Source organism: Alloalcanivorax sp. (assembly GCF_964221125.1).
Taxonomy (GTDB): domain Bacteria; phylum Pseudomonadota; class Gammaproteobacteria; order Pseudomonadales; family Alcanivoracaceae; genus Alloalcanivorax; species Alloalcanivorax venustensis.
Window position 1 is genome coordinate 1 of sequence record NZ_CAXPXK010000099.1, and the last position, 43464, is coordinate 43464.

The window sequence follows — 43464 nt, forward strand, 5'->3', positions numbered from 1 at the left end:
CGGTGTTCCAGTCCGACCCGGATCTGGCCCAGGAGATCGGCGAAATGCAGACCCAGGTGCTGCGCTGCAAATCCATCGTCAGCGGTATTCTGCTGTCCGCCGGCGAGGCCCGCGGCGAAGCCTCGGAAGAGACCACCGTGCACGCCTTCGTCGACGAACTGGTGGCGGAGTGGCGCACCACCCGCCCGGTGAACGACTTCGAATACCGCAACCTGTTCGGCGAGGACCGGGCGATCATCTCCGATTCCGCGCTCAAACAGACCGTGCATAACGTGCTCGACAACGCCCTGGAGGCGTCGCCGCACTGGGTGGGGCTGGAAGTCAGCCGCCGCGACGATACGCTGATCGTCTCGGTGATGGACCAGGGCGCCGGTTTTTCCGAGGCCATGCTCAGCCACCTGGGGCGCCCCTATCAATCCACCAAGGGCCGCCCCGGCGGCGGCCTGGGCCTGTTCCTGGTGTTCAATGTGGTGCGCACCCTGGGCGGCAACGTCAGCGCCGGCAATCGCCCCCAGGGCGGCGCCGTGGTGACCCTGACGCTGCCGCTGTCGGCGCTTACCATCGATGAACAGGAGATCGATGAACAGCGGATGGATGAACCGGACCGGAAGGAGGGCGGTTATGAGCACTGAGCAGCCGGAACACCAGCGAACCCTGCTGATCGTCGAGGACGACGCCGCGTTCGCCCGTACCCTGGGCCGTTCGTTCGAACGGCGCGGCTATCAAGTGCGCCACGCGGACAGCCTGGACGTGTTGCGCGAGGTGCTGAGCGAGCAAACCCCGGACTACGCGGTGGTGGATCTCAAGCTCAAAGGCGGCGCCTCCGGTCTGGCCTGCGTGCAGGCCCTGCGCGAGCACGACCCGGAAACCCTGATCGTGGTGCTCACCGGCTACGCCAGCATCGCCACCGCGGTGGAAGCGATCAAGCTGGGCGCCTGCCACTACCTGGCCAAACCCTCCAACACCGACGACATCGAAGCCGCCTTCGAACGCGCCGAAGGCAACGTGGAAGTGGAAGTCACCGGCCGCCCCACCTCGATCAAAACCCTGGAGTGGGAACGCATCCACGAAACCCTCGCCGAGACCGACTTCAACATCTCCGAAACCGCCCGCCGCCTCGGCATGCACCGCCGCACCCTCGCCCGCAAACTCGGCAAACGACAAGTAAAATAGAGAGCAATTGATAGTTGATAATTGACAGTTGATAGCTCGCGGGCAGCGCCCGCGTTGTTTTAGCTATCAACTGTCCACTATCAACTGTCAATTATCAATTATCAACTGCCTTTAAGGTACTAGCCGCGTGGGGGCCCCGCGTCCTTCGCCGTGGTATTGCCAGTGGCGGTGAGGGGATTCGGCGAGTTCGAGGACGTCGACCTGGTCGGCGGTGAGCACCAGGATGGAGAAGTCTTCCGCCGGGTGGTCTTCCGGGGTGGGCGGCAGGGAGCGGTAGTGGTCGGATTTGGGCGGTTGCCAGAGGCTGCCGGGCGGCGGGCCGCAGAAGCGCGCCCGGGCTTCGCGGTCGATCAGGCGCCACAGTCGTAGAGTGTCCTCGGGGTGCTGTTGCGGGGTGAGGAAATGCACCCGGCCGCGGAAACGCCACTGGGTGCGGCTGGTGAGGTCGTACCAGCAGGCTTCGGCGCCGGCCTGGCGCTCCAGCTGCATGGCTTTTTCGCTGCGCTGGTCGGTGGTGAACCACAGGGCCCGTCCGTGGCGCTCGCGCAGGCTCAGGGTGCGACAGCGGGCACCGCCGTCGTCGCCCACGGTGGCGAGCTGCATAAAGCAGTGGGGGGCGGCCTTGCGGGTGGCCTCGAACCAGTCTGTCCATCGCTGGGGTAAGCTCATGGGCACGCAGTATGGCGTCTTGACGGGCGCTTGGCCATTCCCCAAACGGGTGTTGGCATCGGCCCCGAAGCGGCGCTAGAATCCGCCCATGGACCGCTCAAACCTGCTTAATTCGTTCCTGCCTTTCTCCCCCGCCGGCTGGCGATGGTGACGCTCGCCCTCGGGAGTCTCCCGGTGCCGCTGGTTGCCTGAGAGTCTCCGCAGTTTTTCCGCTACAATTCACGACTTGCGATTGCCGCACCTGACAAAGACCGGGGACCACCATGTCACCACGCAATCTGGACGATTACGCCCGCCAGGGTTATAGCCGCGTACCCATGGTGCGCGAAGTGCTGGCGGATCTGGACACGCCGCTGTCCGCCTACCGCAAGCTGGCCGCCGGGCCCTACAGCTACCTGTTCGAATCGGTGCAGGGCGGCGAGCGCTGGGGCCGCTATTCGATCATCGGCCTGCCGGCCCGCGAGGTGGTGCGCATCACCGGCCCGCGCATCACCGTGAGCGATGCCGACGGCGCCGTCGTCGAGGAGCTCGACAGCGACGACCCGATCGGCTGGATCGAAGACTACCGTCTCCAGTACCGGGCCCCGGACGTGCCCGGGCTGCCCCGCTTCAACGGCGGCCTGGTGGGCTATTTCGGCTACGACAGCGTGCGCTATTTCGAGCCCCGGCTGGGCCCGGCGCGTGGCGAGGACGTGCTGCGGGTGCCGGACATCCTGCTGATGCGCTCCGAGGAAGTGGTGGTGTTCGATAACCTGCGCGGCAGCCTGTTCCTGATCGTGCACGTGAGCCCCGACGCCGCGGACGCGGTGGCCGGCGCCGAAGCCCGTCTGGACGAGCTGGAGCGCCGCCTGCGCGCGCCGCTGCCGGAACCGGAGCACCAGGTGTACGGCGCGCCGGTGGACGAAAACGACTTCGTCTCCGAGTTTCCCCGCGAGCAGCACGCCGCCGCCGTGGAGAAGATCCGCGAGTACATTCTCGCCGGCGACGTCATGCAGGTGGTGCCGGCCCAGCGCATGAGCTGCGATTTTCCGGCCCCGGCCATCGACCTGTACCGGGCGCTGCGCTATCTGAACCCGTCCCCTTATATGTTTTATCTGGACCTGGAGGATTTTCACATCGCCGGCTCCTCGCCGGAGATCCTCACCCGGGTGGAGGACGACCAGGTCACGGTGCGGCCCATCGCCGGCACCCGCAAACGCGGCGCCACGCCGCAGCGCGACAAGGAGCTGGAAGAGGAGCTGCTCGCCGACCCGAAAGAGATCGCCGAGCATCTGATGCTGATCGACCTGGGCCGCAACGACGTGGGCCGGGTGGCGGAGCCCGGCCAGGTGCGTGTCACCGGCAACATGGAGATCGAGCGCTACTCGCACGTGATGCACATCGTCTCCAACGTGGAAGGCACCCTGCGCAAGGGCCTGGGGCCGCTGGAAGTGCTGGCCGCCACCTTCCCGGCGGGCACCCTGAGCGGCGCCCCCAAGATCCGCGCCATGGAGATTATCGACGAGGTGGAGCCCACCAAGCGCGGTGTCTACGGCGGTGCCGTGGGCTACATCGGCTTCAACGACGACATGGACATGGCCATCGCCATCCGCACCGCCGTGGTCAAGGACGGCCGTCTGTACGTGCAGGCCGGCGGCGGCATCGTCGCCGACTCGGTGCCCGACCTGGAATGGAAGGAAACCATGAACAAGGCGCGCGCCGTGTTCCGCGCCGTGAATATGGCGCTGGGCGGCCTCGACCTGGGCGGCGCCAACGGGGACGGGGGGAACCAGTAATGCGCGTACTGATGATCGACAACTACGACAGCTTTACCTACAACCTGGTGCAGTATCTGCAGGAGCTGGGCGCCGAGGTGCTGGTGCACCGCAACGACAAGATCGACCTGGCCGGCATGGAAGCGCTCAACGCCGACCGGCTGATGATTTCGCCGGGGCCGTGCACGCCCAACGAGGCGGGCATTTCCGTGGACGCCATCAAGCACTTCGCCGGCAAGATACCGGTTCTTGGCGTCTGCCTGGGCCACCAGGCCCTGGGCCAGGCGTTCGGCGGCCAAGTGGTGCGCGCCCGCACGGTGATGCACGGCAAGACCTCGCCGGTGCATCATACCGGCAAGGGTGTGTTCCGCGGCCTGCCCAGTCCCTACACGGCCACCCGCTATCACTCCCTGGTGGTGGACAAGGCCAGCCTGCCGGACTGCTTCGAGGTGACCGCCTGGACCCTGGACGATAACGGCGACATGGACGAGATCATGGGCATGCGCCACCGGGAGCTGCCGCTGGAAGGCGTGCAGTATCATCCAGAGTCGATCCTTACCGAACACGGCCATGATCTGCTCAACAACTTTCTGAAGGGGGAAAGCGCATGAACATCCAGGAGGCCCTGGCCACGGTGGTCGATCACATCGACCTGTCCACCGAGCAGATGAACGACGTGATGCGCCAGATCATGACCGGCGGCGCCACCGATGCGCAGATCGGCGGCTTTCTGGTGGCCCTGCGCATGAAAAGCGAATCCCTGGACGAAATCACCGGCGCCGCCATGGTGATGCGCGAACTGGTCACCCCGGTGGTGATCGACAACCGCCGCCACCTGGTGGACATCGTCGGCACCGGCGGCGACGGCGCCAATCTGTTCAATGTGTCCACCGCCAGCGCCTTCGTGGCGGCGGCGGCGGGCTGCCGGGTGGCCAAGCACGGCAACCGCTCGGTGAGCTCGAAAAGCGGCTCCTCGGATCTGCTCGAGGAAGCCGGCATCCGCCTGGACCTGAGCCCCAACGAGGTGGCCCAGTGCGTGGACGCGGTGGGCGTCGGCTTTATGTTCGCGCCGTCCCACCACAGCGCCATGAAGTACGCCATCGGCCCGCGCAAGGAACTGGGCATGCGTACCCTGTTCAATATTCTCGGCCCGATGACCAACCCGGCCGGCGTGCAGCGGCTGGTGGTGGGCGTGTTCTCCGACAAGCTGTGCCGGCCCATGGCGGAAGTGATGGGGCGCCTGGGCGCCGAGCACGTGATGGTGGTGCACGGCCTCGACGGCCTGGATGAAATCAGCCTGGCCGGGCGCACCCATGTGGCGGAATTCAAGGACGGGGAAGTGCGCGAATACAGCCTCACCCCGGAAGACGTGGGCATTGAGTCCGCCTCCCTGGTGGGGCTGGACGTGACCGACCCGAAGGCGTCGCTGGCGCTGATCCGCGAGGCGTTCAGCAAGCGTAAAGAAGGCAACGCCGCCAAGGCCGCCGACATGATCACCCTCAACGCCGGCGCCGCCATCTATGTGTCCGGTGTCACCCGCACCCTGGAAGAGGGGGTTCGGATGGCCGAGGATCTGGTCCACAATGGCGAAGCCGCCGAGCGCATGCGCGAACTGGCGCAGTTCACTTTCGCATTGAAGGAAGAGGTATGAGCGACGCAGCCATCAGCGGAACCATTCTGGAGCGCATCGTCGAACGCAAGCGCGAGGAGATCCAGGCCGGCCAGCAGCGCTACAGCCTGGGCGAACTGGAAGCCATGGCGGGCAACCAGGGCAAGGCCCGGGGCTTCGCCAAATCGCTGTACGCCAGCGTGGCCGCCGGCCGGCCGGCGGTGATCGCCGAGGTCAAGAAAGCCTCCCCCAGCAAGGGGCTGATCCGCGAGGACTTCGACCCGGTGGACATCGCCCGCCGCTATGAAGGCGCCGGCGCCAGCGCCCTGTCCGTGCTCACCGACCAGGACTTCTTCCAGGGCCACGAGGACTACCTGCGCGCCGCCCGCAACGCGGTCTCCCTGCCGGTGCTGCGCAAGGACTTCATCATCGACCCGTGGCAGGTGTTCGAAACCCGCGCCATGGGCGCCGACGCGGTGCTGCTGATCGTGGCCGCGCTGTCCGACGCCCAGCTCGACCAGCTCTACCACGCCGCCCAGCGGGCCGGCTGTGACGTGCTGGTGGAAGTGCACACCGCCGACGAGCTGGCCCGGGCGCTGAAGCTCAACATCGAGCTGATCGGCATCAACAACCGCGACCTGCACACCTTCGACACCCGCCTGGACACCACCCTGGAGCTCGCCGAGCAGGTCCCCGGCGACCACCTGGTGATCACCGAAAGCGGCATCCACACCCGCGACGACGTCCGCCTGATGCGCAAAAACGGAATCAATGGCTTTCTCGTCGGCGAAGCCTTTATGCGGGCTGAGGATCCGGGCGCGGCCCTTAAAGCATTGTTTTTCTAGTGAATAGTTAACAGTGAACAGTGAATAGCGGCGCGGTGCTGCGCCGGTACCACCCTGAACGCAAAGAGGCCGCGCCCCAAGCCAGGAGCGCGGCCTCTTTCGTTGCAGGTGGCACGGTCCGGCACCGCGCCGCTGTTAACTATTCACTGTTAACTGTTAACTGCTCTCAGCGGGTGCCATAAACCACCATAGTCTTCCCCTTCACCGACACCAGCCCCTGCTCCTCCAGGTTCTTCAACACCCGGCCGACCATTTCGCGGGAGCAGCCGACGATGCGGCCGATTTCCTGGCGGGTGACCTTGATCTGCATGCCGTCCGGGTGGGTCATGGCGTCGGGCTGCTTGCACAGGTCCAGCAGGGTGCCGGCGACGCGACCGGTGACGTCCAGGAACGCCAGGTCGCCGACCTTGCGGGTGGTGGCGCGCAGGCGTCCGGCGATCTGCGCGGATACCGCGAACAGGATCTCGGCGTCCTCGCGGGCCAGCTGGCGGAATTTGGGGTAGCTGACCTCCGCCACCTCGCACTCGGTTTTCGCTTTCACCCAGGCGGAACGGGACGGATCGGCCTCGAACAGGCCCATCTCACCGAAGAAGTCGCCTTCATTCAGGTAGGCCATGATCATCTCACGGCCATCGTCGTCCTCGATCATCACCGTCACGGAGCCCTTGAGGATGTAGTACAGGGCGTCCGACTCGTCACCGGCGTAGATGATGGTGCTTTTGGCCGGGTACTTTCGGCGATGACAGTTGGCGAGAAATTGGTCCAGATTTGGAATTATCTTGTTACCGTCGCTCATGGGCTCTCTGCTTCTGGGCACGCTGCTTAAAAGCCGGAAAAAAGTCTTAGCTATTTAAGCTTATGGAGTTTGCCTGTTTTTCACGTGACTGCCAAGGGAACCGGTCCACAGTCTGCCGCTTCGCCGCGCCGCGCGCCAGCCCGGCGCTGTTCTACGTTCGCCGGGGTATGGCGTGGGGGTGGTCTGTGGTAGTCTTCGCGGCCATTCCGCGAGGGCGTGAGCAGGAGACTCGAATGAAAGCGGTGGTTGATTGGCAGGGCGATGTCTGTTTCCAGGCCGAGTCGGAAACCGGCCATACTCTGGTGATGGACGGACCGCCGGATCACGGCGGCAAAAACCGTGGCGCGCGGCCCATGGAAACCGTTCTGATGGGCGTCGGTGGCTGCTCCAGCTTCGATGTGGTGCACATCCTGCGCAAGGCCCGCCAGGACGTGACCGGTTGCCGCTGCGAAATGGAAGCGGAACGGGCCGAAAACGAGATTCCGGCCGTTTTTACCAAAATTCACCTGCATTTCCGGGTCAGTGGCAATAACCTCAAGGAAAATCAGGTGAAACGGGCCGTGGAACTGTCCGCGGAGAAGTACTGCTCCGCCGCCATTATGCTCACACGCGGTGGCGTGGAAGTGACGCACAGCTACAGCATCGAATCCTGATAACGGCCAGCGGGGAAATAACGCCGTGGTGAAAGATCCCAATCCCAAGATTTCGGTCCATGGTTTTAACAACCTGACCAAGTCCCTCAGCTTTAATATCTTCGATATCGCCTATGCGAAAACCGAGCAGCATCGCAAGGAATACATCGAGTATATCGACGAGCTGTACAACGCCGAGCGTCTCACCGAGATCCTCACCAACGTGACCCGGATCATCGGCGCCAATATTCTCAATATTGCCCGCCAGGATTACGATCCCCAGGGCGCCAGCGTGACCATGCTGATCGCCGAGCACGAATCCCCGCCCACCGACGGCGACTGGGACGAAGAGGCGCCGGGGCCGCTGCCGGATTCGGTGGTCGCCCACCTGAACAAGAGCCACGTGACGGTGCACACCTATCCGGAGTCGCACCCGGACAACGGCATCTCCACCTTCCGGGTGGACGTGGATGTCTCCACCTGCGGGGTGATTTCACCGCTGCGGGCACTGAACTACCTGATCCACAGCTTCGATTCCGACATCGTCACCATCGACTACCGGGTACGCGGCATGACCCGCGACGTGGACGGCACCAAGCACTACATCGACCACGACATCAACTCGATTCAGAACTTCCTCACCGAGGACACCCAGAACGGGTATCAGATGATCGATGTGAACGTGTACCAGGAGAACATCTTCCACACCAAGATGCTGCTCAAGGAATTCGACATCAACAACTACCTGTTCGGCGCCGGCAGCGACGAGTTCGACGACAAGGAACTCGCCGACATCCGCGAACGCCTGCAGACCGAAATGCTCGAAATCTTCTACAGCCGCAACATGTGAAAACGGCAGTTAATAGTTAACAGTGAACAGTTAACAGCTCGCGGGCGAAGCTTCGAGCCAAGACTGAAACGCATGAGGCCGCGTACCCAGGTGGGGCGCGGCCTCATTCGTTTCAGGACGGGAAATGCGCTATCGCGCAACTATTAACTGTTCACTGTTAACTATTAACTGCTTCAGATTCTGTAGGTGGTGAAGGTCATGACTTTGCTCATCAGCGCCATGGCGCCTTTGATGGGCGGCGGCAGGGGGGCGCCGCCGGCGCCTTCGGCGGTGACCGCGTGGCGCAGCTCGTCCTCGCGCATCTGCTCCAGGATGGCGCGGCTGCGCCGGTCGCCGGCGGGCAGGCGGGTGAGGTGGTTCTCCCGGTGGCGCACCACCTGGTGCTCGGTCTCCGAGACGAAGCCCAGGCTCCAGCGGTCGCCGGCCAGGCCGGCGCCGGCGCCGAGGGCGTAGCTGACCGCGTAGAACAGCGGGTTCAGCCGGCTGGGCACGCCGCCCAGCTCGCGGATGCGGTCGTCGCACCAGGCCAGATGATCCTCCTCCTCCCGGGCCGCCGCCTCCATGGCGTGGCGCACATGGGGCAGGGTGGCGGTGCTGGCCTGGCCCTGATAGAGCGCCTGGGCGCACACTTCGCCGGTGTGGTTGATGCGCATCAGCCCGGTGACGTGGCGGCGCTCGCTGGGGTTGAGCGGCGCCTCCGGCTGCGGGTCCGCGTTGGGCGGCTGGCGCTCGGCGCGGGCGGAGCCCGGCGTCAGGGTGCGCAGGGCGCTGTCCACGCGGCTCAGCAGGCGATCCATGGGGCTAAAGTGTCGTTCGGTCATCGTTCCGGTCTCCGGGCACCAGTCACGGGCATGCTAGCATAACCGCTTCATTGACCAGTGAAACAGAGGGCCAGGGCATCATGCACATCAGTCCCGCGGTGGCCGGCACCGACCGCAGCGTGTCCGCCGCCTTTGTCGACTCGGTGCTGCCGGATCTGCTCGCGCACTATCGCTTGCAGCGGGCCACGGTGCTGGAACAGGCGGGCATCGACGGCGCCGTGTTCAACGACCCGGGGCGGCTGCTGCCGCTGCTCGATGTGATGCGCCTGTTTCTGGTGATTCTGGAAGCCTGCGGCGACCCCGGCCTGGGCTTTGAAACCGGGCGCCGGGTGCGGCCCCGTTCCTACCAGGTGCTGGGCTACGTGATTCTCGCCAGCCGCGATCTGGACGAAGCCATCGAGCGGCTGATGCGCTTCGAGAAGCTGTCCGGCAATCTGGGACGCACCGAACGCCATGACGAGGGTGACCAGGTGCGTCTGTGCTGGCGGTGCCCGGTGGCGGGGGAGCCGGGCCGCATGCTCACCGAGGCGGCGATCACCGGCTGGGTGACCTTCATGCGCCCGCTGATGCCGCCCGGCGCGGCCCCGGCGGAGGTGTGCTTCCGCCATCCGCCGCCGGCGGACGCGGCCCGTTACCGGGACTGGTTCCAGGCGCCGGTGCGATTTAACGCCGACTTCGACGGCGTGCGTTTGCCGGCCGCGCTGCTGCGCCACTCCCTGGAAAGCGCCGACCCGGGGCTGGGGCGGATGATGGAGAAAGAAGCCGGGGCCCTGCTGGCGGACTTCGACGCCCACGGCAATCTGCTCAGCCGGGTGCGCTCGGCGATCTACCGGCGTCTGGGCAGTGGCGACCCGTCCGTGGACGCGGTGGCCGCGGAACTGGGGCTCACCGTGCGCACCCTGCAGAGCCGGCTGCAGCGCCAGGGGCTGGCCTATCAGGAAGTGCTCGACGGCCTGCGCCGCAGCCTGGCCGAGCTCTACCTGCGAGACCCGGCGCTCAACCTGACCGAGATCGCCCTGTTGCTGGGGTTCGCCGAGTCCAGCTCGTTCAGCCGCGCTTTCCGCCGCTGGCGCGGCGAGTCGCCGGTCAGTTGGCGTCGCCGTCTGCCGCGCCCGGATCCTTCCGGGTAAAGCGCACCAGCGCCTCTCGCAGCACGCTCATCTCCACCGGTTTGGGGATGTGCGCGTTCATCCCCGAGGCCAGGCTGCGCTCGCGGTGCTCGCGCAGAATGTGGGCGGTGAGGGCGACGATCGGCACCGCCACCAGGCCCTGGCGGCGCTCGTACTCACGGATCCGCTGGGTGGCCTCGAAGCCGTCCATCTCCGGCATCTCGCAATCCATCAGGATCAGGTCGTAGCGCTTTTCGGTGGCCATCGCCAGGGCTTCCTTGCCGTTGGCGGCCAGGTCCGCGCTCAGCCCCAGCTTGCTGAGCATGCCGCGAATCACCTTCTGGCTGAGCTTGTGATCCTCCACCACCAGCAGTTTGAGCGCCGGGTCCGGGGTTTCCGGCTGCCCCTGTTCGCGCACCGGCCGGCGCAGGCCCATTTCCTCCGCCAGCGCCTGCTTCAGGCGCGGCGCCGACACCGGCTTGGTGAGCACCCGGTGGATGCTCACGTTGCGCGCTTCGGTGGCGGTGGGGGCGTTGTTCACGCCGGTGAGCATGATCAGCGTGGTGGGGTGGGTGATCACCGGGTCCTCGTGGATGCGCGCCGCCAGCTGCAGGCCGTTCATGCCCGGCATGTGGTGGTCCAGCAGCACGATGTCGTAGGGTTCGTTGATGTTGGCCTGGGTGCGCAGCGACGCCAGCGCCTCGCGCGGGTCGTGGCAGGCGGTGACGCGCATGCCCCAGCCCAGGGCCAGATGGCGGATCACCCGGGTGACGGTGCTGGAGTCGTCGACCACCAGCATGCTGCGGCCCTGCAGCGCGCTGATGTCGGTGTCCGGGCCGCTGGGCGGCGCCTCCATGGCCGGCAGCGGCAGCACGAACCAGTAGGCCACGTCGCCGCCGTGCTCGTCGCGCTCGCCGGCGCGGCCCTGCATGGCCTCCACCAGTTGCTCGGCGATCGACAGGTTGAGGTTGCTGCTGTCCTGGCGGGCGGCGGGGTCGCGCAGCGCCCGGAAGGTGCCGGGCCGCAACGCCGTGCCGCTGAATTCGAAGCGCACCTGGCCGGCCCGGCCGGTGGGCTCCAGGGAAATGTCGATGATCAGCTCGCCGGGCTGCGCGTGGCGTATGAAGGCGCCCATCAGGTTGGTGAGCACCTGGCGCAGCCGGCCGGGGTCGCCCTCCATGCGCGCCGGCAGGTTGGTGTGCACGTGGGTGATCAGCTCCACCTGCTTCTCTTCCGCCCGCTCGCGGAACAGATCCACCGCGCCCATCAGCAGCTCGTTGGCGTCCAGGGCCTCGCGGTTGATGTCGGCGCCCTGGTCGGACAGCTGTGAGTATTCCAGTACATCGTTGATGATCTTGAGCAGGCTCTCGCCGGCATTGCGGATGCCGCCCACGCAGTCCTTCTGGTTGGGCGTCAGCGGCGTGTCCTCAAGAATTTCGGCCATGCCGAGAATGCCGCTCAGCGGCGTGCGCACGTCGTGCCCCATGCGCGCCAGGGTCTCCCGGCGGGTGGTGTCGACGGTGTCCGCCACGCTCTGGCTGCGCCGGTGCTCCATCTTCACATGCAGGTGCTGGTGGTGCTGGATGCGCAGGCCGGCGGCCTGGATAAAGCCGGCCAGGTTGACGGTGATCATCACGCACAGGCCCAGGTCCACGTTGCTCTGCACCAGGCCGAGCATGGTCAGGCAGCCCAGCACCACCGGGCTGCCCACCAGCAGGCTGGTAAAGAAATACAGGGCGCCCAGCGGCACCTCGCGGTGCCAGGCCTGGTAGCCCAGGGCCACCAGCAGAGCGGCGGCGGCCAGGCCCAGCCCGAAGGCGGCGGCCAGGGCGCCGGCGATCGGCAGCCAGGGCACCGCCACCAGAAACAGCAGCGCCAGCAGGGTCAGGCCGCGCAGCAGGCGGTCCAGCAGCGGCGTGTTGTGGCGGCTGTCCACGAAGGTTCGGCCGACGCCGCTGGCGCCGATGATCGCCAGCATCAGGCTGCCCATCTTCAGTTGCGGCAGCCAGGCGCCGATCAGCGAGTGGCCGGCCAGGATGCCGGACGAAAACAGCACCAGGCCGGCCAGGGCGAGCAGGAAGCCGGCATGGTAACCGTGGCTGATGCCGCCGCGCATCAGCGCCACCAGGCCGTTATAGACGGCCAGCGCCAGCATCACGCCGAACAGCAGCCAATAGAGTGCGAACAGCGGGTCGTTGCCGAGCGCCGCCGGCAGGGTGCTCAGGTTGATGGAGTAGATCAGGCTGCCGCGCGGATTGACCCGCCAGTAGAACACCTGGGGTTCGCCGGGGGGCAGGTCGACCAGATAGACCGGCGTGCGGTGCACGAAGCGCTCGCCGGGCCCGGCGGGGCGGTAGCCGCCGTCGCCGGGCAGGAAGAATTCACTGTCGAAGTAGTGGCGGGGCCCCTGCATCAGGGCAAAGCGGCGCTGGTCGCCCAGTTCGTTCTGCACCGCGATGCGTATCCACCAGGGGTGGTCGCTCAGGCCCAGCCGTTCCACGAACCGCGAGGCGGGTTTGAAGCGGCCCTCGAAATCGCCGGCGGTGACCGCCTCCAGGCTCAGGGTGCCTTCCGGGTCGGGCAGGTATTCCGAATAGATGGTGAGGCGTGCGTTGTCGGGCAGGCTGCTGACCACGTAGGGGGGCGGCGGCGCCGCCTGGACGGCGGTCGCCAGCAGCATCAGCAGGGCCGGCAGCCAGCACAGCCAGGCCGGGGGCCGTGACGGCCGGTGGCGTTCAGCTTTCGGCGTTGGCCGCCATGTTCCGTTCGCTGTGTTGTTGTTCTTCCCTAGTGTCATCATGTCCCCGATCCAGCACATAGGCGTCCAAGCCCGCCTCGGAGAGGATATAGGCTCCCAGTTCACTGCGTCGACCTTCGGCGCAGAGGATGTAGGTGAATTCCTGCTCCAGGCGGGGCGCCTGCTCGCGCAATTGGTTGAGCGGCAGGTTGCGGGCACCGGGGATCAGGTCATGGCGTGCCTCCATGGGCAGGCGCACGTCGATCAGCACATGGGCGCGTTCGCCCTCCAGCACGCGGTCTTCCAGCTGGTCCTCGCTGAGGCGGCGGATCACCGTGGCCTGCAGAATGGCCTGGAAGTCGGCTTTGTCCAGGCACATCAGTTCGCCGTCGCTGGTCATGGTCACGGTGGCGTTGCGCGGCTGGTCGCTGATCAGGGCGTCCTCGCCGAAGAAGCGGCCGGCGGCCAGGCCGGCCACCGGCTGATCGCCGCCGGCGCTGGCGCGGCTGACCATCGCCTTGCCGCGTTTGATCACGTAGAAGGTGTCGCCGCTTTCGCCTTCGCGCACCACGGTTTCGCCCAGTTCCACCTCGCGGGGCTGGAACTTCACGAACAGGGCGTGCAGCTTGGCCGGCGGCATTTGCGCGAACAGCCCCGAGGCCAGCAGCGCGTCCATCCAGTTATGGTCCTCGCCGTCGCTGTCGTGCTCGCCGGGCATCAGTTCGGTGGCCTGGGTCCAGGCCATCAGCAGGTCCAGCTTGTCCCGGTCGATGCTGTAGAGGGTGGCGCTGTCGCGGGTGATGGCGTTGACCGTATGACGGGGGTAGTTGTCCACGGCCAGGTAGTTCTCATCGTCGTCGGCGGCGAACGGGCGCACCGTGAAGCCGGCATCGATCAGATCCAGTTCGCCGTCGATCAGGAAGTAGGCCTTGTCGCCGCTCTGGCCGCGCTTGAACAGCAACCGGCCGGCGGGGAGCCGGTGCACGGTGATCTGCTGTTCGATTTCGCGCAGGTGCGACGGGCTCAGGCCGTCGAAGGGAATAAAGGCGCTCAGGCGGGACACGTCGGGCGTGCCGGCGGTGTCCACCGATGTGGATGCGGTCATGGCTCCCCCGGGGTTTTCTCATTCGTTATTCTGAGGGGGTATGCTAAGCCTTTTCCCGGGCCACTGCACGGTAGCCGATGTCGCTTCTGTGATAGGCGTCGTCCCAGCCGATGCCCTGCACCGCCTGGTAGGCGCGCTGCTGGGCCTGGGCCACGGTGTCGCCCAGGGCGGTGACGCACAGCACGCGGCCGCCGCTGGTGACCACCTGGCCGTCGTCCTCGCGGGTACCGGCGTGGAACACTTTGACGGTGTCCGAATCGGCGCCGTCCAGGCCGTGGATCACATCGCCCTTGCGGTAGGCGTCCGGGTAGCCGCCGGCGGCCAGCACCACGCCCAGGGCCGGGCGCGGGTCCCAGTCGGCGGTGACGCTGTCCAGGGCGCCGTCCAGCGCCGCCAGGCAGAGATCCGCCAGGCTGCTGTTCAGGCGCATCATGATCGGCTGGGTTTCCGGGTCGCCGAAGCGGCAGTTGTACTCGATCACCTTGGGGTGGCCGTCCGGGCTGATCATCAGGCCGGCGTACAGGAAGCCGGTGTAGGGCATGCCTTCGGCCGCCATGCCGGCCACGGTGGGGCGGATCACTTCTTCCATGATGCGCTGGTGCACCTGATCGGTGACCACCGGCGCCGGTGAGTAGGCGCCCATGCCGCCGGTGTTGGGGCCGGTGTCGCCGTCGCCGACGCGCTTGTGGTCCTGGCTGGTGGCCATCGGCAGGATGTGCTCGCCGTCCACCATGACAATGAAGCTGGCTTCCTCGCCGTCGAGGAATTCCTCCACCACCACCCGGTGGCCGGCGTCGCCGAATTTGTTGCCGTCGAGCATATCGCGCACGGCGGCTTCCGCCTCTTCCAGTGTCATCGCCACGATCACGCCCTTGCCGGCGGCCAGGCCGTCGGCCTTGATCACGATCGGCGCGCCCTGCTCGCGCACATAGGCGAGGGCTTCGTTCACATCGGTGAAGTTGCCGTAGGCGGCGGTGGGGATGTTCTGGCGGGCCAGAAAGTCCTTGGTGAAGGCCTTGGAGCCTTCCAGCTGGGCGGCGGCCTTGCTGGGGCCGAAGCACTTCAGGCCGCGGCTCTGGAAGTAGTCCACCAGGCCGTCCACCAGCGGCGCCTCGGGGCCGACGATGGTCAGCGCCACGCCTTCGCGCTCGGCCAGGTCGGCCAGGCCGGTCTGATCGTTGACGTCCAGGGCCACGTTTTCCAGCTTGGCGTCGCGGGCGGTGCCGGCGTTGCCCGGCGCCACCAGCACTTTCTCCACCTGTTCCGCTTGCGCCACTTTCCAGGCCAGGGCGTGCTCGCGGCCACCGCCGCCGATGATCAGGACTTTCATGGGCTCGATTCTCTTATCCTTGCTTAGTGCCGGAAATGCCGCATGCCGGTGAACACCATGGCGATGTCCGCTTCGTCGGCGGCGGCGATCACTTCCTCGTCGCGGATCGAGCCGCCCGGCTGGATCACGCAGCGGATGCCCGCCTTGCCGGCGTTGTCCAGGCCGTCGCGGAACGGGAAGAAGGCGTCGGAGGCCATCACCGAACCGGCCACTTCCAGACCCGCGTGCTCGGCCTTGATGGCGGCGATGCGCGCGGAATTAACGCGGCTCATCTGGCCGGCGCCGACGCCCACGGTCTGCCGGTTCTTGGCGTAGACGATGGCGTTGGACTTGACGAACTTGGCCACCTTCCAGGCGAAAATGGCGTCGTGCAGTTCCGCCTCGGTGGGGGCGCGCTTGGTCACCACCTTGAGGTCTTTCTCGGTGATCATCCCCACGTCCCGGTCCTGCACCAGCAGGCCGCCGTTGACGCGCTTGTAGTCCAGGCCGCCGGCGGTGGCGCCGTCCCATTCGCCGCACACCAGCACGCGCACGTTCTTCTTGGCGGCGGTGATGGCCAGGGCTTCTTCGGACACCTTGGGCGCGATGATCACTTCCACGAACTGGCGGTCGACGATCGCCTTGGCGGTGGCCGCGTCCAGTTCCCGGTTAAAGGCGATGATGCCGCCGAAGGCGCTTTCCGGGTCGGTGGCGAAGGCCAGCTCGTAGGCCTGGTCGATGCCCTCCAGGCTGACCGCCACGCCGCACGGGTTGGCGTGTTTGACGATCACGCAGGCCGGCTTGCTGAAGGACTTCACGCACTCCAGGGCGGCGTCGGTGTCGGCGATGTTGTTGTAGCTGAGCGCCTTGCCCTGCAGCTGGCGGGCGGTGGCCACGGACGCCTGGCCGGGCTGACGCTCCACATAGAAAGCCGCTTTCTGGTGGGGGTTCTCGCCGTAGCGCATGCCCTGGGCTTTCTTGAAGTTCAGGTTGATGGTGCGCGGGAAATCCTGATTGTCCTCGCCCACCAGCTTGCCGAAGTGGTTGGCGATGGCGCTGTCGTAGGCGGCGGTGTGCTCGAACGCCTTGATCGCCAGGTCGAAACGCAGGCCGTCGGACAGGGCGCCGCCGTTGCCGTTCAGATCGTCGAGCACGCGGGCGTAGTCGCCGGCGTCGGTGACGATGCCCACATGGGCGTGGTTCTTGGCCGCCGAGCGCACCATGGTGGGGCCGCCGATGTCGATGTTCTCGATGGCGTCCTCGAGGCTGCAGTCGGGCCGCGCCACGGTCTGTTCAAAGGGGTAGAGGTTGACCACCACCAGGTCGATGGGGCGAATGTCGTTATCCGCCATCACCGCATCGTCCTGGCCGCGCCGGCCGAGGATGCCGCCGTGCACCTTGGGGTGCAGGGTTTTCACCCGGCCGTCCATCATTTCCGGGAAGCCGGTGTAGTCGGACACTTCGCGTACCGCGATGCCCGCTTCCTGGATGGCGCGGAAGGTACCGCCGGTGGACAACAGCTCCACGCCCCGGTCGGCGAGGGCGCGGGCGAAATCGACGATGCCGGTTTTATCCGAGACGCTGATCAGCGCGCGTTCAACGGCCTTGCTCATGGGATGATCACCTTAAAAATAAGAAAGGGGCAGTCGGAAACTGCCCCTGTCGTCACGGGTTGCGTTCAGAGCAAGCCGTATTGCTTGAGTTTCTTGCGCAGCGTGCCGCGGTTCAGGCCCAGCAGCTCGGCGGCCTTGGTCTGGTTGCCGCGGGTGTACTCGAGAACTTTCTCAAGCAGAGGGATTTCCATTTCCGCCAGCACCATCTGATACAGCTCGCTGACCGGCTCGCCTTCCAGCTGGTTGAAGTAATCGGCGAGCGACCGTCGCACGCAGTTGCGCAGCGTGTCGTGGGTTTCGCTGCGGGCCAGCGTGAGATGGGGTTTGCGCGATTCAGCGGTATTCATTTCTGTCAGTGTCCGTGCAGCAGCGGTCTTCATTGAAGAAAGGGTCATGCGGCCAATGCTCCGTCTTTGTTCCGGGCAGACACCTCGCCGTAGCCACCGATTCGAATCCGGTCGCCGAGGGCGCTGATCTGTTGGAAAAACTGCTCAATGGCCCGCCGTTGTTGGCCGGCCTTTTCCAGTCTGTTGAACCCGCGCCGAAAATCTTCCCCGCCGGGCAGGTGTTGCGTATACCAGCCCAGATGCTTGCGGGCGATGCGCACGCCGGAGTAGTCCCCGTAAAAGCGATGCAGGTCGATCAGGTGCGCGAGGACGCGGGCAGCCACGTCTTCGACCTTCGGCGCCGGGGGCAGCCGACCGTGATCCAGGTAATGCACGGTGTCCTGGAAGATCCAGGGATTACCCTGGGCAGCGCGGCCGATCATGATACCACTGGCACCCGTGGTTTCCAGTATCCGTTGGGCTTTTTGTGGCGAATTGATATCACCGTTGGCGATAACAGGGATGCCCACCGCGGCCACAACGTCGCGGACGGTGTGGAACTCCGCCTCGCCGTTGAACTTGTCGGCGCGGGTGCGTCCATGGATCGCCAGCGCCTGGATACCGGCCTGCTCGGCGATGCGGGCGATGGCCACGGCATTGCGATCGTCGCGGGTCGGGCCGGTGCGGATTTTCAGGGTCACCGGCACGTCCACCGCCGCCACCACCGCGTCCAGAATCCGGGCCACCAGGTCCGGGTCGGAAAGCAGTGCGGAGCCGGCGGCGCGCTTGCACACCTTTTTCGCCGGGCAGCCCATGTTGATATCGATGATCTGCGCGCCCCGGTCCACATTGGCCCGGGCCGCGTGCGCCAGCATGTCCGGTTCGCCGCCGGCGATCTGCACCGACACCGGCCCCGGCTCGCCGCTATGGTCGAGCCGGTGGGCGGACTTGCGGGTGTCCCACAGCCGGGTGTCGGAAGTCACCATTTCGGACACCACCAGCCCGGCGCCCAGCTCCCGGCATAAATGCCGGAAAGGACGATCCGTCACGCCGGCCATGGGCGCGAGAATCAAGGGGTTGGGGAGCAGGTAGGAGCCGATTTGCATGCTGGATTCGGGTTCGGTTGGCAGTCAGGTGTCGCCTGGAACACTGTTGAAAGTGCCCCGCGCGGGCCGCGCGGGGCGACAATGATAGTGACCCGGAGCGCCGGGGGAAAGGCCCGTGATCAATCAGGGCCGCTGGGACACCCGGGACGACGGCGGCGCGGGGGCGCGCAGGCGCAGGTTGTAGTTCACCGCGCGCTCGCCGGGATCGACGATTTCCAGGGCAATGTGCACCGGGGTATCCACCGGCATGGCGTCCAGCCCGGCCAGCTCGCCGCGCAGATATTCCGACGGCGCGAAGCGGCGCATGGCCACGGTGTCGCCGCGCAGATCCTTGAAGGTCAGCTCCAGCGCCGGGAACGGCTGCGGCCAGTCGCCCTCATTGAACAGCAGCGCATCCACCATCAGGGCGTTCTGGTAGTGCGGATGGCTGCGCACCACCAGGTTGGCGCCGCGCAGTCGGCTCAGGTCGGTCTGCAGCGGCAACTGGCAACCGAGCAGCTGGCAGGCCTCCGCGTAGAGCGGCCGCCACTGCGGCGAGCGCGCCAGGGTGTCGAAATGGAAGAAGGCGTATTGAGCCGCCAGCAGCACCAGGGCGAGCACCGACAGCAGCGCCCATTTGGCGGTCACCGCCGGTCCGGAGGGTGGCGCCGCCATGTAGTCCAGGCGCTCGTTGGCGACTTTATGGCGCCGGGTCGGGGTGCTGTTCAGAAACTCGAACTGGTCGTCGTGTTCGCTGATCGGGTCCGGGCGGGACGCGGCCGCCGGGCGGGGTTTCGGCGGCGGCGCGCTGGCCGGGGCCGGCTCGTCCTCGTCGTCCAGGTCTTCCAGCAGCGCTTCCGCCCAGGCTTCATCGGTGTCGTCGCTGCCGCCGGCCCGGCCGGCGCCTTCCATGTCCGAGAAGTCCTCACCCAGCCCTTCGTCGCCGTCGCGGTCCAGGGACAGGAACGAATCGCTCAGCTCGCTATCGCCGAAGCCGCCGCTTTTTTTGCCGTCGTCCCGGCCGTCGGTGTCCTCGTCGTCGTCGAGGGCGTACTGCCATTGCCCGGCGTTATCGCCGGTGGGGGCGGTGTCGTTGTCATCGGCGTGGGGCCGCGCCGGCGTTTCGCCGACGAAGTGATCGGTGGCCTGGAAGATCTGCAGACAGGAACCACAGCGCACCGCACCCCGGGCCTGCCCCAGGTGCTCGTCGCTGATCTTGAATTGGGCACCGCAATGCGGGCAGCGGGTTTTGTACTGGCCGGCCATGGTTTTTATGTTTTGAGGGATAGAAAGTTTGTTGTACAGAAAAACAGGGGGTGGCGGCAAGCGCCGCGGCCGCTTATCTGTCCGCCTTGCGAACCCCGTCCACCCGCACCCAGTCGCCGCGCTGCCGGGTGGGGCTGAGATCGAACCAGGGCGCGTAGGCGTCGCGCACGCTTTGCGCCTGATCGGCGAGGATGCCGGACAGCGCCATCGGCGCGCCCGGGCGGCAGCGGCCCGCCAGCGCCGGCGCCAGCTCGATCAGCGGCGCGGCGAGAATATTGGCCACCAGCAGGTCGCACTGATAGTCGGTGGCCAGGGCCTCCGGCAGGCACAGATCGAGCCGCTCGCCGACGCCGTTGGCGGCGGCGTTGTCGGCGCTGGCGGTGAGCGCCTGATGGTCGATGTCGGTGCCCAGCGCCCGCTCCGCGCCCAGCAGCAGCGCGGCGATCGCCAGCACCCCGGAGCCGCAGCCGAAGTCCAGCACCTGCTTGCCGTCCAGGTCGGTCTGCTCCAGCCACTCCAGGCACAGGGCGGTGGTGTCATGGGTGCCGGTGCCGAACGCCAGGCCCGGGTCCAGCTTGAGATTGACCGCGTCCGGCTGCGGCGGGTCGCTCCAGCTGGGTACGATCCACAGCCGCTCGCCGAAGCGCATGGGCTGGAAGTCGTCCATCCAGGCCCGTTCCCAGGCCTGGTCGGCCAGTGCTTCGACACGGTGATCGGCGAACACCAGACCCTGCTCGCCCAGGCGGGCCAGGATGGCGTCGGTGTCGGTGTCGTCGCTGAACAGGGCGGTGACCACGGTGGTGCGCCACAGGGGGCGGGCCCCCGGGGGCGGCTCGAAGACCGGCTGGTCGGCGCCGTCGGTGAGCGTCACCGCGCCGGCGCCGAGCGCTTCCAGGGCGTCCTGGAAAGCGTCGGCGTGGTCCGGGTCGGTGGCGATGTGGAGCTGAAGCCAGCTCATGAACCGAGCTTCTTCTCCAGGTGGTGGATGTCCACGCCGCCTTTCTGGAACGCGGGGTCGCGGAAAATCTTGTCCCGGTGCAGGGCCACGTTGGTCTTGATGCCCTCCACCACGATTTCATCCAGGGCGTTGCGCATGCGCGCGAACGCCACGTCCCGGTTTTCGCCCCAGGTGATCAGCTTGCCGATCAGCGAGTCGTAGTAGGGCGGTACCGTGTAGCCGCCGTAGACGTGGGAGTCCACCCGCACGCCGTTGCCGCCGGGGGCGTGGAAGTAGCTGATGCGGCCGGGGCTGGGCACGAAGGTGACCGGATCCTCGGCGTTGACGCGCACTTCGATGGCATGGCCGAGGAAGGTGACGTCCTCCTGCTTCAGCCTGAGGGCGTTGTCGCCGGCGATGCGCAGCTGTTCCTTGACGATGTCCACGCCGGTGATCATTTCACTGACCGGGTGTTCCACCTGCACGCGGGTGTTCATCTCGATGAAGTAGAAGCGCTCGTCCTCGTAGAGGAATTCGAAGGTGCCGGCGCCGCGGTAGTTGATCTCCTTGCAGGCGTCCACGCAGCGTTTCGCCACTTCGTTCTTCAAATGCAGGGGGATGTCCGGGGCCGGCGCTTCCTCCACCACTTTCTGGTGGCGGCGCTGCAGGGAGCAGTCCCGGTCGCCCAGGTGAATGGCGTGGCCGGCGCCGTCGGACAGCACCTGGATTTCCACATGGCGCGGTCTCTGCAGAAACTTTTCCATGTAGACGGTGGCGTCACCGAAGGCGTTCTTGGCTTCCGAGCGGGTCAGGGTGATGGCGTTGAGCAGCTGGTCGCGGCTTTCCACCACGCGCATGCCGCGCCCGCCGCCGCCGGAGGCCGCCTTGATGATCACCGGGTAGCCGATCTCCTCGGCCATCATCAGCGCCGCGTCGGCGTCGTCGCCCACTGAACCGCTGGAGCCGGGCACCGTGGGCACACCGGCTTTCTTCATCGCTTCAATGGCGGACACCTTGTTGCCCATCAGGCGGATGGTTTCCGCGCGCGGCCCGATGAAGATAAAGCCGGAGCGTTCGACGCTCTCGGCGAAGTCCGCGTTTTCCGCCAGGAAACCGTAGCCGGGATGGATGGCGTCGGCGTCGGTGACCTCCGCGGCGCTGATGATCGCCGGGATGTTCAGGTAGGAATTGGCCGACGGGGCCGGGCCGATGCAGACCGCCTCGTCCGCCAGGCGCACGTGCATCAGATCCCGGTCGGCCTTGGAATACACCGCCACGGTGCGAATGCCCATCTCTTTACAGGCGCGCAGAATCCGCAGGGCGATTTCGCCTCGGTTGGCAATCAGTACTTTTTCCAGCATGGGCAACCCCCGTTAAACGATGGAGAACAGGGGCTGGTCGAATTCCACCGGCTCGCCGTCCTCCACGAGAATGGCGTCGATGGTGCCGGATTTGTCCGCCTCGATCTGGTTCATCATCTTCATCGCCTCGACGATGCACAGCACGTCGCCGGCTTTCACTTTCTGGCCCACCTCCACGAACGAGGCCGCGCCCGGGGACGGGGAGCGGTAGAAGGTGCCGACCATCGGCGAGCGCACCATATGGCCGCTGGGGGTGTCGTCCTGGGCCGGGGCTGCTGCTTCCGGAGCCGGGGCCGCCGGTGCGGGCGCGGGGGCCGAGGGCTGCGGGGCGTACACCGGCGCCGCGTGGCGGCTGCCACGGCTGATGCGCACGGATTCCTCGCCTTCCTGAATTTCCAGTTCTTCAATGCCGGACTCTTCCAGCAGTTCGATCAGCTTCTTGATTTTTCGAATGTCCATGCTCATTCCTGTGCCTGATCCAGTTTTTCCAGAGCGGCGGCCAGCGCCAGCCGGTAGCCGGTGGCGCCCAGGCCGCAAATGACGCCCTCGGCGATGTCGGAGAAGTAAGAGTGGTGCCGGAAGGTTTCACGGCGGTGCACGTTGGACAGGTGCACCTCGATGAACGGAATCCGCACCGCCAGCAGAGCGTCGCGCAGTGCCACGCTGGTGTGGGTGAACGCGGCCGGGTTGAACAGAATGAAATCGATGCCTTCCGCGGGGGCGCCGTGGATGCGTTCGATCAGTTCGTACTCGGCGTTGCTTTGCAGATGCTGCAGGTGGTGTCCGGCCTCGGCGGCCTGGTCCATCAGTGCCTGATCGATCTCCGCCAGGGTGGCGGCGCCGTACTGGTCCGGCTCGCGGCGGCCCAGCAGGTTCAGGTTGGGCCCGTGCAGGACGAGGATGCTAGCCAAGGCGTATACCCCTGAATTTGTCGTTATCTGCGTTGAACGTGTGGCAAAAAGCCAGTTTGTCCGACTTTTCCCTATATTTGGGAGTCTAAGGGTATCTCATGAAGGAAAAAAGGACTTTACACCATTGGTTACATGTATGTGCGCGGGGTCATAGATGCGGCGTCACGCGCCGCTCCAGATGCTTCAGAAAACGCTCGCTGTCCATCTCGCCCAGCACGCGGGATTCGGGCACCTCTTCGCCGTCGGGGGCGAAGAACACGAAGCTGGGCAGGCCGAAGATGTCGTAGTCGGCCATGATGTTCTGGTTTTCCTGGTTGATCTCGGTGATGTCGACCCGGTAGAGGTCGTAGCCGGCCATGGCGTCGAGCACGCGCGGGTCGCTGAGGGTGGTGTCTTCCATGACCTTGCAGGCCACGCACCATTCGGCGAAGAAATCCACCAGCACCGGTTTGTCCGCGTCGGCGGAGCGGGCCAGGGCGTCGCGCAGGCCCTGGCGGCCGTCCACGTCGATCCAGGGGCCGTGCTGGCCGTCGTCCGCCGTGGCGGCGGTGTTGTCGCCGCCGGCCTGGCCGCTGCTTTCGGTTTGCGGCTGGGTGAGGGGTTTGAGCGGCTGCCAGGGGTCGCTGCCGCCGCCGGCGGCGCCCACCACCATGATCGCGCCGTACAGGGCCAGCACCAGGGCGAGGCCCCGTTTCAGACGCGAGCCGCCTTCGCGCACCGGTTCCAGGGCGCCCAGCTGCACGCCGTACACCGCCAGCAACAGGCCGTAGAAGGCCAGCGTCAGGGTGTCGCTGACAATGCGGTCGAGCAGCCAGATGGCCACGCCCAGCATGACGACGCCGAAGAAGCGTTTGATGTCTTCCATCCACTGGCCGGCGCGGGGCAGGAAATGGCCGCCGCCGGTGCCGAAGATGATCAACGGCACGCCCATGCCCAGGGCCAGGGCGAACAGCGAGGCGGCGCCGGTGACCGCGTCGCCGGTGCCGGCCACGTAGAGCAGGGCGCCGGCCAGGATCGGGGTGACGCAGGGGGACACCACCAGGGCGGAAATCACGCCCATTAGCACGGCGCCGCCCAGCCCGCCGCGGCCGTTGGGCCCGGCGTTGTTGAGCCGGTTGCGCAGCCGCTCCGGTAACTGAAGCTCATAGAGCCCGAACATGGACAGTGCCAGCAGCACGAAGATCACCACGCTGGTGAGGATGGCCGCCGGCTGCTGGAGCAGAAACTGAAGGTTGAGGCCGGCGCCGAACACCGCCACCAGCAGGCCGGCCAGGGTGTAAGGCACCGCCACGCCGAGCACATAGGCGCAGCTGAGTATAAAGCCGCGGCGGGCGCTGGAATCGCTTTGCCCGGCGATGATACCGGACAGGATCGGCACCATGGGGAACACGCAGGGGGTGAAGGCGAGCAGCAGGCCGCCGGCGAAGAACAGCACCACGATCAGGCCCAGGTTGCGGTCGTGCATCCAGCTGTTGAAGGCGTTGGCGTCTTCGGAGAGCAGAATGCTGAAAAAGCTGTCCTCGTCGTCGCGGGGCTCGCCGGCCGCCGAGGCGTCGCTTGCCGGGACGGTGGTCGCCGGTGCGCGCTCCGGGCCGGGCGCGCTGAACGAGAAGGTGCGTACCTCCGGCGGGTAGCACAGCTTGTCCTCGATACAGCCCTGGTATTGCACCTCTAGCTCGGTGTCGGCCAGGGGCACGCTGTCCAGCGGCAGGCGCACGTCGAGCTGGCCGAAGAACACGTTAACGTCGCCGTAGATTTCGTCGGTCTTGGCCTCGCCGGGGGGCAGTTCCAGGTCGTCGAAGCCGTTCAGCAGGTTGCCGTTGGCGTCGCGCAGGGTGAAGTCGAGGCGGTGGCGGTAGAGGTAGACCCGGTCGAGCATGCTGAAGCTGACCAGCAGCTGCTGGCGGTCCCAGTCCGCGTCGGGCACCACCTGGATCGCTTCGTCCACGTTGGGCAGGCGCTCATCGTCGCCACCGAAGGGGTCATTTCCGCCGCCCAGGGACAGCGCCTGTGCTGAATAAGGCAGCGCCAGGCAAAGAGCGACCAGGCCCAGGATCAAGGCTCGCGTCTGTGAAAACCTCATGCGTTTCTCCCACCGATTCCGTCTGTTGGATGTCCTCTGGCGTCCGAGGTTCCGACAAGACTGGGAGCCGGGCTTTAAGATAACGTTAAGACGGCGTCGTAAGACTCCCCCCGTGCCATGGCGATCAACCTGGGGCGGGTTATTCTGGCTGTTACCGGGAGAGCGTGCAAAACTCGTGGTACCCCGGGCGAGGAGCCGGACGCATGCGAACTATATATCGATTTGCCCTTCCGGGAGTTCTTTGAATGCGTGTCCTGCTGGTAGAGGATGACGAATTGCTGGCCGACGGGTTGGCTCGCGCGCTACGCCATGATGGCTACACCGTCGATCACGTGTCGCGGGGGGATCAGGTGCTGGCGGCGTTGACCGATGGCCACTTTGACGCCGTGTTGCTGGACATCGGCCTTCCCGGGCTGGACGGTTTGCAAGCCCTGCGGTTGCTTCGGGAACGGCGTATGCCGGTGCCGGTGATCGTGATCAGCGCCCGCGACAGGCTTGATGATCGGATTGTCGGTCTGGACGCCGGTGCCGACGACTATCTGGTGAAGCCGTTTTCAGTCGACGAACTGCGAGCCCGGCTGCGGGCGCGTCTGCGGCGCGGCGTGGAGCCGTCGCGGGCGTTGTTGGAGGTGGGCGATTTGTTGATTGATCCCGACGCCATGACCATATCCCGTGCCGGAGAGCCGCTGCGTCTGCCGCGCCGGGAGCTGGCACTGCTGGTGGAACTGGCTCGTCAGCCTGGCCGGGTATTCACCCGTGATTACCTGGAACAGGCGTTATACGGCTGGAGCGATGAAGTCGAAAGCAACGCTCTGGAGGTGCACATCCACCACCTGCGGCGCAAGCTCGGCAGCGAGGCGATTAAAACGATTCGGGGGGTCGGTTATATGCTGGTGACGCCGGCGGCTTCCGGAGCAGGGTGATGTTTTCCATTCGTGGTTTCCTGATGACGGCCCTGGTGACGGTGATCATCGGCAGTGGTGTTTTGCTGCTGTTTGGAACCTACCACACGCTTTATCACGAATTGGACGAACAATATGACGCCGAGCTCGTCCAGAGCGGGCGTCTGATGGCGTCGTTTTGGCGCGATGGCCATATGCCCGACCCGTCGGTGGCGCGTCTGGACGCGTCCGAACATCGCTACCAGCGCTATTTCGTCTATCAGATGTGGCGGCAGGGACGCCTGGTTCTGGCCAGCGATGGTGCCCCGCTCGACCCGTTGGTGCGCCTCGAGGACATCGAGGAAGGCGGTCGTTACCAGGAGATCGGTGGCTGGCATGCCTATGCGGTTCCCTTGTCCGGCGGCCGCTGGGTGGTGGTCGCGGAGAGCGACGCGGCGAGGCGCTCGTTGGTGAAGAACATGGCCGCCACGGTACTCGCGCCTTATGCGCTGAGTGTGCCGATCGTGTTGCTACTGATCTGGCTCGCCGTACGCCGCGGTTTGATGCCCTTAACCCGCCTGGCCGGTTCGGTTGCTGCCCGCGATGCGGATAACATGGCGCCGGTGCCCCACCGCTCCGTGCGTGAACTGGCCCCTCTGACGGAAGCGATAAACAGCCTGTTGGCACGGCTGGTGGACACACTTGACCGCGAGAAGCGATTCACAGCGGATGCCGCTCACGAGCTGCGCACGCTGCTGATGGCATTGCGCCTGCATACCGAGAACGCCATCGAACTGGCCGACCCCCAGGAGGTGGAGCACTCTCTTGGCCAGCTCCGCCTGGCGATTGATCGAGCTACGCGTACCGTTGAGCAGTTGATGATATTGAGCCGTCTGGATCCGGCGTTGTCGCCGCGACAGTTTCCCCGTTGTCACGGCGATAGCGTGGTACGGGATACTCTGGCGTTGATGCTGCCGCTCGCGGAACAGTTTGATCACCACCTTGAAGCGGATCTGGAGCCTGATCTGGATGTTTTGTTGCCGGAAGAGATGCTGCGGATAGTGCTGCGTAATCTTATCGACAACGCCTGTCGATATTCGGCACGGGGCTCGAAGATCGTTGTGTCGGGTTATCGCAGCGGCAACCAGATCGTGTTTTTGATCATCGATGGTGGCCCGGGACTCACCCCGGACGAACAGTTGAAGTTCTCCGGGCGGTTCAGCCGGGGGCGTCATGATGTCGCCGGCGCAGGCCTGGGATTATCCATTGTTGAACGTATTCTTGCCCTGGCCGGAGGTTCTCTATCTTATCGGCTTGCAACTCAAGAACTCCCCGCGGCCGCTGAATTACGTTTGCCGGCCGCCTGACCTTCTCTTCAGATTGCCTTAAGCCTTCTTTCGCATGGTAAGCCAATACGGTCCTGGGCTATGCGGAGATGGCTGTGAATTTTTTTGTCGTGGAAGAGGGCGCCAGAGAGCTTCTGGAGCGTTACCATTTGGATAACTTTGATGCGCTCTGGTCGCTGCCCCACGACTGGGTGGAGCCCATCAATATTCGTAAAGGCGGCTGGAGCGGCGTGGTTCGCGTCACCCGTGACGGCGACACGTTCTACGTTAAGCGCCAGTATCGCCAGACACGGCGAATGAGATCTTTCCCCTGGCGTTCCCGACCCACTTACTATCATGAATTTCTGGCGCTCAACAGGCTTGCCCAGGCCGGTGTGCCGGTGGTCCAGTGGTTGCTGTACACCGAGCGAGATGATGCCGCGATTCTGGTGACGCGGGAACCCTCCGGCTTCATGGATCTAAAAACATTATTCGAGATGACAAGCGGCCGCCGCCTGCAGGCGGCGGCGTCACGGCTGGGGACGGCCCTGGCGTTGATGCACGGCCAGCGCTGGCAGCACGGCGCCTGTTATCCGGCGCACCTCCTGATACACCCGGAAACCCTGGAGGTGCGGATGCTTGATCTTGAGCGTTGCCGCCGTCGGCGATCACGCGCCGCGGCGTCGAGGGCGGATTTGGATCAACTGTCACGACGAGCCGGGTTTCTTCCGCCCGCGGCCTTGGCGCGCATAAGCGATGGCGCACCGGGGACAGCTCGGCCGGTTCCCGCTTCGACCTTTTAATCCCCGTTGCCTCTGGAGCACCTATCACGATGAATGATCTCCGTACTGCCCACTCGATGGAGCGGGTTAAATCGGACCCGCAAAGCGTGGCCGCGTACAGCCGGCGCAAACCCGCCAAGCATCGTGCCGAAATGGCCCTGGTGGCCCGCGTCATGCCGCCGTTGCCCGCCGGCGAGCCGGTTCTCGACGCGCCCTGCGGGGCTGGCCGGCTGAGTCTTTGGATGGCGAAGCAAGGGTGGCGGGTAAGCGCAACGGATTTAGGCGCCGCCGCCGTTGAGCATACCCGGGCGCTGATGATCGAGCAGGGCTTCGATGCCGAGGTGGTGAAACAGGATATCTTCCACTTACCCTGGGCGGATCGCCATTTTCGCGCCGTGGTGTGTTTCCGGTTACTGCATCACTTCGCCGACGTCGACACCCGCCGTGCCTTGGTCGCCGAACTGGCGCGGGTCAGTGGTGAGCATCTTCTTATTTCCTATCTTACCCCCTGGTCCCTGACCGGTGTAAGGCGCTGGTTGCGCTGGCGTCTCGGCGGTCGGCGCCATCGGCAGAACCATACCAGGCAGGCGGAATTGGTTGCTCAGATGGCCGCGCACGGTTTCATGCTGGTACGGGACGAGTCACAAGGGGGGTACTTTCATGCCTTGCGGCTGGCGCATTTCGCGCGGGCTCCGGCGCCATGAATCCGTTGAGGTCGCCTTTCGCCGCCGCTTGACGTTACTCTGTTATCCTCGCGGTAAGTACAATATTCGGGGACGACAATGACGGACGATAAATTCGGGCAGAAGGTGGGAGACACGTTGCTGGACCCCAGGAACAACCGTATCTGGAAAGGCCTGCTGTGGCTCCTGGCGATCCTGCTTTTGGTGGACGTGGCGCTCGGTTGGTACTGGAGCTGGGAGCCGGACCTGTCGGAAGTGAACCGCCGTGACGGCGCGGTGGCCGGGGAGACCATGACCCGGGAGGTGATCCATGTGGCCAGCACCCTGCTCGACAAGCCCGGCGGTTACCTCAGCAACGACATGCTGCCGCACCGACTGTGGCTGGATAACATGCCGTCCTGGGAATTCGGCGTGCTGGTGCAGTTGCGTGACGTGACCCGGGTGATGCGCCGCGATATGAGCCGCTCCCAGTCGCAAAGCCAGGAAGACACCTTCCTGGCCATCGCCGAGCCGCAGTTCAACTTCGACGCGGAAAGCTGGGCCATGCCGGCCACCGAGAGCGAGTACCGGCGCGGCATCCGCGCGCTGGAGAATTATCTGGAAGCCCTCAAGCGCCAGGACGGCAGCGCCCAGTTCTACGCCCGCGCCGACAACCTCAACTACTGGCTCAACGAAGTACAGAACCGGCTCGGCTCCCTGAGCCTCAGCCTCAGCCAGAGCGTCGGCCGCACCCAGCTGAACACCGATAACGACACCCCGGTGGGCGAGCTGGACAAGGAAGAGCGCTTCGTGAAGACCGGCTGGATGGAGATCGATAACGTTTTCTATGAAGCGCGCGGCGCGTCCTGGGCGCTGGTGCAGCTGATGCGCGCGGTGGAAGTGGACTTCGCCGACGTGCTGCGCCGCAAGAACGCCACCGTCAGCTTCCGGCAGATGGTGCGCGAACTGGAAGCCACCCAGCAGACCCTGTGGAGTCCGGTGATTCTCAACGGCTCCGGCTTCGGGGTGTTCGCCAACCACTCGCTGGTGATGGCCAATTACATCACCCGCGCCAACGCCTCCTTGGTGGACCTGCGGAAGCTCTTGCAGGAGGGGTAAACCGCGACCGAAGCACCGCTTCGCAGCGCGGTTTACGACCGGCCAGGGACGGCCGGGCCGGGCCCTCTAGTGGCACGGCCTGTCGCCAGAGATGGCCGGCACGGCGTATATCACGCCTTCACCCCCAAAAACCCAGCGAAGTTGTACCACTTAAAGAACATATCCACGTTATCCAGACCGCTGCGGGCGAGAATCTTGATGTTCTCGTCCGGGCGGTAGGGAATCAGCACGTTCTCCAACGCCTCCCGCTTCTTGGCGATCTCGGTTTCCGAGTAGCCGTTGCGCTTTTTCATGTCGTAGTAGAGCTTGATCCACAGCCGGTTGAGCAGGGCGTCGCTGCCCAGCACCTTTTCCACCAGGATCAACACGCCGCCGGGATTGAGGCCGTCGACCACCGAGCGCAGCAGGCTTTCCCGATTAACCGGGCGCACGAACTGCAGGGTCAGGTTGAGGACCACTACGGACGCGTTCTCGATGTGGATGCCGTCGTTCAGGTCGGCGTGCTCCAGCCGCAGGCGGCCGGACTGGTGCGGGCCGCTGAGGTTGTCGCGGGCCTTTTCCAGCATCGCCGGGGAATAGTCCACGCCCACCAGGGTGGCGCCGGGGTCCACGGTGCGGTCCAGGCTTTTCAGGGTGAGGCCGGTGGAGCAGCCCAGGTCGTAGACCCGCGAGCCGGGGGTGGCGAATTCGCCGGCCAGCTCGCCGATCATGCGCTGCAGTTCGCCGTACTGGGGGATGCTGCGATCCAGCATGTCGTCGAACACCCGGGCGGTGCTTTCGCCGAAATCAAAGTCGCTGATCGCCCGGTCCTGTTCGGCGAACAGCCGGTCCTTGCCGGAGACAGGTTTGGAAGTGGGATCGTTGTCCGAAGTCATGGGTCCGCCTGACGCTGAAAACCGCCCCAAAGGATGAAGGGGCGGTTTTCCGCTGTCCATTTTTTTCGCGGACCGGATCAGGCGGCGGCGGACACCGCCGGCTCGGGCAGGGTGGCGCGCCAGGCGTCCAGCAGGTGGGTGTTGTCGTCCTGCCAGGGGTGGAAGTCCGGGCGCAGGTACTGGAACCAGGCCGGGATCGCCGCGCTCACCACGCCCCGGTAGCCGAACATCTTCCACAGGCCCTTGGCCAGGGTCAGCGGCTGGCGGTTAACGCCGTCCTGCTTCAGGAACTGCCAGGTGAAGTAGGCGCTGAAACCGATCAGATAGGCGGTGCCGGTAAAGAAGGTGCGCTGGCGGCGCCAGTAGCCGCCGTCCACGTCCTGGTAGAGGTCGAAGGCCACCGCCTTGTGCTCGGTCTCCTCGATGGAGTGCCACACCCACAGATCCCGTACTGAGGGATCCATTTTCTCCACCATGTCGCCGCGCCGCAGAATGGTGTCGGCGAGAATCGCGGTGATGTGCTCCAGGCCGGCGGTGGCGGCCAATTGCTCCTCGGCGCTCAGGTGCTTGCGGCCACCGGCGAGCAGATGCCGGGTTACGCCCAGCGCTTTTTCCACCAGCGCCTCATAGCCCTTGCCGGACACCAGATCGTTGAACGCCTGGTGCTCCAGGGAGTGCATCGCCTCCTGGCCGATAAAGCCGGAAATGTCCTTCTGGCGCTGCGGGTCGTCGACCCGGTCGCGGAAGGCGCGCACCGCATCCACGAAGAAGCGCTCGCCGTCCGGGAAGGTCACCGACAGCACGTTCATGAAATGGGTCAGCACCGGATCGTCGTCGAACCAGTAGCGGGTGTTCTCCAGGCCTTTGAAACGGAAGTTCATGCGGCGCGGCCGAATCGGCAAACGCTGAACGGCGCGGCGGGAACGGGAAAGCAGTTTCATGGCGACTCCGGGGTTTCTGCCATTGATTGATGTCAACAACTATGGTCCAGTCGTGCCTTCCCGTCTTGTTGTGGAGGGCCAACCTGTGGTCGTTTCAGGCCGGACCTGGTTCACCCCCGGTATTCCCGGCATCTATGTGGTGCTGCTGTGCGATGTCCTCCGCGATCTGGGGCATGACCCGGCGGCGCTGCTGAAGACGCTGGGCCTTAAGCGCGAGCAGCTGCTGGATTCCGAGTACCGGTTGCCCCTGGAGCAGGCGGACGCCGCCGCCGAAGCGGCGCTGGCGCTGGTCGGCGACGCCGGCCTCGGCTTCCGCTACGCCCGCGCCATGCGCATCACGCTGCACGGGCCGGTGGGGCTGTTGGCGCTGTCCAGCCCCACCATGGACGACGGCCTGGAGGCGGCGCGCCGCTATCTGGGGCTGCGCGCGCCGTTCCTGAGCGTGGAGCGGGTGCCCCTGGCCGAGCGGCGCCAGGCGCTCAGCTTCCGCACCGACTTCAGCCCCGGCCCGATCCAAAGCTTTGTCATCGAGGCCATGGTGATCGGCTTCGTCTACATGCTCGAGCAGCTGCTGGAAGCGAGCCCGGAGGGCGCGGAAGTGCACTTCCAGGGCGCGCCGCCGCCGCACGCCGAGGCCCTGCGCAGGGCGGTGCCGGTGCCGGTGCACTATGGCCAGGCGCGGGACGCGCTGATCGTCTCCGAGGCGCTGCTGGCGGCGCGGCCGCGGCTGGCCGACCCGCAGGCGGAAGCCCTGGCCCGGGAGCAGTGCGAACTGGAATTCCGGCGCTGGCGCGCCAATCAGGAAGGGCCGTTGCCCGAGCGGGTGCGCGCGATACTGCGGGATCACGACGCGCCGCTGCCGGAGCTCGCCGAGATGGCCGAACAGCTGGCCACCTCGCCGCGCACGCTCAAGCGCCACCTGCAGCAGGCGGATCTCACCTATCGACAGTTGCAGGACGAAGCGCGCTACCGGCAAGCCTGCAAGCTGCTGGGGGAACGCGGCACGCGCATCAGCGAAGTCGCCTACGCACTGGGCTACAACGACGTCGCCAATTTCTCCCGCGCGTTTAAGCGATGGAGCGGTAAGACACCGAGGGAATACCGGGAAGGGATCTAGAGAAAGGCAGGTTTTTTGGAGAGATTTGTTGGAGCGGGCCCTGCCCGCGAAAGGGAGCGACGCTCCCGGCAGGATCCCAGAGGCCTTTAAAAACGGCACAAAACAGCGTCTCTGGTATCCCGCCGGGTGGCTGGCGCCACCCGTTCGCGGGCAGGGCCCGCTCCCACAGCCCGCTCCTAAAGCGAGCTTCGAACAGGTGTTATTTCTTTTCGAAGGCCGCGACGGACTTGAGGATTTCCTCTTTGGCGGCGGCGGCGTCGGCCCAGCCGTCCACTTTCACCCATTTGCCGGCTTCCAGCTCTTTGTAGTGCTCGAAGAAGTGCTTGATCTGCGCCAGCAGCAGCTCGGGCAGGTCGGTGACTTCCTTGACGTCGTCATAGAGCTTGGTGAGCTTGGTGTGGGGCACCGCCACCAGCTTGGCGTCTTTGCCGGCTTCGTCGGTCATGTTCAGGACGCCCACCGGGCGGCAGCGGATCACGGAGCCGGGCACCACCGGGTAGGGGGTGACCACCAGCACGTCCAGCGGATCGCCGTCTTCGGACAGAGTGTTGGGGATGTACCCGTAGTTGGCCGGATAGAACATGGGCGTGGCCATGAAACGGTCGACGAAGATAGCGTTGCTGTCCTTGTCGATCTCGTATTTGATCGGGTCGGCGTTGGCCGGGATCTCAATGGCGACGTAGATATCTTCGGGAACGTCTTTCCCGGCGGGTACCTGTGTAAAATCCATGGTCTGTCCTTTAAGCGATTGGTCATCGGGCAGGGACCGTGGCGGTGCCCTGTATGAACGGGCGCGGATTATAGCAACCGCGCGCCCCGCCTGGCTAATCGCCGAAAGTCGTAGCGGACGGTGCCTCCCGGCGGCGTGGCGGGTACAATCGCCCCGCGTCTGTATGAGGAGCCCGACACCATGCATGTACATGAAATTGCCCATCCCCTGGTCAAGCACAAGCTGGGGCTGCTGCGGCAGCGTTCGCTGAGCACCCGCAGCTTCCGCCAGCTCACCGCGGAAGTGGCCAGCCTGTTGACCTACGAAGCCACCAGCGACCTGTTGCTGGAGGATTACCAGGTGGACACCTGGATGGGGCCGGTGCCGGCGCAGCGCATCAAGGGCAAGAAAGTGACCGTGGTGCCGATTCTGCGCGCCGGCATCGGCATGCTGGACGGCGTGCTGGAGCTGATTCCCAGCGCCAAGGTCAGCGTGGTGGGGCTCTACCGCAACGAGGAGACCCTGGAGCCGGTGGCCTATTTCGAGAAGTTGGCCCACGGCCTGGAGGAGCGCCTGGCGCTGGTGATCGACCCGATGCTGGCCACCGGCGGCTCCATGGTCGCCACCATCGACATGCTCAAGAAGGCCGGCTGCAGCCAGATCCGCGCCCTGGTGCTGGTGGCGGCGCCGGAGGGCATCCGCCGCGTCCACGAGGCGCACCCGGACGTGACGCTCTACACCGCGTCCGTGGACAAGGGCCTTAACGAAGACGGCTACATCGTCCCCGGCCTGGGCGACGCCGGCGACAAGATCTTCGGCACCAAATGAATATTCTGATCGGCGCCCAGATGCTGTTCGTGGCGTTCGGCGCCATGGTGCTGATGCCGCTGCTCACCGGCCTGGACCCGAGCGTGGCGCTGTTCACCGCCGGCCTGGGCACCCTGTTGTTCCAGGGCATCACCCGCCGCTCGGTGCCGGTGTTCCTGGCGTCGTCGTTCGTGTTCGTGGCGCCCATCGCCCACGGCGTCGAGCAGTGGGGCATTCCCGCCACCATGGGCGCGCTGTTCTGCACGGCCGTGGTCTATGTGGTGCTGGGCGCCCTGGTGAAGTGGCGCGGCCCGGGCTTTTTGCACCGGCTGATGCCGCCGGTGGTCACCGGGCCGATCATCATGGTGATCGGCCTGAGCCTGGCGCCCACCGCGGTGAACTTCGCCATGGGGCTGACCGGCAACGGCGCCGAGCGGGTGTTTCCCTACGGCGAGGCCCTGCTGGTGTCGATGGTGGCGCTGCTCACCACCATGCTGGTGGCGACCCTGGCCCACGGGCTGTTCCGGCTGCTGCCGATCCTGTGCGGCGTGGTGGTCGGTTATCTGGCCGCGCTGGCCCTGGGCATGGTGGATTTCGGTGCCGTGCAACAGGCGAGCTGGCTGGCGGTGCCGGAGTTCGTGGCGCCCACCTTCCACTGGCCGGCGATTCTGTTCATGGTGCCGGTGGCACTGGCCCCGGCCATCGAACACGTGGGCGACGTGCTGGCGATCAGCAACGTCACCGGCAAGGACTACATCAAGAAGCCGGGCCTGCACCGCACCCTCACCGGCGACGGCGTCGCCAGCATGGCCGCCGCCCTGTTCGGCGGCCCGCCCAACACCACCTATTCGGAAGTGACCGGCGCGGTGATGCTCACCAAGGTGTTCAACCCGGTGGTGATGACCTGGACCGCGGTGTTCGCCATCAGCCTGGCGTTCATCGGCAAGGTGGGCCTGCTGCTGCAGAGCATCCCCACGCCGGTGATGGGCGGCATTCTGATCCTGATGTTCGGCTCCATCGCCAGCGTCGGCATGAACACCCTGATCAAGGCGCGGGTGGATCTGCACGCCCAGCGCAACCTGGTGATCGTGGCGGTGACGCTGATCTTCGGCATCGGCGGCATGGTGATGGGCAACGGCGAATTCACCCTGCAGGGCATCAGCCTGTGCGGTCTGGTGGCGGTGATTCTGAATCAGATTCTGCCCGCCGCCCCGGCCACCGCCGACGACCTCCACGAAGAACAGGAATACGTCGAAGATATGCTTAACCACGCCAGGGGCGAGGGTGATCTGTGGGAGCGGGCCTCGCCCGCGAAAGGTGGCGACAGCCACCGGCAGGATTCCAGAGACTCTTAAGGGCGACCTTTGCCGGCCGGCAAGCCGGCCTTTCGCGGGCTGGGCCCGTTCCCACAAGGGCTCACTCCACCAAGTCTGTTCCCTTGCGCGTTACAACTCGTCTTTCTTCACCCATTGCTTGGCCTGCGGGGGCTGGTAGGCGCTCATGCGGTCGAGCAGGGCGGCGGGCTGTGATTCCACGATCAGCATGCCCCGGTGGTGGGGGCGCAAGAATTGTTCTTCGGTGGCGTGGTCCAGGAAGGTGCCCAGGCCGTCGTAGTAGCCGGCCACGTTGAGCAGCGCGCAGGGTTTGTGGTGCCAGCCCAGCTGCGCCCAGGTCCAGATCTCGAACAGCTCCTCCAGGGTGCCGACGCCACCGGGCATGGCGACGAAGCCGTCCGCCAGCTCGGCCATGCGCGTCTTGCGTTCGTGCATGGAGCCGGTCACGTGCAGCTCGGTGAGGCCCGGGTGGGCCAGTTCTTTCTCCTGCAGCGCTTGCGGGATCACGCCGGTAACGCGGCCGCCCTCGGCCAGCACCGCGTCCGCCACCGCGCCCATGACGCCCACACTGGCGCCGCCGTAGACCAGCCCCAGATCCCGCGCCACCAGCTCCCGGGCGAACGCCCGCGCCGCCGCCACATAGTCGTCCCGCCGACCGGGGCTGGACCCGCAATACACGCACAGATTCCGCATCGGTTGTTTCTCCTCGCTGGATTAAGGTCTCTACGCAGCCCGCTTTATACCAGAGACCTGTTATTCCACGCAGGCGCCGGCCTGCCCGTGATCACGGATCTGCGCCATCACGCTCTTGGCGCGCAGGGTCATGAAGGTGCGGATGTCCACGCCGCCGTCGCGCAGCCGCTGGGCGGTCCAGGTGTTGCAGGTGCGCCCGAACCAGAAATGGCCCCGGGCGGGAAAGAAACGGCTGTCGCCGTACAGGCCCGGGTCCGCCGCCAGGGGCCGGCCGTCGGCGTTTAGTTTGAAATCTCCGGCCAGGGCGGCCTGCAACCGTTCCAGGCCCTCGGCGGACAGGCACAGTGCCTGCACGTCGCTGTTCGGCAGGTCCGCCGGGTGTTTGTCCAGCCCGACCACGTGCAGCACCGTGTCGGTGGGCCAGAACAGCGCCTTGCCCAGCAGCCAGAGGTTGTCTGTGCGGCGGTAGAAGTCGTTGTCGCCCCAGCCGATTTCGTACCACACCGGGTCATTGAACTGCTCGTCCAGGAACGCCAGCGGCGGCGCCAGCCGGTCCGCCGGCAGCACAATGCCGGTGTGCCAGCGGTGGCGCACCACCAGCACGGTGGCGGTCTCGTCGCCGGCGCGCGCGTCCTCCGGCGCCAGTGTGATCAGCAACGCTGTTACCAGGGCGGCCATCAATGTTTTCATGAGGCGATGTTAGCGATACGCCGGGCGGTTGTAACCCGGCGCGCACCGGCTACCAAGGATGGGAGTGGTTATGCGGAGCGGACAAACGGTGCCCGGCGTCGGCCTGGTGCTGGTGGCATTGGCGGCGCTGTGTTGGGGCGTCTCCGGCGGCATCGCCGGGATACTGATCGAGCAGGGCTGGGACGCCTCGGTGGTGTCGTTTTACAGAGCGGCGGTCGGGCTGGTGCTGGTGGGTGTTTACCTCGCCATTCGCCCCGGCGGCAGCGGTATCCGGCATCCCCGCCTGTGGCTGTGGGCGGTCCTGGCCGGCCTGGGGGTGGCGGGCAATTTCAGCTTCTACTTTCTCAGTATCGCCGAAGGTGGCGTCGCGGTGGCGGCCACGCTGATGTACTCGGCGCCGGTGTTCGTCTACCTGGTAGCGTTCGGCTTCAAGCTGGAGCGGCCCACGCCGGTCAAAGGGCTGGCCATCGCCCTGGTGATGCTCGGCATCGTGCTGCTCACCCGGCTGTACAACGTGGATGTCGGCAAGGTGACGGCGGCGGGTATCGGCTTCGGGCTGCTGGCGGGGGTCTCCTACAGCGTTTTTATCTACGGCTTCAAATACGCCGCCGGCCAGGGCAGCCCGCAGGCGGTGCTTACCATCGCGTTGGGCTGTGCCGGCGTGATTCTGCTCGGCGCCAGTGATACCACGCAGGCGGTGGCGGTGTTGAACGCCCCGCAGTGGTGGCTGTTTGCCCTGCTCGGGGTGCTCGGCGCCGGGCTGTCGTTCGCGTTTTATGTGGTGGGCCTGAAGCGCACCGCGCCCACCCTGGCGGCGATCGTCGCCATGGTCGAGCCGGTCACGGCCTCGTTATTCGGCGTTCTGGTGCTGGGGGAGACCCTGGCGCCACTGCAGATTCTGGGTCTGGTTCTGATCCTGGTGACGGTCACCGGACTGAGCCTGTACTCGAACCGGCGCCGTTGAGGCGCGGGCCGTCGGACCTGGCTTAGCGGCGGCGCGCCTTCATGGCCCAGCCGACGATCACCACCGGGGCCGCCAGGCCCACCCAGGACACCCAGTCGAACACGCCGTTGCCGAGCAGGGCGGCCAGCAGGCCGACCAGGCTCAACAGCGCGATCAGTGTCGGTGTGGCGAAAATCTGCCAGGGCGTTTTGCGGGTGTTGACCCGTTGCGTGTCCATCAGGGCTTGCCTCCGGCGGGCTGCGCCGGCACGGCGCCGCCGTTTTCCGCGCGGGCGCCGGCCGGGCTGGCGCGCCGGCGCGCCACCCACAGGTAGAGGCCGGTGATCAGCACCACGATGGTGATCACATCCAGCACCGCCCAGAGAATTTTCAGCGGCAGGCCGCCGTAGTCGCCGAAGTGCAGCGGGCCGGACAGCGACAGGGTTTTGTTGTACCAGGGCATTTCGCGCATGTCGGCGAATTCACCGCTGCGGGCGTCCACCAGAGCCGGGGTGATGATGTGTTCTGTCAGCGAGGTGTTGCCGTGCAGGAAGATCGCGAAGTGGTGGTCGGTGGACCAGCCGCCGCCGGGGAAGGCGACGAACTGCAGCGTCATGTCCGGCGCCGCCTCTTCGGCCTGGGCCACGGCGCGGTCCAGCGACGCCATTTCATCCGGCGTGGGCACGGCGGCGTCTTTGTAGCCCTCGGTGAGGTCGGCCAGGGCCTGGGTGCGCCAGGTGTCCACGATTGGGGTGGAGAGCGTGTTGATCACGCCGGTGAGCCCCACCACGGTGAGCCAGGCCACGGTGACCACGCCCAGCAGATTGTGATAATCGAGCCATTTGATGCGTTTGGAGCGTTCGGTGCGCAGGGTGCCGAAATCCAGCTTGCGCATGAACGGCGCGTACAGCACCACGCCGGACACGATGGCGATAAACAGCAAAAAGCCCATCGCCCCCAGGAACAGCATGCCGGGCAGGCCCAGGAACATGTCCGTGTGCAGCTTCAGGATGAAGTCCATCACGCCGCCTTCGTGGTGGCCGGGGACCAGCTCGCCGCTGGTGCGGTCGAAGGAGGCGAAATGCATCTCGCCGTCGGAGGCGTCCGGCGTCGGCCCGCTGGTGACGTTCACCACCGGCCGGTCGGTGTCGAAGCTCATGAACAGCGGCACGTGATCGGGCCGGTTTTCCAGCGCCGCGTCCAGCATGCGGTCCAGTGACAACAGCGGGCCGTCCGGATTGGCCGGTTGCCAGGTGCTGTCGTCCAATGCCGCGTCGATCTCGTCGTGGAAGATCAGCGGCAGGCCGGTCAGGCACAGCATCAGTATGAAGGCCGTGCAGATCAGGCTGGTCCATTTGTGTACCGCCGACCAGGCGCGGATGGTGCTCTGTTGCATGTTTGACTGCCTGAGCGCCCCGGTTTGATACCGGGGCGCCTGAGTTGTCGTTTAAAAGTCCAGGGTGGCGGACACCAGCACCGTGCGCGGCGCGCCGATGGTCAGGTAGCCGGCGCCCGGGAAGCCGCCGGCGGAGGCCCAGTAGTCTTCGCCGGTGACGTTCTCCACCCGGCCGCGCAGGGTCAGGAACTTGCTGTCGCCGAGGGCGATCAGGTAGCGCGCGCCCAGGTCCAGACGGGTCCAGCTGTCCACCTTCTGCTCGTTGGCTTCGTCCGCGTACTGCGAGCTGGTGTAGATCACGCGGCCGTCCACGGCCAGGTCCGGCAGCTGCGGTACCCGGTATTCCAGGTTCAGGTTGGCCTGGGTGTCCGGCGAGCCGATGGCGTCGTTGCCGTCCACGTCCGCGTCCAGGAAGCTGACACCGCCCAGCACCGTCAGGTTCCGGGTGGCGTTGCCGTAGGCCATCAGTTCCACGCCGGTGTTTTCCTGGTCGTCGATTACTTCATAAACGTTGGCGGCGTTGAGGCCGGCGATCGGCTTCTCGCTGCGATACACCGACACACTGCCGCCCAAGCCGCCGCCATCATACTTCATGCCGACCTCGGCTTGTTCGGTGGTGTAGGGATCCAGCCTCTCGTTGGGGTTCACGGCACCATTGCCAAGGCCGGCGCTGTCGCCTTTTTGCAGGCCTTCAATGTAGTTCGCGTAGGCGGACAGTGAGGGCGTGAGCTTGTACAGAACCCCTACGGTCGGCGTGATCTCGTCTTCGTCGTAGCTGGTGTCTGCGTTGCGCACGCCAGTGTCGTAGTCGTAATCGTCGGTTTTCAGCTTCTGGTAACGCGCGCCGAGAGTGACCAGCAGACGCTCATCAAACATGGAAAGTTGGTCGGCCACCGCCAGGCTTTGGAAGCGGGTTCGCGCCGTCAGTTCGGGGTTATCAAGATCGCCGCCGAAGAATGTATTTGCCGGGCGGGGCACTGTTACCGGGTCATAGAGATTGCCAGCCACCCCGCCGAACGAAAGCCCATAGGCATTGTCGGATTCGAGCTCATAGGTGGAGCCGGAAACGCTGACCTTATGGCCAATGTTGCCGGTGTCGAAGGCGAAGCGAACACCGGTCTCGCCGGTGATCACAGTGTCTTCCCGTGCGGTATCAAAGCGGCCCGCGGTGTAGTCGCCTTCAGCATTGGCAACATCGGGATTTGCGAAACTTGAATTTTCCTCACCCCGGCGCGCGCCCACGGCGGCCCAGCCGGTTATGTTGTCCGCGAAGTCATACTCGGCGCGGAGTGTGCCGAAGACGTCGTTGGAGTCCGAATAGGTCCAGGGCTGGCCGATGGATTCATCCGCGTCGGGTGCATCGGTGATCGGCACGCCGGGAAGAAAGGTAATGTTAGGCTGGCCGCCGTCGATGCGGTGCTTCTGGAAGCCCAGATCGGCGGACACCCGGAAATCCTCTTCACGGAAGTCCACGCCGAGGTGCGCCATGGACAGCTCCGCTTCCTCGCCATCCACGGCGGTGTCGCCGTCGCGGCGCGCCACGTTCAGACGAATGCCGAAGCGGCCGTCGTCGGAGCGGTTGGCCATATCGGCGGCGGCGTAGCCCTGGCCGCCGCTCTGGGTGCCCAGGGTCACCTGGTTGAGTGCCCGGTTCGGCGCGCGCTTGGGCACGATGTTGACGGCGCCGCCCAGGCCACTGCCGCCCGGCGCCGCGCCCTTCAGGAAGGTGTTGGCGCCACGGAACACCTGCACCCGCTCGATGAACTCCGACGCCAGGTACTGGCGCGGCAGCAGGCCGTACAGGCCGTTATAGGTGATGTCGTCCGAATACACCGGCAGGCCGCGCACCAGGTACACCTGCTGGTAGTTGCCGAAACCGCGCGCCACCCGAACCGCCGGATCGTTGAGCAGTACCTCGCCGACGCTGGCGGCCTGCTGGTCTTCGATCAGCTGTTCGGTGTAGTTGGTGACGTTGTAGGGCGTGTCCATCACATCCTGAGCGCCCAGGATGCCGATGCTGCCGCCTTCCGCCACCTGGCCGCCGGCGTAGGCCGGGCTCAGGCCGCCCTCGGAGGCATCGGCGCTGGATTGCACCTCCACCGGGGCCAGGGTGTTGTCGCCGCTGCCTTCGTCGTCGCTGGTTTGCGCGTAGGCGCTGGGAAAGGCGCCGCTGGCGAGAATGGCGAGGGAAAGCGCGGAAAGCCGGAAAGCAGGATGTCGCATGGTGAGCCCCGAATTCGAGTTATGGGTAGTTCCGGGGCGGAATTCTACCCAAAATGAGAATTGCTTGCATTCTCTTTCGGGGAGGGGAGAGAGGGCGCGGGAGCGGGCCACGCCCGCTCCCGCAAAGGCGCTTACACCTCGAAGGCGTCGTTGAGCTTCTTCGGCACGGCCACCAGCTTGAGCTGCGCGAACTGGGGCAGGCCGTTCTTGTAGGGCGGGTAGGATTCGCCGCCGATCAGCGGTTCCAGGTAGGCGCGGCCGGAGGGGGTGATGCCGAAGCCGTCCTTGCTGATGAACTTGCGCGGCATCTTCTTTTCCACGTTGGCCACTTTGCTGAGCGGTGCCTCGCCGATGGTCCAGGCGTACTTTTTTGTGTCCTTGCGGACAATCGTGGGCATCACCGCGTTTTTGCCGGCGACGGCGAATTCCACGGCGGCGCGGCCCACGGCGTAGGCCTGGTCCACGTCGGTCTTGGAAGCGATATGACGGGCCGCGCGCTGCAGGTAGTCGCTCACCGCCCAGTGGTATTTATAGCCCAGCTCGCTCTTCACCATCTGTGCCAGCACCGGGGCCACGCCGCCGAGCTGCTTGTGGCCGAAGGCGTCGGTGGTGCCGGCGTCGGCTAGGAAGGTGCCGTCGGCGGTGCGCGCGCCTTCGGAGACCACGATCACGCAGTAGCCCACCTTCTTGACGGTGTCGTCGACTTTCTTGAGGAACGCCTTCCGGTCAAAGGCGATTTCCGGGAACAGGATGATGTGCGGGGCGTCGTCCGGGTTGTCCTTGGCGAGCCCGGCGCTGGCGGCGATCCAGCCGGCGTGGCGGCCCATCACTTCCATCACGAACACCTTGGTGGAGGTGGCGCACATGCTGGCCACGTCCAGGGCCGCTTCGCGGCAGCTCACGGCGGTGTATTTGGCCACCGAACCGAAGCCCGGGCTGACGTCGGTGATCGGCAGGTCGTTGTCCACGGTCTTGGGCACGTGGATGGCCTGGATCGGGTAGCCCATTTTTTCCGACAGCTGGGAGATCTTCAGGCAGGTGTCGGCGGAGTCGCCGCCGCCGTTGTAGAAGAAGTAGCCGATGTTGTGGGCCTTGAACACTTCGATCAGCCGCTCGTACTCGCGGCGTGAGCTTTCCAGGTCCTTGAGCTTGTAGCGGCAGGAGCCGAAGGCGCCGCCGGGGGTGTGCTTGAGCGCTTCGATGGCGCCTTTGCTTTCTTTGCCGGTGTCGATCAGGTCTTCGGTGAGGGCGCCGATGATGCCGTTGCGGCCGGCGTAGACCTTGCCGATGGTCTGCTTGTTCTCCCGGGCGGCTTCGATTACCCCGGCGGCGGATGCGTTGATCACGGCGGTGACACCACCGGACTGAGCGTAGAAAGCGTTTTTGCGCGCCATTGCGGACCTCCTGCTTGAATTGGCGCGCATTTTAGCCTGCCTGGGGCGCCACTAACAGGCTGCCAGGGCATGGTGTCGAGCGCGGCGCTCTGGAACAATACGCGCCGGGAGGAACCATGAACGCTTTATTGAACGTATTCGCCCGCCTGTGCGTATTCCGCCGCGGGCCGGAAGACATGCCCTACGCGCCGCCCCTGGTGGGGATTCTGCTGGCGCTGTGGATGGTGATCCAGTTGCTCAGCGCCGCGCTCCAGGACGGGCTGTCGGTGGCGCAGATGGTGGGCGTGCAGCTGCTGGCCATGGGGCTGTTGCTGGGATCCAGCGCCCTGGTCCTGGCGTTCAAAAACCTGCTGGGGCGCTGGACGCAGACCGCCATCGCCCTGATCGGCGTGGATATCGCGTTGTCGCTGCTGGCCCTGCCGATGCTGCTGATCGGCCACGCCGCCGGCGGCACGCCGTCGATACTGGAGGGCGTCTATCTGCTGCTGGTGAGCTGGCAGCTGGCGGTGCAGGCGTTTATTTTCCACCGCGCCTTCGCCATCGGCCCGTTGCTGGGCCTGGCGATGGCGTTCGGCCTGTTGAT

General features: G+C 65.7%; 43 protein-coding genes. 19 read left to right on the forward strand and 24 right to left on the reverse strand.

All coding sequences use genetic code 11. The features are described 5' to 3' along the window. Positions 1–632, forward strand: a 632-nt coding sequence (locus ACEQZD_RS12065; RefSeq protein ID WP_370185809.1) for a sensor histidine kinase, incomplete at its 5' end; no start/stop codon positions are given. After that, complete coding sequence (locus ACEQZD_RS12070; protein ID WP_194855954.1) at positions 622–1173, forward strand: response regulator transcription factor; 552 nt, start codon at positions 622–624, stop codon at positions 1171–1173. The genes ACEQZD_RS12065 and ACEQZD_RS12070, both read left to right, overlap by 11 nt. 111 nt (positions 1174–1284) lie before the next feature. Here the strand turns inward: ACEQZD_RS12070 and ACEQZD_RS12075 are convergent, their stop codons facing one another. Then, a complete protein-coding gene (locus ACEQZD_RS12075) occupies positions 1285–1842 on the reverse strand; it encodes a pyridoxamine 5'-phosphate oxidase family protein (RefSeq protein WP_370185812.1) in 558 nt (185 codons plus the stop codon). A 263-nt stretch (positions 1843–2105) separates the two neighbouring features. Between ACEQZD_RS12075 and trpE the strand changes: the two genes are divergently transcribed. From trpE to trpC, 4 genes are read left to right on the forward strand one after another with little or no spacing between them, the layout of a single operon-like run. Then, the gene (gene trpE, locus ACEQZD_RS12080) at positions 2106–3617 is read left to right on the forward strand and encodes an anthranilate synthase component I (RefSeq protein WP_370185815.1); all 1512 of its coding nucleotides are present in this window, start codon (positions 2106–2108) and stop codon (positions 3615–3617) included. Next, complete coding sequence (locus ACEQZD_RS12085) at positions 3617–4207, forward strand: aminodeoxychorismate/anthranilate synthase component II (protein ID WP_194855957.1); 591 nt, start codon at positions 3617–3619, stop codon at positions 4205–4207. The genes trpE and ACEQZD_RS12085 overlap by 1 nt, the downstream gene beginning before the upstream one ends. Then, positions 4204–5247: an anthranilate phosphoribosyltransferase gene (gene trpD, locus ACEQZD_RS12090; RefSeq protein WP_335629758.1), complete on the forward strand. Its 1044-nt coding sequence runs from the start codon at positions 4204–4206 to the stop codon at positions 5245–5247. The genes ACEQZD_RS12085 and trpD overlap by 4 nt, the downstream gene beginning before the upstream one ends. Next, positions 5244–6050 (forward strand): indole-3-glycerol phosphate synthase TrpC, encoded by an 807-nt coding sequence (gene trpC, locus ACEQZD_RS12095; RefSeq protein ID WP_194855959.1) that lies wholly within the window; start codon positions 5244–5246, stop codon positions 6048–6050. The genes trpD and trpC overlap by 4 nt, the downstream gene beginning before the upstream one ends. A gap of 166 nt (positions 6051–6216) precedes the next feature. Here the strand turns inward: trpC and crp are convergent, their stop codons facing one another. Beyond that, complete coding sequence (crp, locus tag ACEQZD_RS12100) at positions 6217–6846, reverse strand: cAMP-activated global transcriptional regulator CRP (protein ID WP_067611683.1); 630 nt, start codon at positions 6844–6846, stop codon at positions 6217–6219. A gap of 233 nt (positions 6847–7079) precedes the next feature. Here crp and ACEQZD_RS12105 point away from each other — a divergent pair, with 233 nt between their 5' ends. Both ACEQZD_RS12105 and speD read left to right on the forward strand, forming a co-directional pair. Further along, on the forward strand, positions 7080–7499 hold the full coding sequence (locus tag ACEQZD_RS12105; protein WP_194855960.1) for an OsmC family protein: 420 nt from the start codon (positions 7080–7082) through the stop codon (positions 7497–7499). A 25-nt stretch (positions 7500–7524) separates the two neighbouring features. Further along, complete coding sequence (gene speD / locus ACEQZD_RS12110) at positions 7525–8328, forward strand: adenosylmethionine decarboxylase (protein WP_142947281.1); 804 nt, start codon at positions 7525–7527, stop codon at positions 8326–8328. 173 nt (positions 8329–8501) lie between these two features. On the opposite strand, the gene coq7 is transcribed toward speD, so the two are convergent. Next, positions 8502–9149, reverse strand: coding sequence for a 2-polyprenyl-3-methyl-6-methoxy-1,4-benzoquinone monooxygenase (gene coq7, locus ACEQZD_RS12115; RefSeq protein WP_370185821.1), 648 nt, complete (start codon positions 9147–9149; stop codon positions 8502–8504). An 80-nt stretch (positions 9150–9229) separates the two neighbouring features. Between coq7 and ACEQZD_RS12120 the strand changes: the two genes are divergently transcribed. Continuing rightward, a complete protein-coding gene (locus ACEQZD_RS12120) occupies positions 9230–10279 on the forward strand; it encodes an AraC family transcriptional regulator (RefSeq protein WP_142947279.1) in 1050 nt (349 codons plus the stop codon). Here the strand turns inward: ACEQZD_RS12120 and ACEQZD_RS12125 are convergent. From ACEQZD_RS12125 to dsbD, 12 genes are all read right to left on the reverse strand, one after another. Then, on the reverse strand, positions 10236–12938 hold the full coding sequence (locus ACEQZD_RS12125) for a response regulator (protein WP_255442107.1): 2703 nt from the start codon (positions 12936–12938) through the stop codon (positions 10236–10238). The two genes, ACEQZD_RS12120 and ACEQZD_RS12125, sit on opposite strands and share 44 nt — an antisense overlap. Before the next feature lie 55 nt (positions 12939–12993). After that, a complete protein-coding gene (locus ACEQZD_RS12130) occupies positions 12994–14100 on the reverse strand; it encodes a cyclic nucleotide-binding domain-containing protein (protein ID WP_142947278.1) in 1107 nt (368 codons plus the stop codon). A gap of 43 nt (positions 14101–14143) precedes the next feature. Next, entirely contained in the window at positions 14144–15430 is a 1287-nt protein-coding gene (gene purD / locus ACEQZD_RS12135; protein WP_370185829.1) for a phosphoribosylamine--glycine ligase, read from the reverse strand. Positions 15431–15453: 23 nt separating this feature from the next. Further along, entirely contained in the window at positions 15454–17022 is a 1569-nt protein-coding gene (gene purH / locus ACEQZD_RS12140; RefSeq protein ID WP_142947276.1) for a bifunctional phosphoribosylaminoimidazolecarboxamide formyltransferase/IMP cyclohydrolase, read from the reverse strand. Positions 17023–17087: 65 nt separating this feature from the next. Then, complete coding sequence (gene fis, locus ACEQZD_RS12145) at positions 17088–17369, reverse strand: DNA-binding transcriptional regulator Fis (RefSeq protein ID WP_067606742.1); 282 nt, start codon at positions 17367–17369, stop codon at positions 17088–17090. A gap of 44 nt (positions 17370–17413) precedes the next feature. Continuing rightward, a complete protein-coding gene (dusB, locus tag ACEQZD_RS12150; protein ID WP_142947275.1) occupies positions 17414–18454 on the reverse strand; it encodes a tRNA dihydrouridine synthase DusB in 1041 nt (346 codons plus the stop codon). Positions 18455–18577: 123 nt separating this feature from the next. After that, on the reverse strand, positions 18578–19699 hold the full coding sequence (locus ACEQZD_RS12155) for a DUF3426 domain-containing protein (RefSeq protein ID WP_370185833.1): 1122 nt from the start codon (positions 19697–19699) through the stop codon (positions 18578–18580). A 73-nt stretch (positions 19700–19772) separates the two neighbouring features. Continuing rightward, a complete protein-coding gene (gene prmA / locus ACEQZD_RS12160; RefSeq protein WP_370185836.1) occupies positions 19773–20657 on the reverse strand; it encodes a 50S ribosomal protein L11 methyltransferase in 885 nt (294 codons plus the stop codon). Beyond that, positions 20654–21997, reverse strand: coding sequence for an acetyl-CoA carboxylase biotin carboxylase subunit (gene accC / locus ACEQZD_RS12165; protein WP_370185839.1), 1344 nt, complete (start codon positions 21995–21997; stop codon positions 20654–20656). Before accC ends, prmA begins: the two co-directional genes overlap by 4 nt. Before the next feature lie 12 nt (positions 21998–22009). Beyond that, positions 22010–22456 carry an acetyl-CoA carboxylase biotin carboxyl carrier protein gene (gene accB / locus ACEQZD_RS12170; RefSeq protein ID WP_142947271.1) on the reverse strand — a complete coding sequence of 149 codons (447 nt, stop codon included), beginning with the start codon at positions 22454–22456 and terminating at the stop codon, positions 22010–22012. A 2-nt stretch (positions 22457–22458) separates the two neighbouring features. Next, complete coding sequence (aroQ, locus tag ACEQZD_RS12175; RefSeq protein ID WP_142947270.1) at positions 22459–22908, reverse strand: type II 3-dehydroquinate dehydratase; 450 nt, start codon at positions 22906–22908, stop codon at positions 22459–22461. 148 nt (positions 22909–23056) lie between these two features. Further along, positions 23057–24991, reverse strand: coding sequence for a protein-disulfide reductase DsbD (gene dsbD, locus ACEQZD_RS12180; protein WP_142949614.1), 1935 nt, complete (start codon positions 24989–24991; stop codon positions 23057–23059). A 245-nt stretch (positions 24992–25236) separates the two neighbouring features. On the opposite strand from dsbD, the gene ACEQZD_RS12185 reads away from it, so the two are divergent. The 5 genes from ACEQZD_RS12185 to ACEQZD_RS12205 all read left to right on the forward strand — a co-directional run bounded on the left by ACEQZD_RS12185 (position 25237) and on the right by ACEQZD_RS12205 (position 29760). Continuing rightward, a complete protein-coding gene (locus ACEQZD_RS12185; protein WP_142949613.1) occupies positions 25237–25914 on the forward strand; it encodes a response regulator transcription factor in 678 nt (225 codons plus the stop codon). Then, positions 25914–27239: an ATP-binding protein gene (locus ACEQZD_RS12190; protein WP_142949612.1), complete on the forward strand. Its 1326-nt coding sequence runs from the start codon at positions 25914–25916 to the stop codon at positions 27237–27239. The genes ACEQZD_RS12185 and ACEQZD_RS12190 overlap by 1 nt, the downstream gene beginning before the upstream one ends. 74 nt (positions 27240–27313) lie before the next feature. Further along, the gene (locus tag ACEQZD_RS12195; RefSeq protein ID WP_185956949.1) at positions 27314–28000 is read left to right on the forward strand and encodes a lipopolysaccharide kinase InaA family protein; all 687 of its coding nucleotides are present in this window, start codon (positions 27314–27316) and stop codon (positions 27998–28000) included. A 29-nt stretch (positions 28001–28029) separates the two neighbouring features. After that, on the forward strand, positions 28030–28683 hold the full coding sequence (locus ACEQZD_RS12200; RefSeq protein ID WP_142949610.1) for a class I SAM-dependent methyltransferase: 654 nt from the start codon (positions 28030–28032) through the stop codon (positions 28681–28683). Between the two features lie 78 nt (positions 28684–28761). After that, a complete protein-coding gene (locus ACEQZD_RS12205) occupies positions 28762–29760 on the forward strand; it encodes a DUF2333 family protein (protein ID WP_142949609.1) in 999 nt (332 codons plus the stop codon). 110 nt (positions 29761–29870) lie between these two features. Here ACEQZD_RS12205 and cmoA read toward each other — a convergent pair whose 3' ends face one another. Continuing rightward, entirely contained in the window at positions 29871–30635 is a 765-nt protein-coding gene (gene cmoA / locus ACEQZD_RS12210; RefSeq protein WP_142949608.1) for a carboxy-S-adenosyl-L-methionine synthase CmoA, read from the reverse strand. A gap of 77 nt (positions 30636–30712) precedes the next feature. Continuing rightward, positions 30713–31576, reverse strand: a complete 864-nt coding sequence (locus ACEQZD_RS12215; protein WP_142949607.1) for a metal-dependent hydrolase — start codon at positions 31574–31576, stop codon at positions 30713–30715. An 85-nt stretch (positions 31577–31661) separates the two neighbouring features. Between ACEQZD_RS12215 and ACEQZD_RS12220 the strand changes: the two genes are divergently transcribed. Further along, the gene (locus tag ACEQZD_RS12220; protein ID WP_370185848.1) at positions 31662–32693 is read left to right on the forward strand and encodes an AraC family transcriptional regulator; all 1032 of its coding nucleotides are present in this window, start codon (positions 31662–31664) and stop codon (positions 32691–32693) included. A 199-nt stretch (positions 32694–32892) separates the two neighbouring features. On the opposite strand, the gene ppa is transcribed toward ACEQZD_RS12220, so the two are convergent. Continuing rightward, positions 32893–33423, reverse strand: coding sequence for an inorganic diphosphatase (ppa, locus tag ACEQZD_RS12225; protein ID WP_067610054.1), 531 nt, complete (start codon positions 33421–33423; stop codon positions 32893–32895). A 180-nt stretch (positions 33424–33603) separates the two neighbouring features. On the opposite strand from ppa, the gene upp reads away from it, so the two are divergent. Beyond that, positions 33604–34230: a uracil phosphoribosyltransferase gene (upp, locus tag ACEQZD_RS12230; protein WP_142949605.1), complete on the forward strand. Its 627-nt coding sequence runs from the start codon at positions 33604–33606 to the stop codon at positions 34228–34230. Next, positions 34227–35564 (forward strand): uracil-xanthine permease family protein, encoded by a 1338-nt coding sequence (locus ACEQZD_RS12235; RefSeq protein WP_370185852.1) that lies wholly within the window; start codon positions 34227–34229, stop codon positions 35562–35564. The genes upp and ACEQZD_RS12235 overlap by 4 nt, the downstream gene beginning before the upstream one ends. Positions 35565–35654: 90 nt before the next feature. Here the strand turns inward: ACEQZD_RS12235 and ACEQZD_RS12240 are convergent, their stop codons facing one another. Continuing rightward, the gene (locus tag ACEQZD_RS12240) at positions 35655–36236 is read right to left on the reverse strand and encodes a TIGR00730 family Rossman fold protein (RefSeq protein WP_370185855.1); all 582 of its coding nucleotides are present in this window, start codon (positions 36234–36236) and stop codon (positions 35655–35657) included. 60 nt (positions 36237–36296) lie between these two features. After that, a complete protein-coding gene (locus ACEQZD_RS12245; protein WP_142949602.1) occupies positions 36297–36926 on the reverse strand; it encodes a DUF2459 domain-containing protein in 630 nt (209 codons plus the stop codon). 70 nt (positions 36927–36996) lie between these two features. Here ACEQZD_RS12245 and ACEQZD_RS12250 point away from each other — a divergent pair, with 70 nt between their 5' ends. Next, positions 36997–37890: a DMT family transporter gene (locus ACEQZD_RS12250; protein ID WP_370185858.1), complete on the forward strand. Its 894-nt coding sequence runs from the start codon at positions 36997–36999 to the stop codon at positions 37888–37890. Between the two features lie 22 nt (positions 37891–37912). On the opposite strand, the gene ACEQZD_RS12255 is transcribed toward ACEQZD_RS12250, so the two are convergent. From ACEQZD_RS12255 to ACEQZD_RS12270, 4 genes are all read right to left on the reverse strand, one after another. Further along, a complete protein-coding gene (locus ACEQZD_RS12255) occupies positions 37913–38107 on the reverse strand; it encodes a hypothetical protein (RefSeq protein WP_194855979.1) in 195 nt (64 codons plus the stop codon). Beyond that, positions 38107–39264: a PepSY domain-containing protein gene (locus ACEQZD_RS12260; RefSeq protein ID WP_370185861.1), complete on the reverse strand. Its 1158-nt coding sequence runs from the start codon at positions 39262–39264 to the stop codon at positions 38107–38109. The genes ACEQZD_RS12255 and ACEQZD_RS12260 overlap by 1 nt, the downstream gene beginning before the upstream one ends. Before the next feature lie 51 nt (positions 39265–39315). Continuing rightward, positions 39316–41487 (reverse strand): TonB-dependent receptor, encoded by a 2172-nt coding sequence (locus ACEQZD_RS12265; RefSeq protein ID WP_370185864.1) that lies wholly within the window; start codon positions 41485–41487, stop codon positions 39316–39318. Between the two features lie 131 nt (positions 41488–41618). Continuing rightward, a complete protein-coding gene (locus ACEQZD_RS12270; RefSeq protein ID WP_370185867.1) occupies positions 41619–42881 on the reverse strand; it encodes a 6-phosphofructokinase in 1263 nt (420 codons plus the stop codon). 116 nt (positions 42882–42997) lie between these two features. On the opposite strand from ACEQZD_RS12270, the gene ACEQZD_RS12275 reads away from it, so the two are divergent. Then, on the forward strand, positions 42998–43464 hold a 467-nt coding region (locus tag ACEQZD_RS12275; protein WP_370185870.1), incomplete at its 3' end, for a hypothetical protein.

Excerpts from the sequence above, each read along its gene's own strand:
- dsbD (WP_142949614.1), bottom strand. The coding sequence starts at position 24,991 with ATGAGGTTTTCACAGACGCGAGCCTTGATCCTGGGCCTGGTCGCTCTT.
- ACEQZD_RS12130 (WP_142947278.1), bottom strand. The coding sequence starts at position 14,100 with ATGACCGCATCCACATCGGTGGACACCGCCGGCACGCCCGACGTGTCC.
- trpE (WP_370185815.1), top strand. The coding sequence starts at position 2,106 with ATGTCACCACGCAATCTGGACGATTACGCCCGCCAGGGTTATAGCCGC.
- ACEQZD_RS12270 (WP_370185867.1), bottom strand. The coding sequence starts at position 42,881 with ATGGCGCGCAAAAACGCTTTCTACGCTCAGTCCGGTGGTGTCACCGCC.
- dusB (WP_142947275.1), bottom strand. The coding sequence starts at position 18,454 with ATGCAAATCGGCTCCTACCTGCTCCCCAACCCCTTGATTCTCGCGCCC.
- fis (WP_067606742.1), bottom strand. The coding sequence starts at position 17,369 with ATGAATACCGCTGAATCGCGCAAACCCCATCTCACGCTGGCCCGCAGC.
- prmA (WP_370185836.1), bottom strand. The coding sequence starts at position 20,657 with ATGAGCTGGCTTCAGCTCCACATCGCCACCGACCCGGACCACGCCGAC.
- purH (WP_142947276.1), bottom strand. The coding sequence starts at position 17,022 with ATGAGCAAGGCCGTTGAACGCGCGCTGATCAGCGTCTCGGATAAAACC.
- accC (WP_370185839.1), bottom strand. The coding sequence starts at position 21,997 with ATGCTGGAAAAAGTACTGATTGCCAACCGAGGCGAAATCGCCCTGCGG.
- ACEQZD_RS12120 (WP_142947279.1), top strand. The coding sequence starts at position 9,230 with ATGCACATCAGTCCCGCGGTGGCCGGCACCGACCGCAGCGTGTCCGCC.
- ACEQZD_RS12190 (WP_142949612.1), top strand. The coding sequence starts at position 25,914 with ATGTTTTCCATTCGTGGTTTCCTGATGACGGCCCTGGTGACGGTGATC.
- ppa (WP_067610054.1), bottom strand. The coding sequence starts at position 33,423 with ATGGATTTTACACAGGTACCCGCCGGGAAAGACGTTCCCGAAGATATC.
- ACEQZD_RS12070 (WP_194855954.1), top strand. The coding sequence starts at position 622 with ATGAGCACTGAGCAGCCGGAACACCAGCGAACCCTGCTGATCGTCGAG.
- coq7 (WP_370185821.1), bottom strand. The coding sequence starts at position 9,149 with ATGACCGAACGACACTTTAGCCCCATGGATCGCCTGCTGAGCCGCGTG.
- cmoA (WP_142949608.1), bottom strand. The coding sequence starts at position 30,635 with ATGACTTCGGACAACGATCCCACTTCCAAACCTGTCTCCGGCAAGGAC.
- trpD (WP_335629758.1), top strand. The coding sequence starts at position 4,204 with ATGAACATCCAGGAGGCCCTGGCCACGGTGGTCGATCACATCGACCTG.
- ACEQZD_RS12260 (WP_370185861.1), bottom strand. The coding sequence starts at position 39,264 with ATGCAACAGAGCACCATCCGCGCCTGGTCGGCGGTACACAAATGGACC.
- ACEQZD_RS12255 (WP_194855979.1), bottom strand. The coding sequence starts at position 38,107 with ATGGACACGCAACGGGTCAACACCCGCAAAACGCCCTGGCAGATTTTC.
- ACEQZD_RS12265 (WP_370185864.1), bottom strand. The coding sequence starts at position 41,487 with ATGCGACATCCTGCTTTCCGGCTTTCCGCGCTTTCCCTCGCCATTCTC.
- purD (WP_370185829.1), bottom strand. The coding sequence starts at position 15,430 with ATGAAAGTCCTGATCATCGGCGGCGGTGGCCGCGAGCACGCCCTGGCC.
- ACEQZD_RS12240 (WP_370185855.1), bottom strand. The coding sequence starts at position 36,236 with ATGCGGAATCTGTGCGTGTATTGCGGGTCCAGCCCCGGTCGGCGGGAC.
- ACEQZD_RS12185 (WP_142949613.1), top strand. The coding sequence starts at position 25,237 with ATGCGTGTCCTGCTGGTAGAGGATGACGAATTGCTGGCCGACGGGTTG.
- ACEQZD_RS12250 (WP_370185858.1), top strand. The coding sequence starts at position 36,997 with ATGCGGAGCGGACAAACGGTGCCCGGCGTCGGCCTGGTGCTGGTGGCA.
- ACEQZD_RS12075 (WP_370185812.1), bottom strand. The coding sequence starts at position 1,842 with ATGAGCTTACCCCAGCGATGGACAGACTGGTTCGAGGCCACCCGCAAG.
- crp (WP_067611683.1), bottom strand. The coding sequence starts at position 6,846 with ATGAGCGACGGTAACAAGATAATTCCAAATCTGGACCAATTTCTCGCC.
- ACEQZD_RS12245 (WP_142949602.1), bottom strand. The coding sequence starts at position 36,926 with ATGAAAACATTGATGGCCGCCCTGGTAACAGCGTTGCTGATCACACTG.
- ACEQZD_RS12105 (WP_194855960.1), top strand. The coding sequence starts at position 7,080 with ATGAAAGCGGTGGTTGATTGGCAGGGCGATGTCTGTTTCCAGGCCGAG.
- ACEQZD_RS12235 (WP_370185852.1), top strand. The coding sequence starts at position 34,227 with ATGAATATTCTGATCGGCGCCCAGATGCTGTTCGTGGCGTTCGGCGCC.
- ACEQZD_RS12155 (WP_370185833.1), bottom strand. The coding sequence starts at position 19,699 with ATGGCCGGCCAGTACAAAACCCGCTGCCCGCATTGCGGTGCCCAATTC.
- ACEQZD_RS12200 (WP_142949610.1), top strand. The coding sequence starts at position 28,030 with ATGAATGATCTCCGTACTGCCCACTCGATGGAGCGGGTTAAATCGGAC.
- ACEQZD_RS12215 (WP_142949607.1), bottom strand. The coding sequence starts at position 31,576 with ATGAAACTGCTTTCCCGTTCCCGCCGCGCCGTTCAGCGTTTGCCGATT.
- trpC (WP_194855959.1), top strand. The coding sequence starts at position 5,244 with ATGAGCGACGCAGCCATCAGCGGAACCATTCTGGAGCGCATCGTCGAA.
- ACEQZD_RS12205 (WP_142949609.1), top strand. The coding sequence starts at position 28,762 with ATGACGGACGATAAATTCGGGCAGAAGGTGGGAGACACGTTGCTGGAC.
- upp (WP_142949605.1), top strand. The coding sequence starts at position 33,604 with ATGCATGTACATGAAATTGCCCATCCCCTGGTCAAGCACAAGCTGGGG.
- ACEQZD_RS12085 (WP_194855957.1), top strand. The coding sequence starts at position 3,617 with ATGCGCGTACTGATGATCGACAACTACGACAGCTTTACCTACAACCTG.
- ACEQZD_RS12125 (WP_255442107.1), bottom strand. The coding sequence starts at position 12,938 with ATGCTGCTGGCGACCGCCGTCCAGGCGGCGCCGCCGCCCCCCTACGTG.
- accB (WP_142947271.1), bottom strand. The coding sequence starts at position 22,456 with ATGGACATTCGAAAAATCAAGAAGCTGATCGAACTGCTGGAAGAGTCC.